Origin of the sequence: Nocardia sp. NPDC052566 (assembly GCF_044547285.1) — a bacterium.
Classification (GTDB): domain Bacteria; phylum Actinomycetota; class Actinomycetes; order Mycobacteriales; family Mycobacteriaceae; genus Nocardia.
In genome coordinates this window covers 344,056-399,995 of the sequence record NZ_JBIUAF010000003.1, presented here as the reverse complement: position 1 = coordinate 399,995, position 55,940 = coordinate 344,056, and the positions used below count along the sequence as shown (strand labels likewise).

The 55,940-nt window shown below is 67.6% G+C and carries 59 protein-coding genes and 1 tRNA gene (2 of these 60 only partly in view); 31 read left to right on the top strand and 29 right to left on the bottom strand.

Annotated features, from left to right (window positions below; all coding sequences use genetic code 11):
• A protein-coding gene (locus ACIG5A_RS16030; RefSeq protein ID WP_397240967.1) for a VOC family protein crosses the window boundary here: on the bottom strand, positions 1-84 show its start. Its footprint begins 333 nt before the window's first position; the window shows 84 of its 417 coding nt (coding positions 1-84); it begins with the start codon at positions 82-84; the stop codon falls past the left edge of the window.
• 169 nt (positions 85-253) lie between these two features.
• On the opposite strand from ACIG5A_RS16030, the gene ACIG5A_RS16025 reads away from it, so the two are divergent.
• Complete coding sequence (locus ACIG5A_RS16025; RefSeq protein WP_397240966.1) at positions 254-1,258, top strand: sigma-70 family RNA polymerase sigma factor; 1,005 nt, start codon at positions 254-256, stop codon at positions 1,256-1,258.
• Positions 1,259-1,610: 352 nt separating this feature from the next.
• Here the strand turns inward: ACIG5A_RS16025 and ACIG5A_RS16020 are convergent, their stop codons facing one another.
• Together ACIG5A_RS16020 and ACIG5A_RS16015 are read right to left on the bottom strand one after the other, a co-directional pair.
• Positions 1,611-3,161 (bottom strand): acyl-CoA synthetase, encoded by a 1,551-nt coding sequence (locus tag ACIG5A_RS16020; RefSeq protein ID WP_397240965.1) that lies wholly within the window; start codon positions 3,159-3,161, stop codon positions 1,611-1,613.
• A 70-nt stretch (positions 3,162-3,231) separates the two neighbouring features.
• Positions 3,232-4,269 carry an LLM class F420-dependent oxidoreductase gene (locus ACIG5A_RS16015; RefSeq protein WP_397240964.1) on the bottom strand — a complete coding sequence of 346 codons (1,038 nt, stop codon included), beginning with the start codon at positions 4,267-4,269 and terminating at the stop codon, positions 3,232-3,234.
• 192 nt (positions 4,270-4,461) lie between these two features.
• On the opposite strand from ACIG5A_RS16015, the gene ACIG5A_RS16010 reads away from it, so the two are divergent.
• Genes ACIG5A_RS16010 through ACIG5A_RS15990 form a run of 5 tightly spaced genes read left to right on the top strand, consistent with a single transcriptional unit; the run spans position 4,462 to position 8,985 of the window.
• Positions 4,462-5,424, top strand: coding sequence for a Zn-ribbon domain-containing OB-fold protein (locus ACIG5A_RS16010; RefSeq protein ID WP_397240963.1), 963 nt, complete (start codon positions 4,462-4,464; stop codon positions 5,422-5,424).
• 9 nt (positions 5,425-5,433) lie between these two features.
• Positions 5,434-6,471 carry a thiolase domain-containing protein gene (locus ACIG5A_RS16005; protein ID WP_397240962.1) on the top strand — a complete coding sequence of 346 codons (1,038 nt, stop codon included), beginning with the start codon at positions 5,434-5,436 and terminating at the stop codon, positions 6,469-6,471.
• Positions 6,468-7,688 (top strand): thiolase domain-containing protein, encoded by a 1,221-nt coding sequence (locus ACIG5A_RS16000; protein WP_397240961.1) that lies wholly within the window; start codon positions 6,468-6,470, stop codon positions 7,686-7,688. Before ACIG5A_RS16005 ends, ACIG5A_RS16000 begins: the two co-directional genes overlap by 4 nt.
• Entirely contained in the window at positions 7,685-8,569 is an 885-nt protein-coding gene (locus ACIG5A_RS15995) for a TIGR03619 family F420-dependent LLM class oxidoreductase (protein ID WP_397240960.1), read from the top strand. Before ACIG5A_RS16000 ends, ACIG5A_RS15995 begins: the two co-directional genes overlap by 4 nt.
• Entirely contained in the window at positions 8,566-8,985 is a 420-nt protein-coding gene (locus tag ACIG5A_RS15990) for a nuclear transport factor 2 family protein (protein WP_397240959.1), read from the top strand. The genes ACIG5A_RS15995 and ACIG5A_RS15990 overlap by 4 nt, the downstream gene beginning before the upstream one ends.
• Before the next feature lie 77 nt (positions 8,986-9,062).
• On the opposite strand, the gene ACIG5A_RS15985 is transcribed toward ACIG5A_RS15990, so the two are convergent.
• Positions 9,063-10,370, bottom strand: coding sequence for a cytochrome P450 (locus tag ACIG5A_RS15985; protein ID WP_397241804.1), 1,308 nt, complete (start codon positions 10,368-10,370; stop codon positions 9,063-9,065).
• 101 nt (positions 10,371-10,471) lie between these two features.
• Between ACIG5A_RS15985 and ACIG5A_RS15980 the strand changes: the two genes are divergently transcribed.
• Positions 10,472-11,638: a steroid 3-ketoacyl-CoA thiolase gene (locus tag ACIG5A_RS15980; RefSeq protein WP_397240958.1), complete on the top strand. Its 1,167-nt coding sequence runs from the start codon at positions 10,472-10,474 to the stop codon at positions 11,636-11,638.
• 362 nt (positions 11,639-12,000) lie between these two features.
• Positions 12,001-12,417, top strand: coding sequence for a helix-turn-helix domain-containing protein (locus ACIG5A_RS15975; protein WP_011207048.1), 417 nt, complete (start codon positions 12,001-12,003; stop codon positions 12,415-12,417).
• 357 nt (positions 12,418-12,774) lie between these two features.
• On the opposite strand, the gene ACIG5A_RS15970 is transcribed toward ACIG5A_RS15975, so the two are convergent.
• The 5 genes from ACIG5A_RS15970 to ACIG5A_RS15950 all read right to left on the bottom strand — a co-directional run bounded on the left by ACIG5A_RS15970 (position 12,775) and on the right by ACIG5A_RS15950 (position 17,235).
• On the bottom strand, positions 12,775-13,785 hold the full coding sequence (locus ACIG5A_RS15970) for a hypothetical protein (RefSeq protein ID WP_397240957.1): 1,011 nt from the start codon (positions 13,783-13,785) through the stop codon (positions 12,775-12,777).
• Positions 13,782-14,300: an ImmA/IrrE family metallo-endopeptidase gene (locus ACIG5A_RS15965; protein WP_397240956.1), complete on the bottom strand. Its 519-nt coding sequence runs from the start codon at positions 14,298-14,300 to the stop codon at positions 13,782-13,784. The genes ACIG5A_RS15970 and ACIG5A_RS15965 overlap by 4 nt, the downstream gene beginning before the upstream one ends.
• Positions 14,301-14,307: 7 nt before the next feature.
• Positions 14,308-15,363: a hypothetical protein gene (locus tag ACIG5A_RS15960; protein WP_397240955.1), complete on the bottom strand. Its 1,056-nt coding sequence runs from the start codon at positions 15,361-15,363 to the stop codon at positions 14,308-14,310.
• Between the two features lie 159 nt (positions 15,364-15,522).
• On the bottom strand, positions 15,523-16,431 hold the full coding sequence (locus tag ACIG5A_RS15955) for an SDR family oxidoreductase (protein ID WP_397240954.1): 909 nt from the start codon (positions 16,429-16,431) through the stop codon (positions 15,523-15,525).
• A gap of 12 nt (positions 16,432-16,443) precedes the next feature.
• On the bottom strand, positions 16,444-17,235 hold the full coding sequence (locus ACIG5A_RS15950; protein ID WP_397240953.1) for an SDR family oxidoreductase: 792 nt from the start codon (positions 17,233-17,235) through the stop codon (positions 16,444-16,446).
• A gap of 83 nt (positions 17,236-17,318) precedes the next feature.
• Here ACIG5A_RS15950 and ACIG5A_RS15945 point away from each other — a divergent pair, with 83 nt between their 5' ends.
• The 4 genes from ACIG5A_RS15945 to ACIG5A_RS15930 all read left to right on the top strand — a co-directional run bounded on the left by ACIG5A_RS15945 (position 17,319) and on the right by ACIG5A_RS15930 (position 20,920).
• Positions 17,319-18,086 (top strand): enoyl-CoA hydratase family protein, encoded by a 768-nt coding sequence (locus ACIG5A_RS15945; protein ID WP_397240952.1) that lies wholly within the window; start codon positions 17,319-17,321, stop codon positions 18,084-18,086.
• A gap of 2 nt (positions 18,087-18,088) precedes the next feature.
• Entirely contained in the window at positions 18,089-18,970 is an 882-nt protein-coding gene (locus ACIG5A_RS15940; RefSeq protein ID WP_397240951.1) for a CoA transferase subunit A, read from the top strand.
• Positions 18,971-19,076: 106 nt separating this feature from the next.
• Positions 19,077-19,832 carry a CoA-transferase subunit beta gene (locus tag ACIG5A_RS15935; RefSeq protein WP_397240950.1) on the top strand — a complete coding sequence of 252 codons (756 nt, stop codon included), beginning with the start codon at positions 19,077-19,079 and terminating at the stop codon, positions 19,830-19,832.
• Entirely contained in the window at positions 19,829-20,920 is a 1,092-nt protein-coding gene (locus tag ACIG5A_RS15930; RefSeq protein ID WP_397240949.1) for an NAD(P)H-dependent flavin oxidoreductase, read from the top strand. Before ACIG5A_RS15935 ends, ACIG5A_RS15930 begins: the two co-directional genes overlap by 4 nt.
• A gap of 219 nt (positions 20,921-21,139) precedes the next feature.
• Here ACIG5A_RS15930 and ACIG5A_RS15925 read toward each other — a convergent pair whose 3' ends face one another.
• From ACIG5A_RS15925 to ACIG5A_RS15905, 5 genes are all read right to left on the bottom strand, one after another.
• On the bottom strand, positions 21,140-22,330 hold the full coding sequence (locus ACIG5A_RS15925) for an acetyl-CoA C-acetyltransferase (RefSeq protein WP_397240948.1): 1,191 nt from the start codon (positions 22,328-22,330) through the stop codon (positions 21,140-21,142).
• A gap of 15 nt (positions 22,331-22,345) precedes the next feature.
• Entirely contained in the window at positions 22,346-22,951 is a 606-nt protein-coding gene (locus ACIG5A_RS15920) for a TetR/AcrR family transcriptional regulator (RefSeq protein WP_397240947.1), read from the bottom strand.
• Between the two features lie 74 nt (positions 22,952-23,025).
• The gene (locus tag ACIG5A_RS15915; RefSeq protein ID WP_397240946.1) at positions 23,026-23,760 is read right to left on the bottom strand and encodes a hypothetical protein; all 735 of its coding nucleotides are present in this window, start codon (positions 23,758-23,760) and stop codon (positions 23,026-23,028) included.
• Between the two features lie 292 nt (positions 23,761-24,052).
• The gene (locus ACIG5A_RS15910) at positions 24,053-24,871 is read right to left on the bottom strand and encodes an SDR family oxidoreductase (protein ID WP_397240945.1); all 819 of its coding nucleotides are present in this window, start codon (positions 24,869-24,871) and stop codon (positions 24,053-24,055) included.
• Between the two features lie 73 nt (positions 24,872-24,944).
• Positions 24,945-26,171 carry an acyl-CoA dehydrogenase family protein gene (locus tag ACIG5A_RS15905; RefSeq protein ID WP_397240944.1) on the bottom strand — a complete coding sequence of 409 codons (1,227 nt, stop codon included), beginning with the start codon at positions 26,169-26,171 and terminating at the stop codon, positions 24,945-24,947.
• A 76-nt stretch (positions 26,172-26,247) separates the two neighbouring features.
• Here ACIG5A_RS15905 and ACIG5A_RS15900 point away from each other — a divergent pair, with 76 nt between their 5' ends.
• The 7 genes from ACIG5A_RS15900 (at position 26,248) to ACIG5A_RS15870 (ending at position 33,341) form a co-directional block, all read left to right on the top strand.
• Positions 26,248-27,801 (top strand): FadD3 family acyl-CoA ligase, encoded by a 1,554-nt coding sequence (locus ACIG5A_RS15900; protein ID WP_397240943.1) that lies wholly within the window; start codon positions 26,248-26,250, stop codon positions 27,799-27,801.
• A complete protein-coding gene (locus tag ACIG5A_RS15895) occupies positions 27,802-28,722 on the top strand; it encodes an enoyl-CoA hydratase (RefSeq protein ID WP_397240942.1) in 921 nt (306 codons plus the stop codon). It abuts the gene before it with no gap.
• The gene (locus ACIG5A_RS15890; protein WP_397240941.1) at positions 28,723-29,865 is read left to right on the top strand and encodes an acyl-CoA dehydrogenase family protein; all 1,143 of its coding nucleotides are present in this window, start codon (positions 28,723-28,725) and stop codon (positions 29,863-29,865) included.
• On the top strand, positions 29,862-30,893 hold the full coding sequence (locus ACIG5A_RS15885; protein ID WP_397240940.1) for an acyl-CoA dehydrogenase family protein: 1,032 nt from the start codon (positions 29,862-29,864) through the stop codon (positions 30,891-30,893). The genes ACIG5A_RS15890 and ACIG5A_RS15885 overlap by 4 nt, the downstream gene beginning before the upstream one ends.
• Positions 30,890-31,945, top strand: a complete 1,056-nt coding sequence (locus ACIG5A_RS15880; protein ID WP_397240939.1) for an acyl-CoA dehydrogenase family protein — start codon at positions 30,890-30,892, stop codon at positions 31,943-31,945. Before ACIG5A_RS15885 ends, ACIG5A_RS15880 begins: the two co-directional genes overlap by 4 nt.
• Positions 31,946-31,990: 45 nt before the next feature.
• On the top strand, positions 31,991-32,437 hold the full coding sequence (locus tag ACIG5A_RS15875; protein WP_397240938.1) for a MarR family winged helix-turn-helix transcriptional regulator: 447 nt from the start codon (positions 31,991-31,993) through the stop codon (positions 32,435-32,437).
• A gap of 151 nt (positions 32,438-32,588) precedes the next feature.
• On the top strand, positions 32,589-33,341 hold the full coding sequence (locus ACIG5A_RS15870; RefSeq protein ID WP_397240937.1) for a DUF427 domain-containing protein: 753 nt from the start codon (positions 32,589-32,591) through the stop codon (positions 33,339-33,341).
• Positions 33,342-33,494: 153 nt separating this feature from the next.
• Here ACIG5A_RS15870 and ACIG5A_RS15865 read toward each other — a convergent pair whose 3' ends face one another.
• Entirely contained in the window at positions 33,495-34,400 is a 906-nt protein-coding gene (locus ACIG5A_RS15865) for a phosphotransferase family protein (RefSeq protein ID WP_397241802.1), read from the bottom strand.
• A gap of 249 nt (positions 34,401-34,649) precedes the next feature.
• Positions 34,650-34,726, bottom strand: a tRNA-His gene (locus ACIG5A_RS15860).
• Between the two features lie 96 nt (positions 34,727-34,822).
• Here ACIG5A_RS15860 and ACIG5A_RS15855 point away from each other — a divergent pair.
• Positions 34,823-35,233 carry a cupin domain-containing protein gene (locus ACIG5A_RS15855; protein ID WP_397240936.1) on the top strand — a complete coding sequence of 137 codons (411 nt, stop codon included), beginning with the start codon at positions 34,823-34,825 and terminating at the stop codon, positions 35,231-35,233.
• Here the strand turns inward: ACIG5A_RS15855 and ACIG5A_RS15850 are convergent, their stop codons facing one another.
• On the bottom strand, positions 35,234-35,563 hold the full coding sequence (locus tag ACIG5A_RS15850) for a hypothetical protein (RefSeq protein ID WP_397240935.1): 330 nt from the start codon (positions 35,561-35,563) through the stop codon (positions 35,234-35,236). It lies immediately after the preceding gene.
• The gene (locus tag ACIG5A_RS15845; RefSeq protein WP_397240934.1) at positions 35,563-36,777 is read right to left on the bottom strand and encodes a Rieske 2Fe-2S domain-containing protein; all 1,215 of its coding nucleotides are present in this window, start codon (positions 36,775-36,777) and stop codon (positions 35,563-35,565) included. The genes ACIG5A_RS15850 and ACIG5A_RS15845 overlap by 1 nt, the downstream gene beginning before the upstream one ends.
• Before the next feature lie 198 nt (positions 36,778-36,975).
• On the opposite strand from ACIG5A_RS15845, the gene hsaA reads away from it, so the two are divergent.
• Genes hsaA through hsaB form a run of 4 tightly spaced genes read left to right on the top strand, consistent with a single transcriptional unit; the run spans position 36,976 to position 40,518 of the window.
• Positions 36,976-38,139, top strand: a complete 1,164-nt coding sequence (gene hsaA, locus ACIG5A_RS15840; RefSeq protein ID WP_397240933.1) for a 3-hydroxy-9,10-secoandrosta-1,3,5(10)-triene-9,17-dione monooxygenase oxygenase subunit — start codon at positions 36,976-36,978, stop codon at positions 38,137-38,139.
• 2 nt (positions 38,140-38,141) lie between these two features.
• Positions 38,142-39,017, top strand: coding sequence for a 4,5:9,10-diseco-3-hydroxy-5,9,17-trioxoandrosta-1(10),2-diene-4-oate hydrolase (gene hsaD / locus ACIG5A_RS15835; RefSeq protein WP_397240932.1), 876 nt, complete (start codon positions 38,142-38,144; stop codon positions 39,015-39,017).
• Positions 39,017-39,922, top strand: coding sequence for an iron-dependent extradiol dioxygenase HsaC (hsaC, locus tag ACIG5A_RS15830; protein WP_397240931.1), 906 nt, complete (start codon positions 39,017-39,019; stop codon positions 39,920-39,922). Before hsaD ends, hsaC begins: the two co-directional genes overlap by 1 nt.
• 20 nt (positions 39,923-39,942) lie before the next feature.
• Positions 39,943-40,518: a 3-hydroxy-9,10-secoandrosta-1,3,5(10)-triene-9,17-dione monooxygenase reductase subunit gene (gene hsaB, locus ACIG5A_RS15825; RefSeq protein WP_397240930.1), complete on the top strand. Its 576-nt coding sequence runs from the start codon at positions 39,943-39,945 to the stop codon at positions 40,516-40,518.
• A gap of 59 nt (positions 40,519-40,577) precedes the next feature.
• Here hsaB and ACIG5A_RS15820 read toward each other — a convergent pair whose 3' ends face one another.
• The gene (locus ACIG5A_RS15820; protein WP_397240929.1) at positions 40,578-41,150 is read right to left on the bottom strand and encodes a TetR/AcrR family transcriptional regulator; all 573 of its coding nucleotides are present in this window, start codon (positions 41,148-41,150) and stop codon (positions 40,578-40,580) included.
• A gap of 197 nt (positions 41,151-41,347) precedes the next feature.
• Between ACIG5A_RS15820 and ACIG5A_RS15815 the strand changes: the two genes are divergently transcribed.
• The 4 genes from ACIG5A_RS15815 to ACIG5A_RS15800 are packed head-to-tail and all read left to right on the top strand — an operon-like array spanning position 41,348 to position 42,808.
• A complete protein-coding gene (locus tag ACIG5A_RS15815) occupies positions 41,348-42,061 on the top strand; it encodes an NADPH-dependent F420 reductase (RefSeq protein WP_397240928.1) in 714 nt (237 codons plus the stop codon).
• Positions 42,062-42,098: 37 nt separating this feature from the next.
• Complete coding sequence (locus ACIG5A_RS15810; protein ID WP_397240927.1) at positions 42,099-42,359, top strand: hypothetical protein; 261 nt, start codon at positions 42,099-42,101, stop codon at positions 42,357-42,359.
• A gap of 24 nt (positions 42,360-42,383) precedes the next feature.
• Entirely contained in the window at positions 42,384-42,617 is a 234-nt protein-coding gene (locus ACIG5A_RS15805) for a DUF433 domain-containing protein (protein ID WP_397240926.1), read from the top strand.
• Entirely contained in the window at positions 42,614-42,808 is a 195-nt protein-coding gene (locus tag ACIG5A_RS15800) for a DUF5615 family PIN-like protein (RefSeq protein ID WP_397240925.1), read from the top strand. Before ACIG5A_RS15805 ends, ACIG5A_RS15800 begins: the two co-directional genes overlap by 4 nt.
• Before the next feature lie 4 nt (positions 42,809-42,812).
• Here the strand turns inward: ACIG5A_RS15800 and dmpG are convergent, their stop codons facing one another.
• From dmpG to ACIG5A_RS15780, 4 genes are read right to left on the bottom strand one after another with little or no spacing between them, the layout of a single operon-like run.
• On the bottom strand, positions 42,813-43,850 hold the full coding sequence (dmpG, locus tag ACIG5A_RS15795; RefSeq protein ID WP_397240924.1) for a 4-hydroxy-2-oxovalerate aldolase: 1,038 nt from the start codon (positions 43,848-43,850) through the stop codon (positions 42,813-42,815).
• Positions 43,851-43,863: 13 nt separating this feature from the next.
• Positions 43,864-44,775 carry an acetaldehyde dehydrogenase (acetylating) gene (locus tag ACIG5A_RS15790; protein WP_397240923.1) on the bottom strand — a complete coding sequence of 304 codons (912 nt, stop codon included), beginning with the start codon at positions 44,773-44,775 and terminating at the stop codon, positions 43,864-43,866.
• 52 nt (positions 44,776-44,827) lie between these two features.
• Positions 44,828-45,613, bottom strand: coding sequence for a 2-keto-4-pentenoate hydratase (locus tag ACIG5A_RS15785; protein ID WP_397240922.1), 786 nt, complete (start codon positions 45,611-45,613; stop codon positions 44,828-44,830).
• A gap of 1 nt (position 45,614) precedes the next feature.
• A complete protein-coding gene (locus ACIG5A_RS15780) occupies positions 45,615-47,240 on the bottom strand; it encodes an FAD-binding protein (RefSeq protein ID WP_397240921.1) in 1,626 nt (541 codons plus the stop codon).
• A 103-nt stretch (positions 47,241-47,343) separates the two neighbouring features.
• Between ACIG5A_RS15780 and kstD the strand changes: the two genes are divergently transcribed.
• On the top strand, positions 47,344-49,050 hold the full coding sequence (gene kstD / locus ACIG5A_RS15775; protein WP_397241800.1) for a 3-oxosteroid 1-dehydrogenase: 1,707 nt from the start codon (positions 47,344-47,346) through the stop codon (positions 49,048-49,050).
• Positions 49,051-49,116: 66 nt separating this feature from the next.
• The gene (locus ACIG5A_RS15770) at positions 49,117-49,983 is read left to right on the top strand and encodes a MaoC/PaaZ C-terminal domain-containing protein (protein ID WP_397240920.1); all 867 of its coding nucleotides are present in this window, start codon (positions 49,117-49,119) and stop codon (positions 49,981-49,983) included.
• Here the strand turns inward: ACIG5A_RS15770 and ACIG5A_RS15765 are convergent.
• The 6 genes from ACIG5A_RS15765 to zapE all read right to left on the bottom strand — a co-directional run bounded on the left by ACIG5A_RS15765 (position 49,980) and on the right by zapE (position 55,338).
• On the bottom strand, positions 49,980-50,429 hold the full coding sequence (locus tag ACIG5A_RS15765; protein ID WP_397240919.1) for a hypothetical protein: 450 nt from the start codon (positions 50,427-50,429) through the stop codon (positions 49,980-49,982). The genes ACIG5A_RS15770 and ACIG5A_RS15765 overlap by 4 nt on opposite strands.
• 4 nt (positions 50,430-50,433) lie before the next feature.
• On the bottom strand, positions 50,434-51,714 hold the full coding sequence (locus tag ACIG5A_RS15760) for a DUF58 domain-containing protein (protein WP_397240918.1): 1,281 nt from the start codon (positions 51,712-51,714) through the stop codon (positions 50,434-50,436).
• Positions 51,711-52,673, bottom strand: a complete 963-nt coding sequence (locus ACIG5A_RS15755) for an AAA family ATPase (RefSeq protein WP_397240917.1) — start codon at positions 52,671-52,673, stop codon at positions 51,711-51,713. Before ACIG5A_RS15755 ends, ACIG5A_RS15760 begins: the two co-directional genes overlap by 4 nt.
• Before the next feature lie 29 nt (positions 52,674-52,702).
• A complete protein-coding gene (locus ACIG5A_RS15750) occupies positions 52,703-53,200 on the bottom strand; it encodes a hypothetical protein (protein WP_397240916.1) in 498 nt (165 codons plus the stop codon).
• Entirely contained in the window at positions 53,197-54,132 is a 936-nt protein-coding gene (locus ACIG5A_RS15745) for a DUF4129 domain-containing protein (RefSeq protein ID WP_397240915.1), read from the bottom strand. The genes ACIG5A_RS15750 and ACIG5A_RS15745 overlap by 4 nt, the downstream gene beginning before the upstream one ends.
• Before the next feature lie 129 nt (positions 54,133-54,261).
• On the bottom strand, positions 54,262-55,338 hold the full coding sequence (zapE, locus tag ACIG5A_RS15740; RefSeq protein WP_397241798.1) for a cell division protein ZapE: 1,077 nt from the start codon (positions 55,336-55,338) through the stop codon (positions 54,262-54,264).
• Here zapE and ACIG5A_RS15735 point away from each other — a divergent pair.
• On the top strand, positions 55,276-55,940 hold the 5' portion of the coding sequence (locus ACIG5A_RS15735) for a TetR/AcrR family transcriptional regulator (protein WP_397240914.1). 10 nt of this gene lie beyond the right edge of the window; only the first 665 of its 675 coding nucleotides appear in the window; the start codon lies at positions 55,276-55,278; its stop codon lies beyond the right edge, outside the window. The genes zapE and ACIG5A_RS15735 overlap by 63 nt on opposite strands.

The window sequence follows — 55,940 nt, the reverse complement described above, 5'->3', positions numbered from 1 at the left end:
CTTCCATCCCAACGCCTCGTAGAAGGCCTTGGACCGCCCCAGATCCGCGACGGGGAGGTTGATGAAGATCATCTTGCTGCTCATGGGATATCGACCCTTCCGATGTCCGTCGTTAGCCATTCGAAATACAGACGATCTCGGGCGCCGAAACTCATCGCCGACCCCGCGGCCACCCAGCTGATGATCATGAATTCCGCAGGTAGACACCGGAAAGTACTGTGATCTGTCGGTGGCCTGTGGCAGTGTGACTCGCATGAACGACTTCTCCACCCGTACCACCGGCACCGGAATGTCGGCGGAGGTACTCGCTTCGTTCGAGGGCCACCGGCGGGAGCTGTGCGCCTACGCCTACCGGATGCTCGGCTCGTCGTTCGAGGCCGAGGACGCGGTGCAGGAGACGTTCACCCGTGCCTGGAAGTCCTACGACTCGTTCGAGGGCCGGGCCAGCCTGCGCTCCTGGCTCTACCGCATCGCCACCAATGTCTGCCTCGACATGCTCGACGGCCCGCAGCGCCGGGCCAGGCCGATGGATCTGGCCGGACCGTCCCGGCCCGATTCGCCGCTGCCCGCACCGCAACCCGACTACGTGTGGATCGAACCGATCCCGAATGCCCTTGCCTTCGGCGCGGACCCGGCCGAACACGCCTCGGCCAAGGACACGCTGCGGCTGGCCTTCGTCGCCGCCTGTCAGCACCTGCCCGCGACCCAGCGCGCCATCCTGATCATGCGCGAGGTGCTGCGGTTCTCGGCCAACGAGACCGCCGAAGCGCTCACCATGTCCCCCGCCTCGGTGAACAGCGCACTGCAGCGGGCACGGGCCACTATGTCCAAGGTGCAGCCGACGGTGGCCGACGACTTCGACGAATCCGACGACGCACAGCGCAAGCTGATCGACAACTTCGTCCAGGCCTTCGAGGCATACGACATGGACGCGCTCACCACACTGCTGAAAGCCGATGTGGCACTGTCGATGCCGCCGTTCGATCTGTGGATCTCCGGCCCGGCGAATGTCGCCGCGTTCATGCTCAGCACGGGCAGCGCCTGCCGCGACTCCCGGCTGGTGCGGCTCGAAGGCGCGAACGGCGCGCCCGCATTCGGCCACTACAAGCCGAGCGGCGAGCCGGGGCGGTGGATTCCGTGGTCGATCACGGTGCTGGAGCTGGAGGGCGACATCATCGCCGGGCTGAACTTCTTCCTGGATACGGAGAAGCTGTTCCCGCTGTTCGGGTTGGCGCCGGAGTTGAGGGAAGAGGTGTAGGGGGCGCTGGCCCTGTTCCAGGCTCCGCGTCCGGGAGGGGGTTTGGGCCGAGCAGGTGGGGAAAGGTCGAGCCGGGTGGGGAGGGTTTGCCAGGCGGAGAAGCTGAGGCGCGGGCGACGGGATGTTGTACGCGGAGGTTGCGGCGTGCCGGCTGAGCTGCTGCGCTCGGAATACGGCAGAAATTCTTGCGTGGCGGTACAACGGGTGCGCCGCGGGATGTCGGCGGCTCCGCGTGCGGGCTCTCGAGTTGGACTGGCGATCATCAGGAACTGAGGTAAGTGACGTGCGAGAGGGGACTCACGTCAGTTCCTGATGATCTTGGATTCCCGTGTGTCGCAGGGGCGACGCGCCGTCAGGGGGTGGGGACGTAGCGGTCGCGGAGCTTGCGCTTGTAGAGCTTGCCGTTGGGGTCGCGGGGCAACTCGGGGAGGTAGTCGATGGACTTGGGCATCTTGTACTTCGCCAATTGGGTTGCGGCGAAGGCGAGCAGCTCAGCGGTCAGGGCGTCGTCGGCTTCGATGCCCTCGGCGGGCTGGACCACGGCCTTCACCTCCTGGCCCCAGTCGGGGTGGGGGATGCCGAATACCGCTACGTCGGCGACCTTGGGGTGGGTGATGAGGACGTTCTCCACCTCGGCCGGGTAGATGTTCACGCCGCCGGACAGGATCAGGTCCGAGCGGCGGTCGTGCAGGTAGAGGTAGCCGTCGTCGTCGAGGTGGCCGATATCGCCGACGGTGAAGAGTTCGCCGACACGGGCCTCCTCGGTCTTCTCCTTGGCGTGGTGGTATTCGAAGCTGGACGCGCCCATCTTCATGTAGACCAAACCGGGTTCGCCCGCGGGCAATTCGGTGCCGTCGGTTTCGCTGAGCACCTTGATCACCGACCACGGCCATGCCTTGCCGACGGAGCCGGGCTTGTCGAGCCAGTCGGTTCCGTTGATGACGGTGCCACCGCCCTCGGTGGCCGCGTAGTACTCGGTGACAGTCGGCCCCCACCATTCGAGCATCTGCCGCTTGGTTTCCTGCGGACACGGGGCCGCGCCATGCACCATGCTGCGCAGGGAGGAGACGTCGTACTTCGCGCGGACCGCCTCGTCCAGCGCGAGCAGGCGGTGGAATTGGGTCGGCACCATGTGGCTGTGGGTGACGCGGTGCTTCTCGATGAGACGGAGCATCTCCTCCGCCTCCCACCGGTCCATCAGAACGAGCTTGTGCCCCAACTGGATCGAGATGGTCGCGAAGTTGAGCACGGCGGTGTGGTAGAGCGGCGAGCCGCAGATGTGCACGTGATCGTCGTACGGCGCGAGTTCGAAGAGGCTGAAGAAGGCGGAGGTGAACGGCGGCACCACATCCGGATCGGCGCCGGTGAGCGGACGCCGAACGCCCTTGGGGCGCCCGGTGGTTCCGGAAGTGTAGAGCATCGGCGCGCCGGTGCTGCGGTCGGCGGGGCGGCCGGTGTCGGCGGCGCCGAGCCAGGCCACCGACTTGAAGCCGTCGATCTCACCGACCGAAAAGCGCGCCGTCGCAGGCAATTCCGCCTCGTCGGCGGCGGCCTTGGCCGCGGCGGCGAAGCGGTCGCTCGCGATGAACGCCTTGGCCTCGCTGTCCTGCAGGATGTAGGCCACCTCGGGACCGGTCAGATGCCAGTTCACCGCGACGATGTACAGCCCGGCCTGATAGGCCGCGAAGTAGGCGGCGACCGCCTCGACGCTGTTGTGCACCATGCTCACCAGCACGTCACCGGTCCGCAGGCCGAGCCCGCGCAGACCGGTGGCGTAACGGTTGGCCAGCGTGGCCAATTCGCGATAGGTCACCTCCCGGCCGAGCGGATCGACCATCGCGATCCGATCGGGTTCGGTGTTCGCGATGTTCCACAGACCGAGAATTTTTACTGACTCTTGCACCCGGGGGTGGCTAGGAGGCGGAGCCGACGGGGTGGGTGAGGCATTCACCTCATTGAATCTAGAACGTGTTCTAACGATCTACAAGGGGGGCGAGACGTTGCATTTGCTCCATATTCGGCACCGACACCAACAGCATGGTGACACCGGCGGCCTCCCATACCCCGAGCTGCTTACGGACATGATCCTCGTCGCCGATGATCGCCGTATCCAGAATCAGCTCATCCGGTACGGCGGCGGCCGCCTCGGCCTTCTTACCCTCCTGGAACAGCGCGAGTATCTCGTCGACGGCACTGTCGTACCCCATCCGCCGGTAGACCTGCGCGTGGAAATTCAGCTCCGGCGCGCCCATTCCGCCGATGTAGAGCGCCATCACCCAGCGCATCCGTTCGAGCTCGCTCGCCGGGTCGTCGGTGATCACCACCTGGCAGCTGGCGGCAATCTCGAAGTCCGCACGCGAACGCCGCGCACCGGGCCGCGCGAAACCCTCGTCCAGCCAGGCGTTGTACATGCCTGCGAGGCGCGGCGCGTAATAGATGGCCAGCCAGCCGTCGGCGATCTCCGCCGTCAGCGCCACATTCTTCGGCCCCTCCGCACCGAGCCAGATCGGCAAATCCGCACGTAGCGGATGCACGATCGGCTTGAGCGGCTTACCGAGCCCGAGCGAACCAGGCCCGGTGTAAGGCAGCGGGTAGTGCGGACCGTCGCTGGTGACCGGGCCACCGCGCTCGAGAATGCGGCGGATGATGCCGACGTATTCGCGGGTGCGCTGCAACGGTTTGGCGAACGGCTGGCCGTACCAGCCCTCCACCACCTGCGGACCGGATACCCCGAGGCCGAGCACGGCCCGGCCGCCGCTGAGGTGATCGAGGGTCAGCGCGTGCATGGCGGTCGCGGCGGGCGTGCGCGCCGACAGCTGCACCACCGAGGTGCCGAGCCTGACCCGCTCGGTCGACGATCCCCACCACGTCAGCGGACCGAAGGCATCCGAACCCCACGACTCGGCGGCGAATACCGCATCGAACCCGGCCGCCTCGGCGGCCACCACCATCTCGCCCGCATTGGCGGGCGGTTGTGCCATCCAGTACCCGAGTTGCAATCCGAACTTCACGCCTGACCCCTTTCCGATCAACTGCTTGCCACCAGAATAAGAACCTGTTCTACTCGATATCGTGACTCAGGGGAATACTGCGTACACGGCAAACTGTCGTGGTAGTGGCGCCGGATTGAACACCGCGGCGCCAGGAACAGACCCGGGGGCGGTAGCGAAGCGTAATCACCGAGGGACCCTGGAGGGCCGCCAATGAACTCAGCCCCCGATGTACTCAGCGCGCCACTGCGGATGCGCTTCGATTACACCCGCTCGGTCGGCCCGACCATCGGCAATTTTCTGACCAACCTGCGCGACCGCAAGATCGTCGGCGTGCGTGGCTCCGATGGCCGGGTGCTGGTGCCGCCCGCTGAATACGATCCGGTGACCGCCCAGCCGCTGACCGAATTCGTCGATGTCGCCGATACCGGCACCGTCGAATCCTGGACCTGGGTGCGCGATCCATTGCCCGGCCAGCCGTTCGACCGCCCGTTCGCCTGGGCGCTGATCAAGCTCGACGGCGCGGATACGACCCTGCTGCACGCGGTCGATGTCACCGCGCCCGAGCAGATCAGCACCGGTATGCGCGTCGTCGCCCGCTGGGCGGCCGAGACCGAGGGAAGCATTCGCGATATCGCCTGCTTCGAACCCGGTGAAATATCCACCACGACAGCCGAATCCGCCACGGACGCCGAGCCGATCACGATCATCACCACGCCGGTCGACCTGTCCTACAAGCACACCGCGTCGCCGCAGGAGACGGTGTACCTGCGCGGGCTCGCCGAGGGCAAGCTGATGGGCGCGCGCACCGACGACGCGGGCAAGGTCTATTTCCCGCCGCGCGGCGCCAACCCGACCGACGGCAGGCCGACCAACGACTACATCGAGCTGAGCGACCGCGGCACCGTCACCACCTTCTGCATCGTGAACGTGCCCTTCCTCGGCCAGCGGATCAAGCCGCCGTACGTGGCCGCCTATGTGCTGCTCGACGGCGCCGACATCCCGGTACTGCACCTCGTACTCGGTTGCGAGGCCAGCGAAGTGCGGATGGGCCTGCGGGTCAAGGCGGTATGGAAGCCGCGCGAGGAGTGGGGTTTCGGGCTGGACAACGTGGACCACTTCGAGCCCACCGGCGAACCGGATGCCGACTACGACACCTACAAGCACCACCTCTGAGAGGCGCACGTGACTGACAACGCCACCGACATCGCGGTCGTGGGTTTCGCCCACGCGCCACATGTGCCGGAAACCTTCGGCACCACCAACGGTGTCGAGATGCTGGTGCCCATCTTCCAGCAGCTCTACACCCAGCTCGGCATCACCAAGTCCGATATCGACTTCTGGTGCTCCGGCTCTTCCGATTACCTTGCCGGACGGGCCTTTTCGTTCATCTCGGCGGTCGATGCGATCGGCGCGGTGCCGCCGATCAACGAATCGCACGTCGAAATGGACGCCGCGTGGGCACTGTACGAGGCGTGGGTGAAACTTCGCTCCGGACAGGCGAACACCGCGCTGGTGTACGGCTTCGGCAAGTCCTCGGCCGGCACATTGCGCCAGATCCTCACCATGCAGCTCGATCCCTACCTGGTCACCCCGCTGTGGCCGGACGCGCTATCGATCGCGGGCCTGCAGGCGCGGGCCGGACTCGACGCGGGCCGCTGGACCGAGCGCGATATGGCGACGGTAGCGGCGGGCACCTCGGGCGATGTCGAAAGCCTGCTTGCCACACCGTATGTCGCGGATCCGCTACGCGCGCACGACTGCGCGCCGGTCACCGACGGTGCGGCGGCCATCCTGCTCGCGGTCGGTGATCGCGCGCGCGAACTCTGCGAACGACCCGCCTGGCTCACCGGTATGGCCCATCGGATCGACAGCCCCGTGCTCGGCGCGCGGGATCTCACCGTCTCCCCCTCCACCGCGGCGGCGGCACGGGCGGTCACCGGTGGCGATGTCAGCGGCTTCGATATCGCGGAGCTGCACGCGCCGTTCAGCCATCAGCAGCTGATCTTGGCCGAGGCGATCGGTCTCAACGGCACCACCGTGATCAATCCGTCCGGCGGTGCGCTGGCGGCGAATCCGATGTTCGCCGCGGGCCTGGAGCGCATCGGGTTCGCGGCCGAGGCCATCATGGCGGGCACCGCGCACCGCGCGCTCGCGCACGCCACCAGCGGTCCCGCGCTGCAACAGAACCTTGTCACGGTGCTCGAGTCGGAGGCGAAATGAATACAGCATCGCGCAGCGATTCGGCGGGGGGCGGCGGTCGGGTGACGGGTGGGCGTTTCCCCGCAGCGGTGCTCGGCACCGGACAAACCCATCACGTGACGAAACGAACCGATGTATCCATGGCGGGCATGTGCCGCGAAGCCATCGATCGCGCACTCGCCGATGCCGGTCTCACCATCGCCGAGATCGATGCGGTGGTGGTCGGCAAGGCGCCGGATATGTTCGAGGGCGTCATGATGCCCGAGCTGTATCTGGCGGATGCGTTGGGCGCCACCGGAAAACCGCTGCTCCGGGTGCATACCGCGGGCTCGGTCGGCGGCTCGACGGGTGTCGTCGCCGCGAACCTGGTGCAGGCGGGCGTGCACAAGAAGGTGCTCGCGGTGGCGTGGGAGAAGCAATCCGAGTCGAATGCCATGTGGGCGTTGTCGATTCCGGTGCCGTTCACCATGCCGGTCGGCGCGGGCGCCGGCGGCTACTTCGCCCCGCATGTGCGCTCCTATATCCGCAGGTCGAGCGCGCCGAGCCATATCGGCGCGATGGTCGCGGTGAAGGACCGCCGCAACGGCGCGAAGAATCCGCTGGCCCACCTCAAACAACCCGATATCACCCTCGAATCGGTGCTCGCTTCCCAAATGCTGTGGGACCCTATTCGTTTCGACGAGACCTGCCCGTCCTCCGACGGTGCGTGCGCGATCGTCATCGGCGACGAGGAAGCCGCAGCCGCGGTGGAATCCGCGGGCAAGAAGGTCGCGTGGGTGCACGGCACCGCCATGCGCACCGAACCGACCACCTTCGCCGGGCGCGACCAGGTCAATCCCCAGGCCGGTCAGGATGCGGCGGCGGCGCTGTGGAAAGCGGCGGGTATCAAGGATCCGCTGGAAGAGATCGACGCGGCCGAAATCTATGTGCCCTTCTCCTGGTTCGAGCCGATGTGGCTGGAGAACCTCGGTTTCGTCGCACCGGGCGACGGCTGGAAGCTGACCGATAAGGGCGAGACGGAGATCGGCGGAAAGCTGCCGGTCAACCCGTCCGGCGGCGTGCTCTCCTCGAATCCGATCGGCGCCTCCGGCCTCATCCGGTTCGCCGAGGCGGCCAAACAGGTGATGGGCCGGGCCGGCGCCTACCAGGTGGCGAATGCGCGCAAGGCGCTCGGCCACGCGTACGGCGGTGGCTCGCAGTACTTCTCGATGTGGGTAGTAGGAAGCGAACACCCGTGAAATTCACCCTCGGCATCGCGCTGAGTCCGCTGGAGCAGCTGCCAGAACTGGCGAAAACCGCTGAAGAGTGCGGCTTTTCATCGATCGCCCTGCCCGACTCGCTGTTCTACATGGAGTCGGCGTCGGCGAAGTATCCCTACACCGCCGACGGCAGCCGCTTCTGGAGCCCGGACACCCCGTGGGTCGATCCACTGATCGGCGCCACCGCCATGGCCGCGGTCACCAGCCGCATCCGCTTCTACACCAATGTGCTCAAGCTCGGTTCGCGCAACCCGCTGCTGCTGGCCAGGCAGGTCGGCTCGGTGGCCAACCTGTCCGGCAACCGGTTCGGCTTCGGCGTCGGGATCGGCTGGGCACCGGAGGAATTCGAATGGTGCGGGGTGCCGTTCGCACGCCGCGGCGCCAGGGTCGACGAGATGATCGAGGTCATCAAGCTGGTGCTCGGCGGCGGCATGGTCGAGTACCACGGCGAATTCTTCGATTTCGCGCCGCTGCAGATGAGCCCAGCGCCCAGCGAGCCGGTGCCGTTCTACATCGGCGGGCATACCGAGGCGGCGCTGCGGCGCGCGGCGAAGGTCGGCGACGGCTGGACCTCGGCCATGATGACCTACGCCGAGCTGTGCACCACCATCGGCAAGCTGGGCGCGCTGCGCGCCGAATTCGGCCGCGGCGATGTCCCGTTCGAGATCCAGGCGGTGTGCATCGACCGGTTCGGCCGCTCCGGCTATCAGGACCTGGCCGATGCCGGGGTCACCGACGCCATCGTGGTGCCGTGGATCTTCGACGGCATCGGCTTCGACGGCGAGCTCGCGGCCAAACAGGATTCGCTGCGCCGCTTCGCCGCCGAGAATATCGAGAACCCCATCGAGGAGCGCCGATGACGGCCACGACCGACCATCCGGCCCGCACGGCCGGGCTCGCCTCGCAGGCCGCGGTCCGCGCGCGGAACAAGGACGCCTGGCTCGACCTGTTCGCCGAGGACGGCATCGTCGAAGATCCCATCGGCCCTTCTGGATTCGATCCCGAGGGCAAGGGCCATCGCGGCCGCGACGCCATCGCGGCGTTCTGGGACAAGGCGATCGCCAAGACCGACTCGATCGAATTCCTGTTCACCGACTCCTTCGCCTGCGGCAACGAGATCGCCTTCACCGGCACAATCCGCAGCACGCTCGGCGGGCACCGGATCGATGCCGACGGCGTGTTCACCTACAGGGTGGACGAGCACGGCAAAATCGCCGCGCTGCGGGCGTTTTGGGAGATCGACCGCGCGATGGCCACCGCGAGGCCCGTCGACTGAGACCACCGAACGAAGGGTCCTCGCCGGGCATTGGGACTGCCTGGCGAGGACCCTTGCTTTGTCGATGCGGCTGCTCGTCAGTGCGCGACCGGACAGCCCTTGCCCTTGTAGTCGACCGGGAACTCCTTGATGCCGTTGAGCCAGCCCGAACGCAGCCGCTTCGCGTCACCGATCTTGGTGATATCCGGCAGGTGATCGGCGATGGCGTTGAAGATCAGGTCGATCTCCAGCCTGGCCAGGTTCGCGCCGATGCAGAAGTGCGCGCCGGTGCCGCCGAAGGACAAGTGCGGGTTGTCCTTTCGCATGATGTCGAACTTCTCCGGATCCTCGAAGACGTCCTCGTCGAAGTTGGCCGACTTGTACAGCATGACGACGCGCTGGCCCTTCTTGATCTGCACGCCGCCGAGTTCGGTGTCCTCCAGCGCGGTCCGCTGGAACGAGGTGACCGGGGTGGCCCACCGGATGATCTCGTCCGCGGCGGTGGCCGGGCGCTCCTTCTTGTACAGCTCCCACTGGTCCGGGTTGTCCAGGAAGGCCATCATGCCGTGCGAGATGGCGTTGCGCGTGGTCTCGTTGCCCGCCACCGCGAGCATGATGACGAAGAAGCCGAACTCCTCCTCGGTCAGCTTGTCGCCGTCGATATCGGCCTCGATCAGCTTGGTCACGATGTCATCGGCCGGGCAGGCCTTGCGCGCGGCGGCCATTTGATAGGCATAGCCGAGGATTTCGACCGAGGCGGCCACCGGATCGGCGGTGCTCTCCGGATCGTCGTAGCCGGTCATGTCGTTGGACCAGGTGAACAGCTTCATCCGGTCTTCCTGCGGCACGCCGATCAGCTCGGCGATGGCCTGCAGCGGCAGTTCGCACGCGACCTGGGTGACGAAGTCGCCGCCGCCTGCCGTGGCGGCCGCCTTCACGATCGACTCGGCCCTGGCCGACAGCTCGGCGCGCAGCCCGTTGATCGCGCGCGGGGTGAAGCCGCGCGCGATGACCTTGCGCAGCTTGGTGTGCTCGGGTGCGTCCATGTTCAGCAGGACGATGCGCTGCAGTTCGATCTGCTCGCGGGCGATGTCGTCGTTGAAGCGCGGCAGCGCGGTGTTCTCGAAGCTGGAGAAGACATCGCTGCGCCGCGACACCTCTTTGACGTCGGCATGCTTGCTGACCACCCAGAAGCCGTCGTCGTGGAATCCGCTCACCTCGGGCGACTGGGGATTCCACCAGATCGGCGCGGTGCGGCGTAGTTCGGCGAACTCGTCGACCGGAACCCGCTGCGCGTAGATGTCTGGATCTGTCACATCGAATCCGTCGGGCAGATTCGGGCGTGGGTTCCGGGTTTCAACCACCAGATGTCTCCTTCGACAAACTGAAACACGTTCTATAATCATTGAAGCACAGGCGCGAGAACCACAAAAGAAGCTGGCATGATCCGCCTGCGGCATACACGCGTAACGCGTTTCATTTTTCTGCCCCAAACGGAAGGTTGGAGATGGGAACACCCGTCATCGTCGAGGCCGCTCGTACCCCCATCGGCAAGCGCAACGGCTGGCTGGCCGGACTGCACGCCGCCGAACTCCTCGGCGCCGCACAGCACGGCATCCTCGAACGCGCACAGCTGGATCCGCTCCTGGTCGAGCAGGTCATCGGCGGCTGCGTCATGCAGGTCGGCGAACAATCCAACAACGTCACCCGCACCGCATGGCTGCACGCCGGACTGCCGTGGCAGACCGGCTGCGTGACCATCGACAACCAGTGCGGTTCGGCACAGCAGGCCGCGGGCCTGGTGGCGGGCCTGATCGCCACCGGCGCCATCGAGGCGGGCATGGCGTGCGGCATCGAGTCGATGAGCCACGTACCGCTCGGCGCCAACGTCGGCACGCACGCCGGGCCGCGCCGCCCCGCGACTTGGGACATCGATATGCCCAACCAGTTCGAGGGCGCCGAACGAATCGCCAAGCGGCGCGGCATCACTCGCCGCGATACCGACGAGCTCGGCTTGCGCTCACAACAACTGGCCGCTCAGGCGTGGGCCGAGGGCCGCTTCGACCGCGAGGTACTCCCGCTGAAGGCCGCACCACAGGTGGACAAGGAGGGCAACCTCACCGGCGAGACGCTCGACGTCGTGCGCGATCAGGGTCTGCGCGACACCACCGCCGAGGGCCTGGCCAAGCTGAAGCCGGTGCTGGAGGGCGGAATTCACACCGCGGGCACCTCGTCGCAGATCTCCGACGGCGCCGCCGCGGTGCTGCTCATGGACGAAAAGGCCGCTGAGCGCAACGGTTTGCGTCCACGCGCCCGGATCGTGGCGCAGTGCCTGGTCGGCGGCGAGCCCTACTACCACCTGGACGGTCCGGTGCAGGCGTGCGAGCGGCTGCTGGAGCGCACCGGCATGAGCATCGGCGATATCGACCTGTTCGAGATCAACGAGGCCTTCGCGGCCGTCGCACTCTCCTGGGCCTCGGTGCACAAGCCGGATATGGACCGGGTGAACGTCAACGGGGGCGCGATCGCGCTGGGTCATCCGGTCGGCAGCACCGGATCACGCCTGATCACAACGGCTTTGCACGAGCTGGAGCGCTCGGGCAAGAGCACCGCCATGATCCTCATGTGCTGCGGCGGCGCACTCGCGACGGGCACGATCATCGAGAGGTTGTAGGAACTTCAACCAAATCCTGTCGATTGGTTGAACGTTCATCTCCGAAGCCCCAAAACGTGTCGTACGCCACACAATGCGGGGTACAGAGAAGTAGATGAGACGTCAGCTATCTTTCGGCTATCATTGGCCCGTCGGGGAAGACCTTCGCGACGGGCCAGAACCGTGTCATACCACGCCTCCACTAGAGCCGTTGGGGTGACCCGCAAACGCGACCGTCCCAGTGACTTCCCCGCAGCGGCACCTAGAAGCTTCAAGGAAATCCGGAATCAGGCGTAGGTTTTCAGTTACTGAGCCGCTAATATCAATGATACGTATCCGAGATAACGACTGTTAGTACAGCGAAGGGAATTGGGCGGCTCACAATGGCTGATTTCGCGGCGCGGCTGAACAAGCTGTTCGAAACCGTGCATCCCCCGGGGCGTAAGCCGCACACCAACGCGGAGGTTGCGGCTGCGCTGACGGCCTCCGGACATCCGATCTCGAAACCGTACCTGTCCCAGTTGCGGTCGGGACAGCGGACCAACCCGTCCGACGAGACGGTGGCCGCCCTGGCGAAGTTCTTCAAGGTCAAGCCGGACTACTTCTTCAACGACATCTACGCAGCCAAGATCGATCACGATCTCGAGCTGTTGTCCCAGCTGCAGGGCTACGGACTGAGAAGGCTGTCGAGTCGAGCGTTCGACCTGTCCGAAGAATCTCAGAACCTCCTCACGTCCATGGCGGAGAAGTTGCGGGCCAGCGAAGGCTTGCCCGAAATTCCTCCGGACGGCACGGAATAGGTTCGTGTGCAGCGCAGCTCAGTGTGACCCGGGGGTCGCACTGGGCTGCGTTATGCGTGGCGCCGGGGGATGCGGGTGCTCCGACGGGGTGTTGTCATGCCCACATGACGTGTGGGCATGACCATAGAAATGGGGGCTTGAAGGGGACAACGACGCGCACTCGCGCGCGGATCTCGGTCCGGCATGGACACATTCGGATGAACACGCATTCCGAGTCGAGTGGCCGTAGCAAACCGGTCAGCCTATTTCTCACATGTGCCAGAACTCATCCGAGTAGGCCGTGAAGTAGGCCGATCAACCGCGCCTGTCCGGCCGCACAGCAATCGCCGCGGGGAAAACCCGGACGGGCGGTGTTGATCAATTTCGAACAGCGGCGGCGGTTGTCGCGTCATAGGCCCTGGCAATCGCCTGGACCCAGCCACGCGGGCTGATCCCCTCCGGTGGCGTGATCCAGCGTGCGTCGACGATCACATCGCCCATGGGGTTCCTCGCCCACTCGGCCACCCGGTCGGCGCGCTCAGCGATCGAACGCGGTGGCGGACCGGCCTGGGCCAGCACCACGCCACCGCCCGACTGCAGGTACAGGGCGTCCATGATCTGCGCCACCTGGTCCGATGCCTTCAGCTGCGTCGACGTGCCGGTCTGATCGTGCGCGACCACTTCGGGGAACCGACCGATCAGGACGCGGTGCAGCACTTGAATCTGGCGCAGCAGCAGACGCGCCCGCACCCACAGCTCGACCACGATCCAGATCGCGCCGAACGCGATGAGCAGCGCGGCGATCTCCCAGGCCGGCCAGCCCCAGTTCGGCTGCCCGGCCCCCGCGCGCGGCGCGTGCACGAACGCGCGCCGGATCTCCAGCACCGCGAGCACGCCGACGACGGCGGTACCGGTGGTGTAGATCGCGATACCGCGGCCGAGGGTGGTCCAGTCCAGGTTGCGCAGGCCGGTGATGGCGATGAAGACGCAGCCGAACGCGACGATCGCCCAGCCGAAGGTGGTCGACCAGGCGAGGGTGATGATGATCGCGAGCACGCCCGCCCCGTAGATCACCCTGGCGATCTGGCCGAGGTTGCGCCGCGACACCACCGGCCAGGCGGCCGCGGCCACCACCGAGGTGGCCGTCGCGAACAGGATCCACGCCGAGACCACGACGGCATAGGAGAGCAGGCCGTTGCGCAGTCCGTGCGGCAGCAGGTTATCGATCGCCAGCGCCACCTCCGGCACCGCGACCGTCGCCGCCAGCGCGACCGCCGCGACCGCGACGACGATCGCCACCCGCGCGGTGGTCGCGGGCTTGACCAGACAGCGGCCGACTCGGGCACCGGCGGCAACCCAGACCAGCAAGGCCGTCAACCACAGTGTCATCCGAGTGCCTCATCGAATCGAAGGACCGAGACGCCTGCGCCACGGCTGTTGAACACACGCAATCGGGTCATCAGCATGGCGGCGAAGGTCTCGGCCTCCCATTCGGCGAGTTCGTCCGCGCCGTCGTCGACGATCTGCTGATGCGCCCGCTGGCTCAGCATGTAGGCGATCAGATCGTCGCTGGCCTCCAGCGTCACCTCCGGCGCGGGCGCGCCTTCGTGGTCGAACACGATGTGGCCGAGTTCGTGCGCGAGGGTGTGTTCGCGGCTCGGCAGCGTCTCGGCCAGCACGATGACGTCCCGGTCCGGATAGAACCTGCGCTGGCCGCACACGCCGGGACCGAGGTGCGCGCTGGCGATCTCGATCTCCCGCGCGCGCTCGTTCGCGATGGCCGCGACCACCTCGTCCAGCGTGGTCGCGTCGAAATCGGCCGCGACCGCACAGACGGCGTCGACCGCGGCGGCCACCCGGCGGTAGGCCCGTGAGCTATGGGTCGTCCTGCTCTCGTTCACCATCGCCTCCTCACGCCCTCGGTCCGAAGAATTCGGCACGCGCGGCATCGACGCGGGCCTGGGCGGCCGACGCGCTCTGGAAACTGACCGCGCCGGAACCGGTGCCTGCCAGCGCGAGCGCGAGCAGGCCGCCGATCACCGACAGCAGATGCGGTTTCGGCAGTCCGTCGTCGGCGCTGGTCGGGCGCACGTCGGGATTCGGTTTCACCGGGGCCACCGGAGCCGGTGGCGCCGGCGGCGGGGGTGGCGGTGGCGGGGCCGGTGGGGCTTCCTCGGGCGCGGGCGCGACCACAGGAAGCATCGGCAGAACCGGTGGGGTGATCGCGGGCAGCGGCGGAATGATCAGGGGCACCGACGGCGAAGGCGGCACGGTGACCGGAGGTGGCGGCTGCAACAGCAGGAGCAGCAGCCACGGCGCGGCCGAACCGACGGCGGCGGAACCGAGCAGCGCCGAACCGGTCGCCGCGGAACCGGCACCCGCGGAACCGACGCCCGCCGAACCGACACCGGCGGAACCGACACCGGCGGAACCCACGCCCGCCGAACCGACACCGGCGGAACCGACGCCCGCGGAACCCGCCGCGCCAGCGGAACCGACAGCGGCGGAACCGGTAGCACCGGCCGAGCCGACGGCCGCGGAACCGGTAGCACCGGCCGAACCGACAGCAGCGGAACCCGTCGCACCAGCCGAGCCGACGGCGGCCGAGCCCGTCGCACCGGCGGAGCCGACAGCAGCGGAGCCGGTGGCGCCCGCCGAGCCGACGCCCGCGGAACCCGTGCCGAGGAGCGCACCGACGCCCGCGGAGCCGGTGCCGACGCCTACCGAGCCCGCCGCCGAACCGGCGGCCGCGGAACCGGCACCGGACGAACCGGCAGGTCCGGCGACCGGCGTCGGGTCGAAGGGCATGAGGGGAATCTGCTGACCGGGCGGTACGTCCCCGGAATCATCGACGAGGCCCGCCGTCGGGCCGGACGTGGCGCAGTGCTGGCACGCTAGGTCGGGCTCTGCCACGGCCGCGACCGGGCCGAGCAGGGCAGAGCCGGCAACAGTCCCGGCTACTGCCACCAAACGTAACGTGCGACCAACGGCCATGCGCCAGCCTTCCCCTTCATCTGTGGATACAGCGCAGATCTGTGCCCGGTCGCAACTCTCATCCGGGACTTTTCAAGGACGGAAGCCCATGATAAACAACTGCTCTGACCCACGCAGGGGGATGGTCCAAGCTCAGGCCCCGTAAACGGCCTCCGGGGGTGTCGCCTCGGCAATGAGATCCGCCACAATCGGCCCGAGCTCCGCGGGCTCCCACCGGGCGCCGCGGTCGACCGGCGCCCCGTGGCGCCAGCCATCGGCCAGCGCCACTTTGCCGCCCTCGACTTCGAACATCCGGCCGGTGACGGCGGCGGACTGCGCGCTGCCCAGCCAGACCACCAACGGCGAGACGTTCTCCGGCGCCATGACGTCGAAACCGTCCGCCGGCTTGGCCATGGTTTCGGCGAAGACGGTCTCGGTCATCCTGGTGCGCGCCGCGGGCGCGATGGCGTTCACGGTGACCCCGTAGCGGCCGAATTCGGCTGCGGCGGTGAGGGTTAGGCCCGCGATACCGGCCTTGGCCGCGCCGTAGTTGCCCTGGCCGACGCTGCCCTGCAGGCCCGCGCCGGAGCTGGTGTTGATGATGCGGCCGTCGACCGGGCGGCCCGCCTTGGACTCGCCGCGCCAGTACTCGATGGCGTGCCGCATGGTGGCGAAGTGGCCCTTCAGGTGGACGCGGATCACCGCGTCCCACTCGTCCTCGCCGAGGTTCACCAGCATCCGATCGCGCACGAATCCGGCGTTGTTCACCAGGACGTCCAGCCCGCCGAAGGTATCGACGGCGGTGTGGATGAGCCTGCGCGCGCCGTCCCAGTCCGCGACGTCGTCACCGTTGGCGACCGCGCGGCCGCCGAGCCCGGTGATCTCCGCCACCACTTGCTCGGCGGGAGTGTCGCTGGTCGCCGCCCCGTCGAGCGCCGAGCCGAGATCGTTCACCACCACGTTGGCGCCCGCCGCGGCGAAGGCGAGCGCGTGCGCGCGGCCGATCCCACGGCCGGCGCCGGTGACGATGACGGTGCGCCCGGCGCAGATCTGCGTGTCCATACCTGTCCTTGGTTAGTTGGTGCTCTTGGCTCGATCGGCGTTGCTCGCCGCGAGGAAGGCGGGACGCTCGCCGCCGCCGTGCACGAGCAGCGTCGCGCCGCTGACATAGGCGGCCAGCGGTGAGGCGAGGAAGGTGGCGCAGCGGCCGATATCGTCCGGCCTGGCCATCCGGCCGAGCGGGATGGTCCGGCCGACCGCGTCGACGCCGTCTTGGTCGCCGTAGTGCAGCCGGCTCAGCTCGGTGTCGACCGGGCCGACAACCAGCGAGTTCACCCTGACCTTCGGCGCCCACTCGACGGCGAGCGAGGAGGTCAGGCTGTCGATGCCCGCCTTGGCCGCGCCGTAGGCCGCGGTGCCCGGCGAGGGCCGGTGCCCACTGACGCTGGACACCATCACGATCGAGCCGCCGTCGCTCTGCTCCTGCATCACCGCATTGGCGGCCTGCGAAACCAGCAGCGGCGCGAGCAGATTCAGCTCGACGATCTTGGCGTGGAAGTTCTTGCTCGCCTCGGCGGCGAGGGCGAACGGCGCACCGCCCGCGTTGTTCACCAGGTGGTCGAGGCGGCCGTGGCGGGCGAGCACGGTGTCGATCAGCGTGCGTACCGCGTCCGCGTCGCGCACGTCGCACGGCAGGTATTCGATGGTGCGCCCATTGCTGGTCACCGGATCGCCGGCCGGGCGGCGGGCGCAGGCGACGACGGTCGCGCCCGCGTCCAGGAAGGTCTTGCTCACACCGGCGCCGACCCCGCGCACCCCGCCGGTGACGAGAACGACGCGGCCGGCCAGATCGATTTCGAGTGCCACCGTGCTAACCTACCAAGCAACTGCTTGCTTTGCCAATGCTGGGCGGATCGATGCCCGGCAACGGGAACCAGATGGGATACGCGATGGGGATAAACCGTCACTCCGAATCAACCGGCATCACCGTGGTCACGGTGGACTATCCGCCGGTCAACGCCATACCCTCGGACGGCTGGTTCGCCATCGCCGACACGGTGCGCGCGGCGGGCCGCGATCCGGAGACCCGAGTCGTGGTGCTGCGCGCGGAGAATCGCGGTTTCAATGCCGGGGTCGATATCAAGGAGATCCAGCGCAAGCCGGGTCATCAGGCGCTCATCGACGCCAATCACGGCTGTTTCGAGGCATTTTCGGCCATCTACGACTGCCAGGTTCCGGTGATCGCGGTGGTGCAGGGCTTCTGCCTCGGCGGCGGCATCGGCCTGGTCGGCAACGCCGATATCGTGATCGCGTCGGACGACGCGACATTCGGCCTGCCCGAGGTCGACCGCGGCGCGCTCGGCGCGGCCACCCATCTGTCCCGGCTGGTGCCGCAGCACCTGATGCGTGCGCTGTTCTACACCGCGAGCACCATCACCGCGCAGCAGCTGCACCACTACGGCTCGGTGTATCAGGTGGTGCCGCGCGCCGAACTCGACGCCGCCGCACTGGAAGTCGCCAAGAACATCGCGGCCAAGGACGGCCGGGTGATCCGCGCGGCGAAGCGGGCGCTCAACGGCATCGACGTACAGGACGTGCACCGCAGCTACCGCTACGAGCAGGGATTCACCTTCGAACTCAACCTCGCCGGGGTGGCCGACGAGATCCGCGCCAGGTTCGACGACGACTTGGCGGCACGCAAAGCGGGAGAGAAATAGCCATGCGGGACAAGCGAATGTCGCTCGACGAGGTCGTCGGCGAACTGCGCAGCGGAATGACCATCGGGATCGGCGGCTGGGGGTCGCGGCGCAAGCCGATGGCGCTGGTGCGGGCGATCCTGCGCTCCGATATCCATGACCTCACCGTGGTCAGCTACGGCGGCCCCGATCTCGGCCTGCTGTGCTCGGCGGGCAAGGTGCGTAAGGCGTACTACGGCTTCGTATCACTGGATTCGGCGCCGTTCTATGATCCGTGGTTCGCCAAGGCGCGCACCTCCGGCGCACTGGTGGCGCGCGAGATGGACGAGGGCATGCTGAAGTGCGGGCTGGAGGCGGCCGCCGCGCGGCTGCCGTTCCTGCCGATTCGCGCCGGTCTCGGCTCCGATGTGCCCAACTTCTGGGAGGGCGAACTGAAGACCGTCGAATCGCCGTACCGGCGCCCGGACGGGCGCACCGAGACGCTGACCGCGATGCCCGCGCTGAATCTCGATGCGGCGCTGGTGCATCTGAATATCGGCGACAAGCACGGCAATGCCGCCTACACCGGCGTCGACCCCTACTTCGACGACCTGTACTGCCTCGCCGCCGAGCGGCGCTACCTGTCGGTCGAGCGCGTCGTCGAGACCGAGGAGCTGGTGAAAACCGTTCCGCTGCAGTCGATGCTGCTCAATCGGATGATGGTCGACGGTGTCGTCGATGCGCCGGGCGGCGCGCACTTCACGCTGGCCGGTGACAGCTACGGCCGCGACGAGAAATTCCAGAAGCACTACGTGGAATCGGCCAAGACCCCGGAAACCTGGCAGGCCTTCGTCGACAAGTACCTGTCCGGCTCCGAGGACGAGTACCAATCCGCGGTGCGCGAATTCGCCGAGGGGGCACGGTGAGCGACACGTCCTCCCGGGCACGGATCACGACGCCGCGCACGGAATCTTCGAACAATTCGAGCGCGGCGGCGGCAGGTCGGCGCGGCGCGAGCACAGGAGCGGCCCGATGACCACAGACACCATCACCCGCGCCGAGGTATGCGCGGTAGCCTGCGCCGAGATCTTCAGTGGCGCCGGGGAGATCATGGCCAGCCCGATGTCGCCGATGTCGATCATCGGCGCACGGCTCGCCAAGCTGACCACCGAGCCCGATCTGCTGCTCTCCGACGGCGAAGCGCTGTTCTTCGCCGACACTCCCCCGCTCGGCGGCAAAGCGCCGATCGAGGGCTGGATTCCGTTCCGCAGGGTGTTCGACGTGGTCGCCTCCGGCCGTCGACATGTGGTGATGGGCGCCAACCAGATCGACCGGTTCGGCAACCAGAACCTGTCCGCCTTCGGACCGTTGCAGCAGCCGACCAGGCAGATGTTCGGTGTGCGCGGCGCACCGGGTAACACCATCAATCATCCGACCAGCTACTGGGTTTCGCGGCATACCCGGCGGGTGTTCGTCGACCAGGTCGACATCGTCTCCGGCGTCGGCTACGACAAGGTCGATCCGGCCAACCCCGCGTATCGGTTCCTGCATCTGCACCGGGTGGTGACCAACTTGGGCGTCTTCGATTTCGAGGGGCCAGGCCACACCATGCGTGCGCGCAGCCTGCATCCCGGCGTGACCGCTGCCGAGGTCGCGGAGAACACCTCGTTCGAGATCACCGGGCTTGCCGATGCGGGTGAGACCAGACTGCCCACCGCCGAGGAGCTGCGGTTGATCCGGGATGTGCTCGACCCCAAGAAGATCCGTGAATCCGAGGTGCCCTCGTGAGTACCCTGCGCACCCCGCTGACCGAGCTGGTCGGCATCGAGCACCCGATCGTGCAGACCGGGATGGGCTGGGTCGCGGGCCCGAGCCTGGTCTCCGCGACGGCCGAGGCGGGCGGGCTCGGCATCCTGGCCTCGGCGACCATGACCTACGCGGAGCTCGAGGCGGCGATCGCGAAGACCAAGGCGCACACCGGAAAACCGTTCGGCGTGAACATTCGGGCGGATGCCACCGACGCTCCGGAGCGCATCGATCTGCTGATCAGGGAGAAGGTGGCGGTCGCTTCGTTCGCGCTCGCACCGAAGCAGGAGCTGATCGCGAAGCTGAAAGACGCCGGGGTGGTGGTGATTCCGTCGATCGGCGCGGCCAAGCACGCGGTCAAGGTGGCCGCATGGGGCGCCGACGCGGTGATCGTGCAGGGCGGCGAGGGTGGCGGGCACACCGGCCCGGTGGCCACCACGCTGCTGCTGCCCTCGGTGCTGGACGCGGTCGACATTCCGGTGGTGGCGGCGGGCGGCTTCTTCGACGGACGCGGCCTGGCCGCCGCACTGGCCTACGGCGCGGCGGGTGTCGCGATGGGCACGCGCTTCCTGCTCACCAAGGAGAGCACGGTGCCGGACGCGGTCAAGCAGGAGTATCTGCGCAGGCAGCTGCAGGACACGGTGGTGTCGGTCAAGGTCGACGGTATGCCGCACCGGGTACTGAACACCGAACTCGTACAGCGCCTGGAGCATTCAGGGAGGTGGCGTGGGCTCACCGCCGCGGTCGCCAATGCCGCCAGGTTCAAGGGGATGACCGGGATGAAGTGGTCGACCATGGTGCGCGATGGCCTCACTATGCGAAAGGCCAAGGACCTCAGCTGGTCCCAGGTCGTCATGGCGGCCAATACGCCGATGCTGTTGCGCGCCGGACTCGTCGAGGGCAACACCCACGCGGGCGTGCTCGCCGCGGGCCAGGTGACCGGCATCATCGACGACCTGCCCACCTGCAAGGAGCTCATCGACCGCATCATCGCCGATGCGAGCACCCGAATCGATGCCATCGCCACACTGCGCGATCGTCCGAAAACAACGGCACCCCGGTCGAACTGACCCACTACACCGATCGGCCGCGGCCCCTCCTCGTCATCGCGCCACCGTCGTCCCCGCGAATACCGGTTCCGATGCTCGCATCATCGAATCTCGCGCCACCACGGGATGACGGGCAGGGGCAGCAGGTGAGCCCGGATGACGGTGCCGGGACGTACACAGGGTGAGACGACGAAAAGCCGCCCCGGTCTTGTGGACCGGGGCGGCGTTTCGCCTCTCGGATTACTTGCTGATGCGCTCGATGATGGTGACGTTCGCCGTACCGCCACCCTCACAGATGGTGAGCAGACCGTAGCGCCCGTCGATCCGCTCCAGCTCGTTGAGCAGCGTGGCGAAAAGCTTTGCGCCGGTGGCCCCGAGCGGATGGCCGAGCGCGATGGCGCCGCCGTTCACATTGACCTTGTCCGGATCGACGCCGGTCTCCTTGATCCAGGCAAGCACCACCGGCGCGAAGGCCTCGTTGATCTCGACGACGTCGATGTCATCGATGGTGAGACCGGTCTTCTCCAGCGCCCACTTGGTCGCCGGAATCGGCGCGGACAGCATCATGATCGGATCGGCGCCGCGCGCGCTGACGTGATGAATCCGCGCCCGCGGCGTCAATCCGTAAGCCTCGACGGCCCATTCGGACGCGAGCAGTGCCGCACTCGCGCCGTCGGAGATCTGGCTGGCCACCGCGGCGGTCAGCGGGCTGCCCTCGGCGAGCGCGGGCAGCGACGCCATCTTCTCCAGGCTGGTCTCGCGTGGCCCCTGGTCGATCCAGAAGTCGCCGACCGGCACGATCTCCCGGTCGAACCGGCCGTTCTTGATGGCGTCACGCGCCCGCTGGTGGCTGCGCAGCGCCCAGCGCTCCATGTCTTCCCGGCTGATCCCCCACTTCTCGGCGATCAGCTGCGCGCCACGGAACTGCGAAACCTCGCCGGTGCCATAGCGATGGTCCCAGCCCTGCGAACCGACGAACGGCGAGTCGAAGCCGTATTCCTTGCCCGCCAGCATGGCCGCCGAGATCGGGATGGCGCTCATGTTCTGCACGCCCGCCGCGACGATGACCTCGGCGGTGCCGCTCATGATCGCCTGTGCGCCGAAATTGATGGCCTGCTGGCTGGATCCGCACTGCCGATCGACCGTGACGCCGGGCACCTCTTCCGGGTACCCGGCGGCCAGCCATGCCGTGCGGCCGATATTGCCCGCCTGCGGGCCGATATTGTCGACGCAGCCGACGATCACGTCGTCGACGTGCGCCGGATCAATGGTGTTGCGGTCCAACAGACCTCGCAGCGCGGCCGCGCCGAGATCGGCGGGGTGCACACCGGCGAGCGCACCACCGCGCTTGCCGACCGGCGTGCGCACCGCGTCGATCACGTAGGCGTCCCGCAGTGGGGCGTAGGGGCGGCGAGCGGATGGTGCTGACATAGAACGAAACTCCTACTAGTTGTGCCCAGGCAACGTGAGCCCGTCGAGCACGATGGTCAGGTACTGCTTGGCGAGGTTCTCGACGGTGATGGCGCCGCCGGGCTGGTACCAGCGCACCGCGACCCACACGGTGTCGCGCAGGAATCGGTAGGCCAGTTCGACATCGAGCTCGGGCCGGAAGCTGCCGTCCTCGACGCCGTTGATCAGCACGCGATGCCAGAGCTCGCGGAACTCGCGGTTGTATTCGGCGATGTAGGCGAATCGCTCCGCGTCGCGCAGCCGCTTGGCCTCGGCCTGGTAGATGGCCACCGCGGCGTGGAACCGGTCGAAGGATTCGTAGGAGGCGATCACCAAGGCTTCCAAGGTGTCTCGCGCGCTGAGCCCGGAGTCGACGATCTCCCGGTAGCGCCCGAACAGGTCGTCGAGGAAGCCGCGCAGGATCTCGTCGACCATCGACTCCTTGGAATCGAAGTGGTGGTAGAGACTGCCCGATAGAATCCCGGCCGCGTCGGCGATATCGCGAACGGTCGTCGCTCGCAGTCCCCGCTCGGCGAACAGGTCGGCCGCCAGCGTGAGCAATTCATTGCGCCGTGCTGATTTCGAGGTATCGGGTGCGGTCACATAGGCGATCATACAACCAAGCATTTGCTTGGTCGAGTAGGCGTGGCACTACCGCGATTCGGGGGCGATCTTCCTCAGCGCATCGAGTAGCGCAGCGGCGAGGACATCGACAGATCCGCGAGCAGCCGATCGCAGATGACCAGCGGTGACAGGCCCGCGCGCGCTAGTCGCGCCACCAGCGCGAGACGCCGCTCGCAGCTGTCCCATTCGACCGTGAGCGGGCCGCGACCGGGGCCGGCGTCCACGGTCGCCATCACCCGCGGCGGGCCGAACCGGGACGGCTCCTCCCGCAGTTTGAGCACCATGCCGCGTTGCCAGGCGTTGTAGGTCTCCATATCCGCGCCGACCACCAGCTTGTCGGTGGCATCACACAACCCCTGGGCGATCTCGTCGGCGAAGGCGACGCGATCGAGCCGGAACTTGCGGCATTTGCGCAACACCTCGAGCAGGTCGGCACGCACCTCGCACAGCAGCGCGGTCTGGCGCTGCCTGCGCCGCGACTGTTCGGAATCGGTGCCATCCGGTTCGATGACGTAGCCGATGCGGCGGGCCCGCTCCTGATCGCGGGCGATATCGGCGCGCAGCGCGCCGCGTGGATCGCGGGCGACTTCGCCCTCGTCGATCGCGTATTGCTCGAGTATTTGGGCGGCCCTGGTCGCGGTGGCGCATTCGGAGGTGTGGTCCATCAGTTCGGCGCCGAGCGTCAGCGCGGCCAGGATCAAACTATCCAGCCGCCGCCGGGCAAGCACGACTTCGCGCACCAATTCGAGTTCCAGTTGTTCGCGGGCATGTGGGCTGTCCGGGCCCATAGCCATCGCCCCTTTGGGGAGTTAGCGGGATCCGACCCTACCCAGCATGGCACACCTGACTCCGCGGCGTATCAACCTTTTTCACCTGATCAGGTGCCCATTTTGGGCTGTCGCCTGCTTGCCGAAGTGCGATCGCACTCAGGCGTGACGAACGGAAACCGACAGTTTGTCCGTCGCGCGCAGCGCGTCGTACAAGGATCACAGCGAATCGCCGTCGGCGGGGGAAATTATGCGAATTACCGCGGTGTGCGCCGCTCCCGTGCGGTCGCGGCGACACCGCGATCATCACAATTCAGGCGCGCTGGCTGCTGACCGAGACCACCTCGCCGGTCAGATACGAGGTGTAATCGCTGGCCAGCATGGCAATGGTGGCGGCGACCTCCCACGGCTCGGCGGCGCGGCCGAAGGCTTCGCGCTCGGACAGCCGATCGAGCAGATCGGTCGAGCTGACCTTGTCCAGGAACGCGTGCCGCGCGATGCTCGGCGCGACCGCGTTGATCCGGACACCGAGTTCGGCGGCCTCGATCGCGCTGCATCGGGTCAGCGCCATGACGCCGGCCTTCGCGGCCGCGTAGTGGGCTTGGCCGTGCTGGGCGCGCCAGCCGAGCACGCTGGCGTTGTTGACGATCACCCCGCCGTGCCCGGCCTCGCGGAAGTAGCCGAGCGCGGCGCGGGTGCAGCGGAAGGTGCCGTTCAGAGTGATGTCGAGGACGCGATCCCACTGCTCGTCGGTCATGTCGACCACCGGTGTCTCACCGCCGAGGCCCGCGTTGTTGACCATGATGTCGATGCGGCCGAACACTTCGGCGGCGCCGCGCACCAGCGCGTTCACCTGCTCGGTGCGCTGCACGTCGCAGACGAGGGAAGCGATTCGGCGGTCCGGGAATTCACCCTTCAGCTCGACCTCGGTCTCGGCGAGCCGCCGCTCGTGCCAGTCGGAGACGACGACGTCGGCGCCCTCGGCGAGCAGCCTGCGCGCGGTGGCGGAGCCGATGCCGGTGCCCGCCGCGGCGGTGATCACCGCGGTGCGCCCGGTCAGCAGTCCGTGGCCCGGAATCGGTTCCGGCGCAATGGACAACGGTCCGGCCGTGCCCTCGCTGCGCTCGCTCATGACTGCGCCTCGCTGCGCTCGGCTCCGTCATGCGCGACGCGCGCTGTGTTGTCGATTCGCTCGCTGCGCTCGCTCATGGACGCGCCTCACGCGGCAACCCGAGCACCCGCTCGGCGATGATGTTGCGCTGCACTTCGTTCGAACCTCCGTAGATCGTGTCGGCGCGGGTGAACAGGTACAGCCGCTGCCATTCGTTGAGATCGTGTTCGCCCGCGACCATGCCCGCGGGGCCGAGTACCGCCATGGCCAGTTCGCCGAGGCCGCGATGCCAATTGGCCCACAGCAGTTTCGCGACCGAGGCCTGTCCGCCGTCGTCGGCTGCAGTGTTGTTTCGAGCGACCTGCGAGCTGTCACTAGCGGTGCCCTCCAACGTGCGCATCGCATGGGCGCGGAGCACTCGCAGGCCGACCCATGCCTGATCGATCCGAGCGGCGATCAGCGGATCGTCCAGCGCGCCGGTGCGCTCGGCCAGCGCCTCGATATCGGCGAGCTCGCGGGCGAAGCGGATCTGGTTGCCGAGGGTGGAGATACCGCGCTCGACGGTCAGCGTGCCCATCGCGATGCGCCAGCCGTCGCCGGGTGCGCCGACCACCAGGTCGGCGTCGGTGCGCGCGTTGTCGAAGAAGACCTCGTTGAATTCGGCCGTCCCGGTGAGCTGGACGATCGGGCGGACCTCGATGCCCGGCTGCTTCATCGGAACCAGCAGGTAGGACAGGCCCTTGTGCCTGATGGAGCCGCGCTCGGTGCGCGCGATGACGAAGCACCAGTCGGCCACGTGCGCCAGCGAGGTCCAGATCTTCTGGCCGTTGATCGACCATTCGCCGCCGTCGAGCTGGGCCGCGGTGGTGATGCCCGCCAGGTCCGAACCCGCGCCGGGTTCCGAATAGCCTTGGCACCACAGCTCACTCACGGTGCGGATGCCGGGCAGGAAGCGCCGCTTCTGCGCCTCGGTGCCGAAGGCGAGCACGGTCGGCCCGAGCAGTTCCTCGCCGACGTGGGAGACCCGCGACGGCGCATCGGCTTTGGCGTATTCCTCGTGGAAGATCACCTGCTGGCGCACGCTGGCCGCGCGGCCGCCGTACTCCTTCGGCCAGCCGAGGCAGGTCCACCCGGACGCCGCGAGGTGCCGGTCCCAGGCCAGGCGTTCGTCGAATGCCTCGTGCTCGCGGCCCGGCCCGCCCAATCCGCGCAGTTCGCGGAATTCTCCGCTGAGGTTCTCGGCCAGCCACTCGCGCACTTCTGCGGAAAACCGCGCATCGGCAGCGGCGGTGCCGGAATCTGAGGTCTGGATCGCACCCACGCCGGTAGGATAACCTACCAAGCACTTGCTTTGTAAGGTGCTGGCTCAGCCGCCAGCACGGACGGTGAGGACAACCGTGACAACCCCTGCTCAAACGACACCGATGGCACTGCACGACGCCGCGCGTGCGTACGCCACGGCACCCGCCGTCGCCGACGGCGCGGTCCGGCTCGACTGGACGCAGCTGCTCGCGGCGGTCCAGGAGGTGGCGCGGGCGCTCATCGCGCGCGGCGTGCACGCGGGCGACCGGGTGGCCATGTGGGCGCCCAACACCCACCACTGGGTGGTCGCCGCGCTGGCCGCGCACTACTGCGGCGCGGCGCTGGTGCCGTTGAACACCCGCTACGTCGCCGACGAGGCGGCCGACGTGCTGGCCAGGGTGGACGCGAAGGCGCTGTTCATCGCGGGCACCTTCCTCGGCCGCGACCGCCTCGCCGAACTGCGCGCGGCCGCACCGGATCTGGTGATCGAGACGGTAGTTGTCATCCCGGTCGAACCGGAGACCTCGGTCGACGTCGATGCGCACGTGCTGAATTGGGCACAGCTGGCAGGCATCGCGGAGACGGTGAGCGCCGACGAGGCGCGCAAGCGCGCCGAATCGGTTGACCCCGAGGATATTTCCGACATCCTGTTCACCTCCGGCACCACCGGGCGCAGCAAGGGCACGCTGGTCGCGCACCGGCAGGCGCTGTCGGTGGTGCGGGCCTGGGCCGAATGCACCACGCTCACCCAGGCCGATCGGTACCTGGTGGTGAGCCCGTTCTTCCACAACTTCGGTTACAAGGCGGGCATTCTCGCGTGCCTGGTCACCGGCGCCGCGCTCGTGCCGCAGGCGGTGTTCGACGTGCCCGCCACCATGCGGCTGGTGAGCACGGAGCAGATCACCGTGCTGCCCGGCCCGCCGACCATCTATCAGACGATCCTCGACTACCCCGAGCGCGACCGATTCGATTTGCGCACTTTGCGGGTCGCGGTCACCGGTGCGGCGACCGTGCCGGTGGTGCTGGTCGAGCGGATGCGCGCGGAACTCGAATTCGCCGTCGTCATCACCGGTTACGGCCTGTCCGAGGCCGCGGGCTTCGGCACCATGTGCCGCGCCGACGACGACGCGGCGACCATCGCGAACACCTGTGGCAGGCCGATCGCCGGTTTCGAGCTGCGGTTGAGCGAGGCGGGCGAGGTGCTGCTGCGCGGGCCGAACGTCATGCTCGGCTATCTCGACGATCCCGAAAGCACCGCGGAGACCATCGATGCGGACGGCTGGCTGCACACCGGCGATATCGGCACGCTCGACGAACGCGGATATTTGAAGATCACCGACCGGCTCAAGGACATGTACATCTCCGGCGGCTTCAACGTGTATCCGGCCGAGGTGGAGCAGGCGCTCGCCCGCCTCGACGGCGTCGCGGAATCCGCGGTGATCGGCGTGCCCGACACCAGGATGGGCGAGGTCGGCAAGGCCTACGTGGTGCGCAAGCCGGACGCGGAACTCACCGAGGACCAGGTACTCGCCCATGCCACAACGGTGCTGGCGAACTTCAAGGTGCCGCGCTTCGTCGAATTCCGCGATCAGCTGCCCTACAGCGCCGCGGGGAAAGTGCTCAAGCGTCAACTACGTGAGGAGAAGTAGATGTCAGACGGGGCCGGTATTTCCGTCGGGGCGGTGGGGCGGGAGGAACAGGGGCCGGATGTCGTCACCTATGAGCGGCGCGGCCGGATCGCCATCGTCACCTTGAATCGGCCCGACTACCGCAACGCGCAGAACTCGGTGATGACCTATGCGCTGGACGCGGCCTTCGAGCGCGCCGTCGAGGATCCCGAGGTCGGCGTGATCGTATTGGCGGGCAACGGGAAACACTTCAGTGCCGGGCACGATATCGGCACGCCGGGGCGCGATCATCACGTGCGCTACCCGAACAAGGCAGCGCTGTGGTGGGACCATGTGGACAAGGTCGGCGGCGATCAGCGCTTCGCCCGCGAGCTCGAGGTGTACCTCGGCATGTGCCGCCGCTGGCGCGAGATCCCCAAGCCGACCATCGCCATGGTGCAGGGCGCGTGTATCGCCGGTGGGCTCATGCTGGCCTGGGTGTGCGATCTGATCATCGCCTCGGACGACGCGTTCTTCTCCGATCCCGTTGTCCGGATGGGTATTCCCGGTGTCGAGTACTTCGCGCATCCGTGGGTGATGGGACCGCGCGCGGCGAAGGAGTTCCTGTTCACCGGTGACCGGTTCGGTGCGGCGCAGGCCAAGGAATGGGGCATGGTCAACCGGGTCGTCCCGCGCGACGAACTCGAAACCGAAACGCTCGCCCTCGCCGAAAAGATCGCCACCATGCCGCGATTCGGTCTCGCGCTGACGAAGAAGGCGGTGAACCAGGCCGAGGACCTCATGGGGATGCGCTCCGGCATGGATTCCGTCTTCGGCCTGCACCACTTCGCGCACGCGCACAACGCCGAGGTCGGCGCCGACTCGCTCGGCGGCATGAACGCCAAAACCATGAAGGCCACCGCGAGCGCACCCGTGGGGACCGAGCAGAACGGAACGACGTAAGTGGATCTGGATCTCGACCAGGCGACCCAGGAATTCCAGCGTGAAGTCCGCGAATTCCTCGCCGCGCACACACCGGCCCGCCCATTGCCATCGATGGACACCAGAACGGGATTCGAAGCGCATCGCGAATGGGAGCGAACCCTCGCCGACGCAAGGCTTTCCGTGGTCTCCTGGCCGCAGGAGTACGGCGGCCGGGACGCCTCGCTGCTGGAATGGGTGCTGTTCGAGCAGGAGTACTACGCGGCGGGCGCGCCGGGCCGGGTCAGCCAGAACGGCATCTTCCTGCTCGCGCCGACGCTTTTCGAGCACGGCACGCCCGAGCAGCTCGACCGGATCATGCCGAGGATGGCGCGCGGCGACGATATCTGGGCGCAGGCCTGGTCCGAACCCGAGGCCGGTAGCGATCTCGCCGGAATTCGCTCCACCGCGCGGCGCACCAACGGCGGCTGGCTGCTCAGCGGGCAGAAGACCTGGAGTTCGCGAGCGTCGTTCGCGGACTGGGCCTTCGGGCTGTTCCGCAGCGATCCGGAGGCGGAACGGCACCGGGGTCTCACCTACGTGATGTTCCCGCTGTCCGCGGATGGTGTTTCGGTACGGCCGATTCCGCAGTTGGACGGCGAGCCCGGCTTCGCGGAGATCTTCCTGGACGACGTCTTCGTCCCCGACCGCGATGTGATCGGCGAACCCGGAGACGGCTGGCGAGTCGCCATGAGCACCTCCAGCAACGAGCGCGGCCTCTCGCTGCGCAGTCCAGGCCGGTTCAGCGCCACCGCGCAGCGGCTGATCGATCTGTGGCTCGCCACCGGTGACCGGACCAACACCGCGCAGCGCGACGCGGTGGTGGACGCGTGGATCGGCAGCGAGGCCTACCGTCTGCACACCTTCGGCACGGTGACCAGGCTGAACGAGGGCGGCAAGCTCGGCGCGGAATCGTCGATCACCAAGGTGTTCTGGTCCGAGCTCGATATCGCCATGCACGAGACCGCGCTCGAGGTGCTCGGCGGTGGCGCCGAACGGTCCGGGCCGTGGACCGACGGCTACCTGTTCGCACTGTCCGGCCCTATCTACGCGGGTACCAACGAGATTCAGCGCAACATCATCGCCGAGCGGCTGCTCGGACTACCCAGAGGAGCCAGCCGATGAGGTTCGCGCTTTCCCCGGAGCACGCCGACTTCGGCGCCAGCGTGCGCAAACTGCTCGACGCCGGCCACACCCCCGCCGCCGTGCGCGCCTGGGGTGCGGGCGATCCGCGACCGGGCCGCGCACTGCTGCGGCAGGCAGCCGGCGCCGGTGTGACCGGGCTGATCATCGAGGAGAAGTACGGCGGGCTCGGCGCGGAACCGATCGACCTGGTCGTCGCGTTCGTCGAACTGGGCCGCGCCGCGGCGCCGGGCCCGATCGTGGAGACGGCGGCCGCGATTCCCGCACTGCTGCAAGCACTTCCGGACAACAGCGGGGCCAGGCGCTGGCTGCCCGGTTTCGCGGACGGCGACGCGCTCGGCACGATCGCCTTCGCGACGCCGGATCGCGACACCGTCGCGCTCGACGCCGATACCGCCGAGGTGGTGCTGATCGCCCAGGGCAATCGGCTGTCCACCGCGCACCACACCGGGCTGATCCGCTCGGTCGATCCGGCGCGGCGGCTGTTCGCGGTGGCGCCGGACGAGGTTGTCGCCGAGGGCGATCAGGTACCGGCCGCCATCGCCGCCGCCTTCGACACCGGCGCGCTGGCCTGCGCGGCCCAGCTGCTCGGCGCCGGGCGCGCGCTGCTGGCCGCCGCCACCGAATACGCCAAGCAGCGCAAGCAATTCGGCAAGCCGATCGGCGAATTCCAGGCCGTGAAGCAGAAGCTCGCCGACGTGCTGATCGGGCTCGATCTGGCCGAACCACTGCTGCATCGCGCGGCCCTGACCATGGGCGAATCCACCAGAAGCCGTGACGTATCCGCCGCGGTGGTCGCCTGCGGTGACGCCGCGTACCTGGCCGCTCGCGCGGCATTGCAGGTGCACGGTGCGATCGGTTACACCGCCGAATACGACCTGTCGCTCTGGCTGACCAAGGTCACCGCGCTGCGTTCGGCCTGGGGCACACCGGATCTGCATCGGGCCAGGATCGCCCGTTCGCTGCGCGACGAGGCCGTGCGCGACCGCTCACTGCGAGGCACCGCATGACCAGCGCCGAACACCTCGAATTCGTCAAGTCGGTCCGCGCACTGCTCGCCAAACACGCTGGGCGCGAGGCGGTTCGCGCGGGGATGGACAGCGAGCTCGGCTACGACCAGACGCTGTGGAAGCTGCTGTGCGAGCAGATCGGCGTCGCGGCACTCGCCATTCCGGAGGAGTACGGCGGGATCGGCGCGAGCCTGGTCGAATCGCTGCTCGTGGTCGGGGAACTCGGGCGCACGCTGGCCGCGGTGCCCATGCTCGGGTCCGCCGTACTCGGTGCGCAGGCGGTGCTGCTGTCCGGCGACGAGGAGGCCGCGGCCCGGCTGCTGCCCGAAGTCGCCGAGGGCACACGGACATTGGCGGTGTGCTGGGCGGGAGCGGACGGCTGGGACGCACCCGGCGTGCTGGCCGATGGGGAGACACTCACCGGCACTGCGCATTACGTGCTGGACGGCGACAATGCGGACACGCTCATCGTGGTGACGTCGTCGGGGCTCTACGAGGTCTCGCCGTCCGCCGACGGCGTGACCAGGCGGGTCGTGCCGACGATGGATCCGAGCCGCAGGCTGGCCGAGATCGGCTTCGCCGCGACCCCCGCGCGCAGGCTCGGTGCGGGCGATCCCGCCGGCGTCATCACCGCCCTGCGGGAAATCGCTTGGGCCGCAGTGGCCGCCGAGCAGGTCGGGGCGGCGCAGCAGTGCCTGGAAATGACGGTCGAGTACACCAAGTCCCGGGTGCAGTTCGGCCGGGCGATCGGGAGCTTCCAGGCGCTCAAGCACCGCATGGCCGATATGTATGTGCTGCTGGAGTCGGCGAAGTCCGCATCGATCGCGGCGGCCACCGCGGTGGCCGAGCGCAGCCCGTCGGCGGCCGAGGACGTCTGGGTGGCCCGTGTGCACTGCTCGGCGGCGCTGACCAGCATCGTCGCCGAGACCGTCCAGCTGCACGGCGGCATCGCCATCACCTGGGAGCACGACGCGCACCTGTTCTTCAAGCGAGCGCACGGCGATGCTCAGCTGTTCGGGGCGCCGGCACGACCGAAGGTCGCGAGTAGCTGAGCGGCCGACGGTCGCCAAATAGTTAGCTTATGTAAAGTTAGCCTGGTGCAACAGAGCCAGGTGACATCAATCGACGACAGCGTGGTCAACCTCCTCGTCACCGCGGCCAGACTGACCCGGCTGGCCGGGGTGATGGGCGGCGACGACCTGCCGCGCGCCGTCATGCGCGCGCTCGCGGTACTCGACGAACACGGCGCGCTGCGGGTCAGCGAATTCGCCCGCGTCGACCGCTGCTCCCAGCCCGCCGCCACGAACCTCATCGGCAAGCTGGTCGCCGACGGCTACGCGAGCAGGCGCAGGGACGCCTCGGACTCCCGCGCCGTCGTCGTCGAGCTGACCCCCGCGGGCCGAGCACGACTGAGCGCGGCCCGCGTCACCTACGGCGCGGCCATCGCCTCGCGCCTGACCGGCTTCGACGCCGAGCGGCTCGACCGGATCCACGCGGAGCTCGCCGAACTGCTCGAAGCGCTGAAATCGGCGGGGCCGCAGTAATAATCGGCGGGGCCGCACTGCGACCGCGCGGCCATTCGATCCGGGTGCGGTACACCGCACGCGGAGTACGGTGGGACGGTATGACCGAGCGAATCAACAACGCAGCCCGAGCTGCGGAAATGCCGGAGCCGAACGTCAGCGAGGCGCGGTCATGACCGAATCGCAACGGGGGCGCGTGCGCATCGAGACGAGTCACAAGCGGGTGCGCGCCTACCTCGGTGGGCATCTGGTGGCCGATACGACTCGGGCCGCGCTGGTATGGGAGTTCCCGTACTACCCCACCTTCTACATTCCGGCGGACGATGTGCGCGCGAAGCTCGAGCCGAGCGGCGCAACCAAGCGCTCGCCGAGCCGCGGCGACGCGACCGTCTACGACGTGGTCATCGACGGCATCACGGCCGAGGGTGGCGCGCTGCGATACCTCGATTCCCCGCTGCCGGAGCTGAACGAGCTCGTCCGGCTGGATTTCGCGGCGATGGACGAATGGTTCGAAGAAGACGAGCCGATCTACGTCCACCCGCGCGACCCGTACACCCGCGTCGATATCCTGGCCAGCTCCCGTCACGTGCGCGTGGAGATCGACGGCGTCACCGTCGCCGACTCGCGCTCCCCGCGCATCCTGTTCGAAACCGGTCTTCCCGCACGCTATTACCTGCCGCTCACCGACATTCGCATGGACCTGCTCCAGCCGTCGGACACCCACTCCAGCTGCCCCTACAAGGGCACCGCCGACTACTGGACCGTCCGCGTGGGCGACAACGAATACCCCGACTTCGTCTGGATCTACCGCACTCCCCTCCCCGAGAGCCAGAAGATCACCGGCCTCGCCTGCTTCTACAACGAAAAGGTCGACATCTACCTCGACGGCGTCCTCCAGGACCGCCCCCGCACCCACTTCAGCTGACCGCTATCAGGTCCGTCTAGTTCGCCGAGCGCAGTCGAATGGCCCCTGCCTGCGGCGTGTCACGGGGCCATTCGACTGCGCTCGACGGACTTTGATCACCTCACCGGGCTTTTGGATGCGGCGTAGGCGGTTGAGATGGCCGCGCGCGGTTGGTCAGCGGTAGTTCATCAGGCCGTCGTCGAGTTCGGCGGCGTCGCCGTCGCGGTGGGCGGCGAGGGCTTGTTGGAGGGCGAAAGTGCCTTGGATGGTGGTGATCCGGGTGGCGAGGGCGTTGGCATCGGCGGAGAGGTGGAGCAGTCGTTGGAGGAAGCCAGGGCCGTAGGTTGCGCCGAGAGCGGCGTAGTCTTCGGCAGGGTCGCCGAGAGACGCTGCGTCCCAGTCGATTACGCCGCGCAGCACCGGAAGGCCGTCGACCGTTTCCCACAGCAGGTTCTCGCCGCCGAGGTCACCGTGGATGACGGCGGTGATCCGATGGGACAGGGATTCGACGGCGGTGAGCTCTCGTTCGGCGCGCCGGGTACCGGAGTCGGTCATCAGCGGATACAGCTCCGCGCGTACGTCGGCCGCGAAGACGGACCAGTGGTCGGCGGGAGTACGGGACAACACTCCGCCGGCCGCCGGATCGGCCGCCGACACGGACCGTCGGTCAGTAGCCGCACATGGCGAACCACCACTCACCGACGGGTCAACCGCGGCGGCCGCCAGCCTCGTCAGCAGCTGATGACAGTGCCGCACAACGTGTTCCATATCCGGATCCGCCAGCACCTCAGGCTCGATAGGCGCACCGGGAATACGGGTGAGCACGAGATAGGGCACACCATCATCGACCCCAGCACCCAGCAGCTCCGGCACCGCCACACCCAGATCGAACTTGCGCAACGCATGCAAGGTCGCGGCCCGTTCGGGCAGCCGCGCGGCCGCCGACTCGGTACGCGCGAAACACACCACGATGGTCGCTCCCAGCACCACGCCATGGAACTGTCCTTCACGCACCTGGAGCCCGGATACCGACTCGCCGGGCAACAAGGCCGTCAGCAGGTCACGGTGCCACTCGAGCAAATCGCCACGCACAGAGTCCCTCTTTCGCCCTTCTACCGTCTCGAGCCACCGCGAGGTCCGCTCGCGATCCGTCGAGCGCAGTCAAATGGCCCCCAGATACGGCGTGTCGCACGGCCATTCGACTGCGCTCGACGTTACTGCTCGAGCATGCGACTACAGCCCGGCGTCCGGGCTACCCACTCGACAGCCCGCGGTGCCCGGTCCTGTCGAGTGAATCGGCGGTGCTCGTGAGCACCGCCGAGCGGGCGTTGGGGTGAGTGACCGGATTCGAACCCGCGACCTTCTGGATCACAACCAGACGCTCTAACCGACTGAGCTACACCCACCATGTTCCTGGTGGCGACGGTAGCGCAGCCGGTTGCGCGCAGTCTCCTCATTTTCGCCACGACACGTGCGGCCCATAGATGGGGCATAGTCGGGGTATGACCGATACTCGACCGGCGCTGGCCGCCGCGCTTGATCTGTCGCCGCATCCCGAGGGCGGCTGGTATCGCGAAACATGGCGCAGTGCGGTGGAATTCAAGCCGGATGGCTATGAAGGGCCACGGGTGAGCGCGACCGCGATCTACTTTCTGCTGCTGCCCGGTGAGCGGTCCGCGCCGCATACGGTGCGGTCCGACGAGCTGTGGCTCTGGCATCGGGGCGGGCCACTCGTGCTCGACATCGGGGGCGAGGAGATCGTCCTCGGGCCCGATGTCGAGCACGGTCAGGTGCCGCAGGCGGTGGTGCCGGGCGGTGTCAGCCAGGCGGCCTGGCCTGCCGGCGAGGAGTACGCGCTGGTCTCCTGCCTCGTCTCGCCCGGCTTCGATTTCGCCGATTTCCGGATGGACTGACTACTCCGGAATTTCGAGTACGCCCTCGTCGACGGCCCACTTGATGGTCTTGTCCAAGTCCGGGCACGACTCGTGGCGACCAGGGCCGTAACCCTCGGCACTGAGCTTGGCGAACACCGGGCAGTGGGCCGCAGGATCGCCGGTCCACTGCACCGATGTCTGGTGCGCACTGCTCTTGCGCACCAGCACCTCACTGCGGCAGGCATGACACCGCAGCGGTGTCATGCCCTCCTCCAGATACCGCTGTTTGTCGACCACGGTCTGGGCCAGCACCGCCGCGCGCCGCGCGGGCTGGTCGGCGAAGTCCGGCGCTTTGGCCCAGGTCGCCATCAGACTCCGGCCTCCGCTTCCGCCGCGGCCGCCTCGTCGGCTTCCCGCTTGCGCCGCAGGTTCTCCGCGACCTCGGCCTCCCACGCCTCGTTCGCCTTGGTGGTGTCCACCTCGAACTCGAAGCGCTGGGTCATCTTCTCGGTGACGTCGGCCGCGTCCACATAGAACTGGTCGTACCAGCGGCGCAGCTGGTAGACCGGGCCGTCCTCCTCGCAGAGCAGCGGGTTCTCGACCTTGGACTTGTGCTTCCAGATCTCCACGTCCTGCAGGAAGCCGACGCCGATGCCTTCGGTCATCTTCGCGGCGAGCCGATCGGCCATCTCCCCCTCGACGCCCGTCGGCTTCTCCAGCGTGACACCCCATTGCAGGACAAAGGAATCCTGCGACACCGGGTAGTGGCAGTTGATCAGGACGCTCTTGACCTCGTACCCGCTGTAGATGTTGATCAGCGGGTTGATCATGTAGGACGGCCCGAAGTAGGACGCCTCCGACTTCAGCAGGGTGTCGCCGCCGTACTTGGAGGCCATGCCGATATCGGGGCGGCCCTTGGTCTCCAGGAACTGAGTGGCGATATGCCCCTCGAAGACGTTCTTGAAGTAGGTCGGGAACGCGAAGTGGATGTAGAAGAAGTGCGCCATGTCGACCACGTTGTCGATGATTTCGCGGCAGTTCGCGCCCTCGATCAACAGCGAGTTCCAGGTCCAGTCGGTCCACCCGCTGTCGAGCTGCTCGCTCGGATTGCCGTCCGCGTCGGTGTACGGGCCTGTGATATGCGGAATGGTGACCTCCGGCGGCGGCTGGCTGCCTTCGACGTCGTGCCACACGAACAGCTGACCGTTGCGCTCCAGCGTGGTCCACTTCCTGGTCCGCGCCAGCGGTGGCACGCGCCGCCCATACGGGATCGCCGTGCATTTTCCGGTGCTGCCGGACCAGCGCCAGTCGTGGAACGGGCAGGCGATATCGCCGTTCTTGACCTCACCCATGGTCAGGTCGCCACCCATATGCCTGCAGTAGCCGTCGAGGACGCGCAATTGATCGTCGCTGTCGGCCCAGATGACGAGCTTGGTGCCGAATACCTCACGGGCGTGCGGCTTCCCGTCACGGAACGACTTGGCCAAACCGAGGCAATGCCATCCCCGCGCATATCGGGATGGTGCGGTACCGACGTCTAGCTCCCGGACTTTCGCACTGCCCCCGTGTGGGGTAACTGCCATCGCGATTCCTCCTCCTTCTGTACTAGAACACGTTACAAAAATGTCGCGTGTCACGCCAGCGATTGGCCCCACATCCTGCACATGTCCGCGCATGATGTGCCGATGACGTCGGTTCTCGACAGAAAGTAGGAACCTGTTCTAGTCTCAAGGGCAAATGAGTACCGGTTATCAATCGACCAGGCGGGAGCAGGTCCGGAAATGACTCGAGAAGTGACCGAACGGGTCGACGCGCTGTTGCCGACCTTGCGCGAGCGCGCGCAGGAGGCCGAGGACCTGCGGCGCATCCCCGACGAGAGCATGAAGGCGCTACAGGAGACGGGCTTCTTCCGGCTGCTGCAACCCAAGCAGTGGGGCGGGCTCGCCGCGGATCCGGTGGTCTTCTACGACACCGTCCGCAAGATCGCCAGCGCGTGCGGCTCCACCGGCTGGGTTGCCGGCATCGTCGGCGTGCACAACTGGCACCTCGCGCTGTTCGATCAGCAAGCACAGCAGGACGTTTGGGGCGAAGACACCGAGGTCAGGATCTCCTCGTCGTACGCGCCGATGGGTGCGGGCACCGTGGTCGACGGCGGCTATATCGTGCGCGGCGCGTGGGCCTGGTCGTCCGGCTGCGACCACGCGACCTGGGCGGTGCTCGGCGGTCCGGTGATCAAGGACGGCAAGCCGGTCGACTTCGGCTCGTTCCTGATCCCGCGCACCGACTACCGCATCGACGATGTGTGGAATGTGGTCGGCCTGCGCGGCACCGGCTCCAATACCGTTGTGGTGGAGGACGTCTTCGTGCCGTCGCACCGGTTCCTCAGCTTCCGCGCGATGAGCGAGATGAAATCGCCCGGCCTGGAACAGAACACCGATCCGGTGTACAGAATGCCATGGGGCACCATCCATCCCACCACCATTTCCGCCCCGATCGTCGGCATGGCGTACGGCGCCTACGCCGCGCACGTCGAACATCAGGGCAAGCGGATCCGCGCGGCCTTCGCGGGCGAGAAGGCCAAGGACGATCCGTTCGCCAAGGTGCGGATCGCGGAGGCGTCCAGCGATATCGACGCCGCGTGGCGGCAGCTGTCCGGCAACGTCGCCGACGAGTACGCGCTGCTCGTCGCCGGCGAAGAGGTGCCGTTCGACCTGCGGGCCCGTGCCCGCCGCGACCAGGTGCGGGCCACCGGCCGCGCGATCGCATCGATCGACAAGCTGTTCGAGAGCTCGGGCGCCACCGCGCTGGCGAACGGCACTCCGCTGCAGCGGTTCTGGCGCGACGCGCACGCGGGCCGGGTGCACGCGGCCAACGATCCCGAGCGCGCCTACCTGATCTACGGCACCAACGAATTCGGCCTGCCGGTCGCGGACGCGATGGTGTAGCCATGACCTCGACTGTGGAACTGACCTTCGAGTCCACCTCGCACTACGCACAGGTGCGACCGGACCTGAAGCTGCACTATCACGAGGCGGGCGTCGGCAACGGGCCGACGATCGTACTGCTGCACGGCGGCGGACCCGGCGCCTCGTCCTGGTCGAACTTCGCCCGCAATATTCCGGTGCTGGCGCAGAACTTTCACGTGCTCGCGGTGGATCAGCCGGGCTTCGGGTTGTCGGACAAGCCGGTCGACCACCCGCAGTACTTCGTGCACAGCTCGTCGGCGCTGAAGGATCTGCTCGACCATCTCCAGATCACCGAACGCGTTCACCTGCTGGGCAATTCGCTCGGCGGCGGCGCCGCGGTGCGCTTCGCGCTCGACTACCCGGACCGTGCGGGCAAGCTGATTCTGATGGGGCCGGGCGGGTTGAGCGTCAACGTCTTCGCACCCGATCCGACCGAGGGCGTCAAACATCTCGCGAAGTTCAACGCCGAGCCGACCAGGGCGAATCTGGAAGCGTTCCTGCGGATCATGGTCTTCGATCAGTCGCTGATCACCGAGGAGCTGATCGACGAGCGTTTCGCCTCGGCGAGTACACCGGAGGCGCTTGCGGCCACCCGCGCGATGGGAAAGTCGTTCGCAGGCGCGGATTTCGAGAAGGGCATGATCTGGCGCGACGCGTTCAAGCTGCGTCAGCCGGTCCTGCTCATCTGGGGCCGCGAGGATCGGGTGAACCCGCTCGACGGCGCCATCGTGGCGACGAAGATGATTCCACGGGTGCAGCTGCACGTCTTCGGCGGCTGCGGACACTGGGCGCAGCTGGAGCGGTTCGACGAATTCAACCGGCTCGCCATCGATTTCCTGGCAACCAAGGGGAAGTAATGGGGATTCGATCACTGGGCTATCTGCGCATCGAGGCCACCGATATGGCGGCCTGGCGCGAATACGGCCTCAAGGTGCTCGGCATGGTCGAGGGCAAGGGAACCATTCCCGATGCCCTGTATCTGCGCATGGACGAGTTCCCCGCGCGGCTGGTCATCGTGCCGGGCGAGCAGGACCGCTTGCAGGTTTCCGGCTGGGAGACCGCCAATGCCGGTGAGCTGCAGGACATCCGGGACCGGCTGTCGGCGGCGGGCGTGCCGTTCAAGGAGGGCACCGCGCAGGAGAAGGCCGACCGCAGGGTCGACGAGCTGATCTCCTTCGAGGACCCGTCCGGCAATACGCTCGAGGCGTTTCACGGTGTGGCGCTGGAACATCGGCGCCTGGTCACCCCGTACGGGCATCGGTTCGTCACGGAGGAGCAGGGTCTCGGCCACGTGGTGCTCAGCACCTCCGACGATGCGGCGGCGCTGACCTTCTACCGCGACGTGCTCGGCTTCCGGCTGCGCGACTCGATGCGACTGCCACCGCAGATGGTCGGCCGTCCCGCCGACGGTGAACCGGCCTGGCTGCGCTTCTTCGGCTGCAACCCGCGCCACCACTCGCTGGCCTTCCTGCCCATGCCGACGCCGAGCGGCATCGTGCACCTGATGCTCGAGGTGGAGAACGCCGACGACGTCGGGCTCGCCCTCGATCGCGCGCTGCGCAAGAAGGTACGCATGTCGGCCAGCCTCGGGCGGCATGTGAACGACAAGATGCTGTCCTTCTACATGAAGACCCCCGGCGGATTCGACGTCGAATTCGGGTGCGAGGGACTGGAAGTCGACGATCACGACTGGATCGCCCGGGAATCCACCGCGGTGAGCCTGTGGGGTCACGACTTCACCATCGGCCAGCAGCGGCAGTGATCGACAGGGTGGGCGCAACGATGACAGTGGAGCAGACCCCGGAGATCGATCCGCGGGCCTTCCGTAATGTGCTCGGGCAATTCTGCACCGGCATCACGGTGATCACCACCTTCGACGGCGAGCACGCACCGATCGGCTTCGCCTGCCAGTCGTTCGCCGCCCTGTCCCTGGAGCCGCCCCTCGTGCTGTTCTGCCCGACCAAGACCTCGCGGTCATGGGCGGCGATCGAGCAGGCGGGGCGGTTCTGCGTGAACGTACTCGCCGAGGAACAGCAGCAGCTGTGCGCCAGGTTCGGTTCTCGCGAGCCCGACAAGTTCGCCGAAACCACCTGGCACACTTCCGCTCTGGATCTGCCGGTGCTCGACGACGCGCTGGCCACCATCGAATGCACGGTGGACAGCGTCGTCGACGGCGGTGATCACTACATCGTCATCGGGCGGGTCAAGGCGCTGTCGGAGTCGACGGCCTCGGGCAGGCCGCTGCTGTTCTACCGCGGGCAGTACACCGCCATCGAGCCCGACAAGACGGTTCCGGCGCCTTGGCGTGCCGACTTGGAGCACTTCCTCACCACGACCACGCTCGATACCTGGTTGTAGGGCGCAAGCGCGCGAGACATGGCCTCAGCGGATCGAGAACCGCCAACGGCAGGTACCCGCTAGGGCAGGCACCGAGTGAGTAGCGCCCGGATCTGTTCTCGGGTGGGCGGATTCATGCTGGCCATACCGCGCAGGGTGAGCCCCTGGGCCAGATCCGCGAGCAATTCCGCGGTTTCTGGGTCGGTGTAGCGGGCGTACAGACCCCGGGTGGCGGCGGTGAAGCGGTCGGCGACCGGGCGCAGCGCGGGGCGCCGGATGGCCGCGACGTACAGCTCCAGCTGGACCGTGGTTCTGGCGCGCTGAGCGGTGAAGCAGTCGAGGAGCGCGTCGGCCGTCATCTCGATGACGTCGGCGACGACGAGATCCGGATGATCCACCGGTATCGCGGCCATGATCGCCTCGTATTCGGCGACCGAGATCTCCAGCGCGGCCAGCAGTAGATCTTCCTTGCTCCGGTAGTGGTAGGTCGTGCCCGCGATCGGGACGTCACCCTCCGCCGCGACGGCGCGATGGGTAAGCCCCTCCACCCCGCGCTCGCCGATGACGCGCACCGCGGCCTCCGCGATTCGCATGCTGCGCTGCGGGTCGTAGCGCCGGGTGCGGTGCTTACCTCCGCCAGGCCGATCGGCCACATCAACTCCCATCACCGCCGCTCAGGACACTTGTCGTAGCCCTAGGGTACAAATGTACCCAATGCGACTCACACCTCTTCCGCAAATGTTCGGCTACCTGTAAGGTACAAATGTACCTAGCAAGCTCCGCGTCTGTGGGCGCCACGCAGGATGGCGCGAACCCCGACTACCCCGAGTCGCGACGAAGGGAGTACTACATGAAGATCACAGTTCTCGGCACCGGCGAAGGCGGCCGTCTGCACGCCGCCAAACTGTCCGAACTCGGCCACGAGGTCGTGGTCGGCACCCGCGACCCGGCGACCACACTGGCCAGGACCGAGCCCGACATGATGGGCAACCCACCGATGTCCGAATGGCTCGCCGCGCACCCCGGCATCGCCCTGCTGAGCTTCGGCGCCGCGGCCGCCGCGGCCGACCGGCTGGTCATCAGCGGTATCGACGGAGCGAGCGCGGTCAACGCACTCAGCGGCATCAAGGAGCAGCTGACCGGAAAAGTGCTGGTGGACTACGGCATTCCGTTCAATTACGGTGTGTCCGGCCCGCACCCGTGGCCGACGCCGTGGGGTTCGATGCCGACCTTCGCCGTACTGGACAGCGACAGCCTCGGCGAGCAGATCCAGCGCGCCCTGCCGAATACCCACGTGGTCAAGGCCTTCTGCACTCAGGAGCAGGCAACCGTCGTCTCCCCCGGCGATTTCAACGGCGGCGACCACACCATGCCCATCTCCGGCAACGATCCGGAAGCCAAGGCCGCCGTGGTCGACCTGCTGAAGTCCTACGGCTGGACCGACATACTCGATCTGGGCCCCCTCGTCTCGGCCCGCGGCCAGGAGATGTACTCCCACCTGCATTCCGCCATCGGCTTCGCCCTCGGCGGCGACCGCCGCTTCGGCCTCAAAGTCGTCCGCTGACCCAGGCTTTCGGCGTCGGGTGGCACATCACCGCGAAGTGCCACCCGACAGCTGTGCCGGACCGAACCTGCTCGCGGCGGGCCTCAACACCGCGACCATCGCCGAACTGCTCCCCTGCATGATCGATAACGGCACCACCCTGGCCCCGGCCTGCGTCGGCATGCTCCCCGACCTGAACCGCGAACGCACCCGCCTCACCGAAGCGATAACCCGCCTGCTCACCGCCCGCGACACCCTCGACTCCATCATCACCGCCACCCCCACCGAAACCCCCGAAGCCTGCTACGCCCAGGCTTAGACCCACAGCAGTTACAGTGTGTCTATGTCTCGACTCGGTCGAATCACTTCAGACCCAGACATCTGCCACGGGAAACCGGTGGTCAGGGGGCTGCGGTATCCCGTCGAGATGCTCTTGGAGCTGCTCGCCGGTGGGATGAGCATCGAGGAGATCCTTGATGACTATCCGGACCTCGAACACGAGGACATCCTGGCGGTGCTCGAGTACGCTGCCGTCGTGACCGCACAAAGGACCACGATCCCGTTCGATGCTGCGTGAGGTTTCTGGTCGACGCGCTGTTGCCTCGCCGACTTGCGACGTTCCTGAACTCTGCTGGCCACGACGCCGTGCACACATCCGAACTCGAACTCGGGCATCTGGACGATATCGTCGAGTTGTTCTCGACGTGCTCGGTGGTGGAACTGGGGCGCGATCGGCTGGTTGGGCATACCGATCGCGACCCCGACTGATCAATCAAGCTAGGACGGTGGACTTTTCGCGCTGGAGTTCCAGGGCGATGTCGATGAGCTGGTCTTCTTGGCCGCCGACGAGTTTGCGCCGGCCTGCGCGGACGAGCATTTCGGCGGCGGAGACGCCGTAGCGTTCGGCTTGGCGTTCGGCGTGCTTGAGGAAGCTGGAGTAGACGCCCGCGTAACCCATCATGAGGGATTGGCGGTCGAGGAGGCATTCCTGGGGCATGGCGGGGCGGACCACGTCTTCGGCGGCGTCGGCGATGGCGAAAAAGTCGATGCCGGTTCTGATATCGAGCTTGTCGCAGACGCCGACCAGGGCCTCGACGGGGGTGTTGCCCGCGCCGGCGCCGAACCGGCGTGCGCTGCCGTCGATTTGGGTGGCGCCCGCGCGGATGGCGTAGATGGAGTTGGCGACGGCCAGGTCGAGGTTCTCGTGGCCGTGGAAGCCGACCTGCGCGTCGGCGCCGAGTTCGGCGACCAGCGCGGCGACCCGGTCCGTAACCTGGTCCAGCACAAGGGCGCCCGCGGAATCGACGACGTAGACGCACTGGCAGCCCGCGTCGGCCATGATGCGGGCCTGCTTGGCCAGCGCCTCCGGCGGCTGAGTGTGCGACATCATCAGGAAGCCGACGGTTTCCAAGCCGAGATCGCGCGCCAGGCCGAAGTGCTGGATGGAGACATCGGCCTCGGTGCAGTGGGTGGCGATGCGGCAGATCGACGCACCGTTGTCCTGGGAGATCTTGATGTCTTCCTTGACGCCGACGCCGGGCAGCATCAGCACCGCGATCTTGGCCTGCTTCGCCGTCTCCGCGGCGATCGTGATCAGTTCCTGCTCAGGGGTTTTCGAGAAACCGTAGTTGAACGAGGAGCCGCCGAGACCGTCGCCGTGGGTCACCTCGATGACCGGAACGCCGGCGCCGTCGAGCGCCGCGACGATGTCACGGACCTCGGTGGCGGTGAACTGGTGGCGCTTGTGATGGGATCCGTCGCGCAGCGAGGTATCGGTGACGCGGATGTCGAGTTCTGCTGAATAGGTCATGATCGAAGCTCCTTCACACCCGGGCCGAGAGAATCTGCTTGGCCATGACCTCGCCGACCTGCGTGGCCGCGGCGGTCATGATGTCGAGGTTGCCCGCGTAGGGCGGCAGGAAGTCACCGGCGCCTTCGACCTCGACGAACACCGAAACCTTCGCCATACCACCGGATACCACCGACGGCTCGTCGAACTGCGGCTCGTTGAGCAGGCGGTAGCCCGGTACGTACTGCTGGATATCGGCGACCATGCGGTGGATGGACTCCGCGATCGCGTCGGTGTCGGCGTCCTCCGGAATGGCACAGAAGATGGTGTCGCGCATGATCATCGGCGGTTCGGCCGGGTTCAGGATGATGATCGCCTTGCCGCGCTGGGCGCCGCCGATGGTCTCCACGCCGCGACTGGTGGTCTTGGTGAACTCGTCGATATTGGCGCGGGTACCCGGTCCGGCGGAGACCGACGACACCGAGGCGACGATCTCCGCGTAGGCCACCGGAACCACCCGGGAGACCGCGGCCACGATCGGAATGGTGGCCTGGCCGCCACAGGTGATCATGTTGACGTTCGGCGCGTCGAGGTTGGCCCCGAGGTTCACCGGCGGCACCACGGCCGGGCCGACGGCGGCGGGCGTGAGGTCGACCGCGCGGATGCCTGCCTCGGCATAGCGCGGCGCCGCGGCGCGATGCACATACGCCGAGGTGGCCTCGAAGACCAGATCGGGCAGTTCGGATTGCGCGAGCAGCCAGTCGACCCCGTCGGCCGAGGTCTGCAGGCCGAGCCCGCGCGCCCGCTTCAACCCCTCGCTCTCCGGGTCGATGCCGATCATCCAGCGCGGTTCCACCGTGCTGGAGCGCAGCAGTTTGTACAGCAGATCGGTGCTGATATTGCCGGACCCGACGATCGCGGCGGTGACGGTGCCGTTTTCGGACACGACAGCCTCCTTGGGGGACGGTAGCCGGCGAAGCCGGCGGGGGTGGGTGGACTCAGCCGAATTGCAAACGGACAGAACCGAGTCCGGCGAACTCGGCATGGAACGCATCGCCAGGGCGGGCGTCGATGGCGCGGGTGCACGACCCGGGAAGCACGACGTCGCCCGCCCGCAGCCGCACACCGAAGCTCGCGACCTTGCGCGCGAGCCAGGCGACGGCGATCACCGGATCACCGAGTACGGCGTCGCTGCGGCCCTCGGCCACCACCTCGCCGTTGCGGGTGAGCACCGCGTCGATCGCCTTGATGTCGATATCCTTCGGCGCGACTCGCTCCGGACCGAGCACGTAGCCCGCGGACGAGGCGTTGTCGGAGATGGTGTCGCACAACCCGATCTTCCAGTCCTTGATCCTGGAGTCGATGAGCTCGATGGCGGGCGCGTAGGCGACCGTCGCCGCGAGCACGTCGGCCTCGGTGCAGTCCGCGCCCGGCAGGTCGGCGCCGAGCACGAACCCGACCTCCACCTCGACCCTGGGGAACAGGTAGCGGCCCGCTTCGACCGGAACGTCCTCGTAGACTTCCATTTCCGCGAGCAGATGCCCGTAGTCCGGCTCGTCGACGCCCATCATCTGCTGCATCGCCTTGGAGGACAGGCCGACCTTGTGGCCGACCACCCGTGCCCCCGTATCGAGCCTGCGCCGGATGTTGAGCAGCTGGATCTCGTAGGCATCGACCACGTCGATCTCCGGGAACCGGCTGACCAGCGGATCGATGGGCACCCGGTCGCGTTCGGCGCGTTCGAGTTCGTCGGCCAGTTCGGTTCGTACCGCGTCGGACAGCACGCTAATTTCCTTCCACTGTTGCTTGATCGAGCGCGGGCGCCGATGCGCCCGCGGCGGACCGGCCCGCCCTTCGCCCGGAGAAAACGCAGTCGGCCAGCGAGAGCCCGCTGACGTAGGACTCCGAGCAGATCCCCACCGCTGTGCGGCCCGCCGCGTACAGGCCCGGAATATCCTTTCCCGCAGCCGATTTCACCGCACCGGTGTGCTCGTCGACGAGGACGCCGCCGAGGGTGAGCATCGGGCACGGATTGGTCAGGCTTGGCTTGATACCCACATCCAACAACCAGAAAGGCCCGGTACACACCGGTTTGGTGAACTCGGACGGCTTGCCGACCGGATCGGGGGCGCCGCTGTCGATGGCGGCGTTGTGCGCCTCGACGGTGGCGCGCAGGCCCGCCGCGTCGATACCGGCTTTCGCGGCAACCTCTTCCAGCGTCGCGCCGCGAATCGCGGTGCGCCGCATGGCCTCGAACTGCCCGCGCTGGAACCACGCGCCCTGCTTGCCGATCTGGCCGATCGCGGTGCGCATCAGCCCGTCGTCGGCGAGCAGCCAGCCGTTGCCGCCGTGCTCGGTGATCAGCGCATGCCCCACCGCCGCGCCGTAGCGGGTCTCGTCGATGACCCGTGCGCCCGCCTTGTCGACGAGCACCGCGCCGGTGAAAGCGCTCGGCGGCAACAGGAATCGCCAGGCCGAGACATTGCCCATCCGGTCGGTGGCCGCACCGGCCGCGCGCGCCATCACGATGCCGCTGCCGTCGTCGCCCGTGGTGCCGAGCGCGAGCCCGCCCCGATACTCCGGCGCGTATTCGCGCACCATCGCGCGGTTGGCGATGAACCCGCCCGCACTCACCACCACACCGCGGCGGGCGAGCACGCGAATCACGGTGCTGTAGCGGCGATCCAGTGCGTCCAGCCGCTTTTCGAGGGCATGCCGCAGCGGCGGATAGTAGATGCCGGGTTTGGCGGCGATCTTCGCCATCCTGGTGTAGCGATCCCGCACGCGACCCGGTGCGTCGCGCAGGGTCCGGCATTCGACGCCGATCACCGATCCGGTGTCGTCGAGGAGTAATTTCGTTGCGCGCGTGAGCATCTCCACCCGCACACCCAGCCGCGACGCCGAGGCCGCGAGCGGTCCGGTGAGCCGCTTGCCTGAGGTGCCTTTGCCCTTCACCCGGTGCCCGCGCTGCGCGGCCGGTATATCGCGGAACGCACCGGAGATCTCACTGCCCGAGTAGTACAGGTAGTAGCTGTCGTTCGGATACGACGTCTTGTACGGGCACAGCGACGCCTCGAACGGCACGCCGTTGCCCTTCAGCCACTCGATCATCGCCGGGCTCTCGTCGACGAATCGGCGCAGCGTATCCGGCGTCACCGCGTCGCCGACCTCGCGCTCCAGATAGGCGAGCATCGCCTCGGGTGTATCCGCGACACCGGCCTCGCGCTGCACCGAGGTGCCGCCACCCGCGTAGATGATGCCGCCGGACAGCGCGGAGGCGCCGCCGCCGGTGAACCGGTCGAGCGCGAGCACCTGCGCCCCGCCGGTGGCGGCCTCCAGCGCCGCGGCGGCGCCCGCGGCGCCGAAGCCGACGACGACTACGTCGGCGACCAGGTCCCAATCGAACCCCATGTGCTAACTCCGTCTGAAACTGAAACAAGTTTTCTTGGCCGTCGAAATGCCGAGCAAGTCCTCTGCCACACAACATAGACCAATGGCGGCATCATTCTATAACGTGTTCTACATGAGTGATCCGGTTAATGAACCACACAGCTACGACGTGGTGGTGGTCGGCAGCGGCGCCGCCGGTATGACCGCTGCCCTCACCGCGGCCCACCACGGGCTGAGCGCGGTGATCATCGAGAAGGCCGCGCACTACGGCGGGTCGACCGCACGGTCCGGCGGCGGGGTGTGGATACCGGGCAACAAGGCGCTGAAGGCCGCTGGCCGCCCCGACGATCGCGAGGCCGCCCGCACCTACCTGCACAGCATCATCGGCGACGTGGTGCCCAAGGACCGGATCGACACCTACATCGACCGCGGCGCCGAGGCCTTCGACTTCGTGCTCGAGCACAGCCCGCTGAAGATGAAGTGGGTGCCCGGCTACTCCGACTACTACCCGGAGGCGCCCGGCGGCCTCGGCCAGGGCCGTTCGTGCGAGCCCGCGCCGTTCAACGCCAAGGTGCTCGGCGACGAACGGTTCAAACTGGAGCCGCCGTACGCCAAGGCGCCGCTGAATGTCGTTGTCATGCAGGCCGATTTCGTCCGGCTCAACCTGATCCGCCGCCATCCGAAGGGCATCATGCGCGCCATGCGGGTCGGCGCGCGCACCTACCTGGCCAAGTGGACCGGCAAGCACATCCTCGGCATGGGTCAGGCCATCATCGCCGCCATGCGCAAGGGCCTGATGGACGCTAAGGTGCCTGTGCTGCTGGAAACACCGATGACCAAGCTGATCGTGGAGAACGGCGTGGTCACCGGCGTGGAGGCGCTGCGCGACGGCACACCGGTGACCTTCACCGCGCGCTACGGCGTCGTCCTCGGCAGCGGCGGTTTCGAGCACAATGCCGAGATGCGCGCCAAATACCAGCGCCAGCCCATCACCACCGAGTGGACCACCGGCGCGGCGGCCAATACCGGCGACGGCATCCTGGCCGGTATCGCGGTGGGCGGCGATGTCGGTTTCATGGAGGACGCCTGGTGGGGACCGACCATTTTCAAGGGCGGCAGGCCGTGGTTCGCGCTGGCCGAGCGCAACCTCCCCGGCACCATCATGGTCAACGCCGACGGCAAGCGATTCGGTAATGAATCGGCTCCCTACGTCGAGGCTGTGCACACCATGTACGGCGGCGAATACGGCCAGGGCGATGGCCCCGGCGAGAACATTCCGGCCTGGCTGGTGTTCGACCAGCGCTACCGCAACCGCTACATCTTCGCGGGACTACAGCCCGGTCAGCGGTTTCCGTCCCGCTGGATGGAAAACGAGCGCATCGTCAAGGCGGATACCCTCACCGAACTCGCCACCAAGATCGGCGTGCCCGCGGATCAGCTCGGCGCGACCGTCGAGCGGTTCAACAAGTTCGCCGAGACCGGTAAGGACGAGGATTTCGGCCGCGGCAACAGCCACTACGACCGGTACTACGGTGACCCGACCGTGCAGCCCAACCCGTGCCTCGCGGCGCTGGTGCAAGGCCCGTTCTATGCGGCCGAGATCGTGCCGGGTGACCTCGGCACCAAGGGTGGCCTGGTCGCGGATACCGCGGGCCGGGTGCTGCGCGCCGACGGCAGCGTGATCGATGGTCTGTACGCCTCGGGCAACAGCGCGACTCCGGTGATGGGCCACACCTACGCGGGCCCCGGCGCGACCATCGGTCCCGCGATCACCTTCGGGTATCTCGCCGTGCTCGATATCGCCGCGAAGAAACGCGCCGCCCAAGCCTGATGCGGGCTTGCCCGCGGACGCGATCGGCCGCAGGATCGATCCTGCCGCCCCCACAGAGGAGAACCGATGCCCATCGATCCGAAAATCGCACTCGGAGCGGAACTTCCGAGCCGGGAGTTCAGCTGGACACCCTCCGATGTGCAGCTATATCAGCTCGGCCTCGGCGCGGGCACCCGCTGGACCGATCCGGCCGAGCTGCGCTATCTCGACGATCGGGCGCCACAGGTGCTGCCGACGTTCGCCACCGTCGCGGCGACGCTGCACGACACCGAACCGCCGCGAGTTCGCTTCCCCGGCATCGACATCGACCTGGCGAAGGTGGTGCACGGCTTCCAGGAGGTGCGGGTGCACCGGCCGATCCCGGCCGCGGGCAAAGCGACGAGCACTGGGCGCATCAGCGAGATCTGGGACAAGGGCTCGGCGGCGGTGATCGTGCAGGAGCAGGCCGTCACCGGTTCCGACGGCGCGCCGCTGTGGACCGCGCGCTCGTCCATCTTCGCCAAGGGCGAGGGCGGTTTCGGTGGCGAGCGCGGGCCGAGCACCAAGTTCGAACTGCCCGATCGCGCACCGGATTTCGACGTGACGACGGCGACGCTGCCGCAGCAGGCGCTGCTGTACCGGATGTGTGGCGACCGCAACCCGCTGCATTCGGATCCCGAATTCGCCCGCGGCGCGGGCTTCCCCAACCCGATCCTGCACGGCCTGTGCACCTACGGCATCGTCTGCAAGACCGCCACCGATGTCGCGCTCGACGCCGACGCCACCAGGGTGGCCGGATTCCGTGCGCGTTTCGCGGGCGTGCTCTACCCGGGCGAGACCATCCGCACCCGGATCTGGCGCGAGGCGGACGAACTCGTCATCGCCGCGACGGCCGTCGAGCGCGACGACGCTCCCGTCCTCGCCGACGTCGCACTTCGCTTCCTGCCCGTTTAGGCGTTTTCGGCCGTCTCGCCGCCGTTGCGGCGGCGGGACAGGTCCTGAATAAGCAAGACGTACAACGCGATCACCACGAACGGTGCGAACGCGGGCGCCCAGGCGAGCCGGATCGGCAGCAGCGCGGCGGATACGGCGGCGCCGGTGAACAACAGCGCGCCGAGCACCGACGGGATGGTGGTCGGCACGACGCCGGACGGCGCGGTGACGGTCGCGGTGTTGAGCAGGTAGGTGGTGGCCACCAAACCCGCTGCGGCGGCGTGTAATACGTCGGCGTCCACCGAGGCGAGCACGCCGATGGCGAGCAGCACCGCGGCGACCGCCGACAGCCGGAAGAACCAGCCGACGGCGACCAGGACCATGGCGGGGATGCCGAGCCAGGGCTCCAGCAGGGTCACCGCGCCGACGAGCAGCACACCGGACAGGACCGCGAGAAATCGTGTCACGACATCACCTCGACCTGCGTACCCGGACGGTGCGCCTGCGCTCGGGAACCAGCCGCATCGCCTGATCCAGGCGGGTGTCCTCGGGCCAGGCGATGATGTCGACGCCGACGGTGCCCATATCGCGGTACATCGAGGCGCGCTCCAGCTGCCACATCTTGGCCAGCGTCGGGTCGAGGTGATCGCGAAACGGCGTGCCGCGCAGCACATCCACCACCACGACCACGTGACCGCGCTTGCGCAGATCGATCAGCGCGAGCGCGAACTGGGTGTCGAGCAGGGTGGAGAAGGCGATGACGATCGCGCCGGGCGGCACCGCGGCGTACGGCGCCAGCGTGCCGGTGGTCTCGATATGTTCCTCGCCGACCCCGAGCACGGTGTCGACGATGCGGTAGAACTGGCGGCGGCCGATATCAGGGCGCAGCCAGCGCGGCGCCTGCCCGAGGCAGACCACCGCGGTGCGATCCCCCGCCTGCAGCGTCGACTGCACCACCTGCGCGGCGCCGCGCACCGACAGCTCCAGCGAGTCGGTGGCGGGCCCCGGCGCCTGCTGTGAGGTGTCGACGAGCACAACGACATCCGCGGACCGATTGGTCAATCGTTCGGTGACGTACAGCCTTCCGCGCCGCGCGCTGACCGGCCAGTTGATGATGCGCAGCTGATCGCCCGGTGCGTAGGCGCGAATGTCGGCGTACTCGACGCCCGGCCCGTGCTTGCGGGTCAGATGTGTGCCGAGGCGCTCGGGAAGTTCGATGCGCGGCAAGCGCATTCGCTGCGGGTCGGTGATCGGGTAGACGTAGAGCTGGCCCGCGGGCAGCGTCGCGGTCGCCACCGCGAGACCCGCCGGGCTCAGCGCGGAGACGCGCACGGCCACGGGGTACCGGCCCCACCGATCCGTCGACAGTGCGAGCCGCAGGCCCGCGGGCGCGACTCCGGAATCGCTGGACTCCTCGATCTCCACGCCGAGGCCCGTCGTCTTGCCCGGTGTGCAGCGCAGCAGCGCGTGCCCGGACTCCACGAACGCGGCGACGGTCAGCACCACCTCCTCGGTCTCGAAACACCGCAGTGTGCCTGCGCCGTCGACCTGGATGCGGGTGCGGGACTGCTGCCACGGTGCGGTGGCGAGCACGCCGAGCAGCGGCGCCGCGAAGACGACGAGCTGCCAGCGGCCGAGCAATACCGCGACCGCGAGCGCCGCGGCCGCGCACACCGCGAGCATGTACACCAGTGGTGCGGGGCGCCAGCGCAATTCGGCCTCGACGGTGGCGCTGGCGTCGCGGTGCCTCATGTCGGGGTCGCGCGCGGTACGGGCAGGCGGCGCAGCAGTTCGGTGATCACGTCCTCGCCGCGGATCCGGCGCACCCACATCTCCGGGCGCAGGGTGATCCGATGCGCCATCGCCGGAACCGCGAGCGCCTTCACGTCTTCGGGGATCACGTAGTCGCGGCCGAGCAGCAGCGCGCGTGCCCGCGCCATCTGCACCAGATCCAGTTCCGCGCGCGGGCTCGCCCCCACCTCGACCTGCGGATGGCCGCGGGTCGCCGAGGCAAGGGCGACGACGTAACTGACCACGTCGGGATGCACCGTGACGAATTCGACGGACTGCCGCATCTCCAGCAGCCCGTTCGCGTCGACCACCTGACCGACCTGCGGCTGCTGCGCACCGCGCTCCAGCCTGCGCCGGATCATCTGCGTCTCATCATGTTCGGACAGATAGCCGAGCCGCAGCTGCATCGCGAACCGGTCGAGCTGGGCCTCCGGCAGCGGATAGGTGCCCTCGTACTCGATCGGGTTGTCGGTGGCGAGCACGATGAAAGGTTCTGGCAGCGGATAGGTTTCGCCGTCGATGCTGACCTGCCCCTCCGCCATCGCCTCGAGCAGGGCGGCCTGGGTCTTGGGCGGCGTGCGGTTCACCTCGTCGGCGAGCAGCACATTGGTGAACACCGGGCCGCGCCGGAAAGTGAAGCGGCCGGACGACATGTCGTAGATGGTCGAGCCGAGCAGGTCGGCGGGCAGTAGGTCCGGGGTGAACTGGACCCTGGTGAATTGCAGGCCCAGCGCGGCGGCGAACGACCTGGCGATCAGCGTCTTACCGAGGCCGGGTAGATCCTCGATAAGCACGTGACCGCCGGACAGCACCGCGATCATGATCAATTGCATCTCGTCGCGCTTGCCGACCACCACCCGGGACAGTTCCCTGAGTACGGCCTCGCTGCGCTGAATGGTCGCATCCATCGGCATGGTCATCTGTGTATTCGCACCTGTCTCAACCCATTTCACATTGCCTGCAGGCGGCTGAGGATCTCGTCCAGCGCCGCCCGTCCTGGCGCAGGCGACGTCTGGTCGCGCAGCGCCGAATTCGCCGGGTCGACCCAGCGCCACAGTTCGGGCCCGAACTGCATGATGCCCGCGGCCTCGGTCGCCCTGCGGTTCTTCGCCACCCGCTGCCCGCTGGACAGCTCGAACTCCTTGGCCAGCAGCGGCCGCAGGTGCCGATCCCACTCGGCGCGGGTCCCATCGGCCCGGTCAGCCAGCATCTGTGCCCTGGCGTGCCAGCGGCGCAGCATCTCCGCGGGCCCGTTCTCGATCTCGTCGGCCTCGGGCTCGTCCGGCGCGCTCGACCGTTCCCACAGCGAATAGATCGCCGCAGCGAGGGCGAGCACCACCGGAATTCCGGCGACGAGCAGCAGCACGCCGCGCGCCCGTTCGAAGGTGACCAGCTCGATCACCACGACGAGTACCGCCATGCCGATCGCGGTCGCGGTCCTGTTCACGAGACGACCTCACCTTGCAGATCCGCGAGCACGATGCGCAGCAGTTGTTCGGCGCGCATCCGCTGCCATTCGAGCATCGAATGCGGGCTGAACCTGGCCTCCTCGAACAGCGCGACCAGCTCACGCGCCGAGGCGTCGTGTAGCGCACCGCGTTCGAAGGCGCGGGCGAGCACCTCCATCGGGGTGTCCGAGACGAGCGGCGCGGCGGCGCGGTCGAAGGCGAGCCCGTGCTCCATCGCGACGTAGCAGGCGATGATCGCGGTGCGCGGATCCTGACCGGGCGCGTCCAGCGCGGCCAGGCCCATCTCCGCCGCCCTGGCGAGCGAATCCACCACGGTGGTGGTGGCGGGGGTCAGCGGCAACGGCGCGGGTTGCGGATGACGCCGCGACGAGATCGCGACGACGACGAGCCCGATGACGGCCACCGCGATGAGCAGAACCGCCACCACGATCGCCAGCAGCAGCGCGGTACCGGTCAGCGCGTCGGGTGGCTGCGCGGCATCCGGTGGACCGCCCGCGGTCGGCGCCGCCGGCCTGCCGCTGGCGGGCGGCGGTGGCGGCGGCGGCTCACCCTGACGGCCGAAGCCGATGAACAGGACCGCCGACAGCGCGGCGAACAGCAGCGTGAGCGCCGCAAAGGCGGCGAGCGCGAGCAGGCCGGCGCGGCCGAGCCGCCACCATGGCCGCTTCTCTTCGGCCTCGGGCATGGCGAGCGGCAGCCGGTGCTGGCTGGCGAGCACCCCGGCGAGCAGGATCACCACCGAAACCAGCAGCAGGACCGGCATCATCGCCACCGACAGCGCCGAAGGAATGGTGCGGCGGGCGGTGGATTCGGGGGCGCCGGGGATGTATCCGAGCAGCGCGACGGTGGCAACCGCGAGCAGCGTGATCAGCAAGACCACACGAGATATCGGCGCTCGCGCCTCAGCCACCGCGTTACCACCAAGTATTCGAATTGCCCCTAACAGCCACATGGTTACATGCCGGGTGGTCCGCTCGGGAGCGAATCGAATACTTGGCAGTAGGTCGGATTCGCGCCGATTTGGGGCGGCTCGCGCGGATTACCGGGTGGTTGCCGGGGCCGGTTGTGCAAGCTCACCAAGACGGCTGGCCGCCCGTGCGATATCCGGGACGCCGAGCACGCCGTCGATCAGGTCGGACAGCGGAACCTGGGCGTAGACAGTCAGCTCGATATCGGCGTCGTACAGCACATCGACCAAATTCACCAAGCGCATCGCCCAATCCGGCGGGACGGTGCGCAGCGGCGGGATATCGCAGAGTGTCCAGTGCCGGAATCGCTTGGCCAGCTGGACATAATCCGCCGCCGAGGTCGGGGCGCCGCAGATATTCGCGAAATCAATAGCGAGTGCCTCGTTTTCGATGGTTCTCGCGCGCAGCTTTCGCGCGCCGATCGGGAGATCGACCACGCCTGTCACCGCTGCGTCACCGAGTAGGTAGCGCCCGGTGGCGAATTCGCGCTCGGCGTGTCCCCGCGTGCGGTAGTCGAGGGGGCCGTCGAGGGTGACCAGGTCCATGTGCGCGACGATCTTCGCGATGGCAGGCAGGAACTTGTCGTGGAACAGCGGATTGGGCAGCAGTTCCTCGGGTGGATAGTTCGAGGTGACCACCAGCACGATGCGACGGGCGAACAGATCGTCGAGCATGCGGGCGATCAGCATGGCGTCGCCGATATCGTGCACGTGGAATTCGTCGAAGCAGACCAGCCTGGCATTGCCGAGCAAGGTATCGATCGCCTTGCCGATCGAGCCGTATTCGTGGGCCGCGGTGTGCAATTGGGCGAAGAACTCGTGGAAGTGATAGCGCCGCTTGCGCTCCGAGGCGATATCGGCGAAGAACCGGTTCATCACCATGGTCTTGCCGCGGCCCGGCCTGCCGTGCAGATAGATACCCCGATGCCGCTTGATCGGTGCGCCGTGCTTGTCGAGCAGTTCGCGCAGTCGCGCGACGGCCCGCTGCTGATCGCTGTCGAGTACCAACCCACCGGGTTCCATGACTACCTCCTCGTCCTCTACAGTTGTAGAGGATCCGGTGTCGGCAAACCATGGAAGGTGACGATGTCCACAACCGATCGGCGCACGCTCATCGTCGATGCCGCCATCGATCTGATTGCCGCCCATGGCCTTCGGGCGCTGACCCATCGTGCGCTCGATACGGCGCTGGCACTGCCCGCCGGATCGGCCTCGTACTACTTCCGCACCAAACGCGGGCTGGTCGAGGGCATCGTCGACCGGATCACCAAACGGTCGCGGGCGGAGTTCCTGGCCGCGCAACCACCGGGCGCGAAGGCAGGCACCCGCAGCACGAAACTCCCGGCCACACCACCACCGAACTCACCGGCTAGCGCCAACGACGCGGAACATGTGGGCGCGCCATTGTCCGGCACAGCCGCAGGCACCGGCGATATCGCGCACGGCATCGCCGTCTGGCTGGACCGGCTGCTCACCGAGCGGCGCAACCATTTGATCGCGCGGCACGCGCTGATCATCGACCTGCTCGGGGACGCGGAATTGCACGATCGCCTGGCTCGCAGCCTGTTCTCCACCGAACGCGCACGCGAACTGTTCGAGGCTCTGGGCGCGGCCGATCCGGCAACAGCCGCAGCGGATTTCGTCGCGGTAGTCGAGGGCGCGGTGTTCGATCGGTTCGCGGGCGCCCGTGTACATCTCGCGCCCGGTACGCCCGCAAGCGTCAACCAGCTCGCCAATCTCTTGGCGCCGCA

Bases quoted from the DNA above. Each gene is read 5' to 3' on its own strand.
- ACIG5A_RS15805 (WP_397240926.1), top strand. From the start codon at position 42,384: ATGTCTCGACTCGGTCGAATCACTTCAGACCCAGACATCTGCCACGGG.
- zapE (WP_397241798.1), bottom strand. From the start codon at position 55,338: ATGGGCGGCAATCAGATCGATGGCGGCATCGACGATGAGCGTGCGCCG.
- ACIG5A_RS15970 (WP_397240957.1), bottom strand. From the start codon at position 13,785: ATGACACTGTGGTTGACGGCCTTGCTGGTCTGGGTTGCCGCCGGTGCC.
- ACIG5A_RS15955 (WP_397240954.1), bottom strand. From the start codon at position 16,431: ATGGACACGCAGATCTGCGCCGGGCGCACCGTCATCGTCACCGGCGCC.
- ACIG5A_RS15980 (WP_397240958.1), top strand. From the start codon at position 10,472: ATGGGAACACCCGTCATCGTCGAGGCCGCTCGTACCCCCATCGGCAAG.
- ACIG5A_RS15845 (WP_397240934.1), bottom strand. From the start codon at position 36,777: ATGGCAGTTACCCCACACGGGGGCAGTGCGAAAGTCCGGGAGCTAGAC.
- hsaC (WP_397240931.1), top strand. From the start codon at position 39,017: ATGGGGATTCGATCACTGGGCTATCTGCGCATCGAGGCCACCGATATG.
- ACIG5A_RS15910 (WP_397240945.1), bottom strand. From the start codon at position 24,871: ATGAGCGAGCGCAGCGAGGGCACGGCCGGACCGTTGTCCATTGCGCCG.
- ACIG5A_RS15990 (WP_397240959.1), top strand. From the start codon at position 8,566: ATGACGGCCACGACCGACCATCCGGCCCGCACGGCCGGGCTCGCCTCG.
- ACIG5A_RS15880 (WP_397240939.1), top strand. From the start codon at position 30,890: ATGACCAGCGCCGAACACCTCGAATTCGTCAAGTCGGTCCGCGCACTG.
- ACIG5A_RS15850 (WP_397240935.1), bottom strand. From the start codon at position 35,563: ATGGCGACCTGGGCCAAAGCGCCGGACTTCGCCGACCAGCCCGCGCGG.
- ACIG5A_RS15945 (WP_397240952.1), top strand. From the start codon at position 17,319: ATGGGGATAAACCGTCACTCCGAATCAACCGGCATCACCGTGGTCACG.
- dmpG (WP_397240924.1), bottom strand. From the start codon at position 43,850: ATGACCTATTCAGCAGAACTCGACATCCGCGTCACCGATACCTCGCTG.
- ACIG5A_RS15780 (WP_397240921.1), bottom strand. From the start codon at position 47,240: ATGGGGTTCGATTGGGACCTGGTCGCCGACGTAGTCGTCGTCGGCTTC.
- ACIG5A_RS16000 (WP_397240961.1), top strand. From the start codon at position 6,468: ATGAATACAGCATCGCGCAGCGATTCGGCGGGGGGCGGCGGTCGGGTG.
- ACIG5A_RS15770 (WP_397240920.1), top strand. From the start codon at position 49,117: ATGCCCATCGATCCGAAAATCGCACTCGGAGCGGAACTTCCGAGCCGG.
- ACIG5A_RS15815 (WP_397240928.1), top strand. From the start codon at position 41,348: ATGAAGATCACAGTTCTCGGCACCGGCGAAGGCGGCCGTCTGCACGCC.
- hsaD (WP_397240932.1), top strand. From the start codon at position 38,142: ATGACCTCGACTGTGGAACTGACCTTCGAGTCCACCTCGCACTACGCA.
- ACIG5A_RS15895 (WP_397240942.1), top strand. From the start codon at position 27,802: ATGTCAGACGGGGCCGGTATTTCCGTCGGGGCGGTGGGGCGGGAGGAA.
- ACIG5A_RS15885 (WP_397240940.1), top strand. From the start codon at position 29,862: ATGAGGTTCGCGCTTTCCCCGGAGCACGCCGACTTCGGCGCCAGCGTG.
- ACIG5A_RS15965 (WP_397240956.1), bottom strand. From the start codon at position 14,300: ATGGTGAACGAGAGCAGGACGACCCATAGCTCACGGGCCTACCGCCGG.
- ACIG5A_RS15935 (WP_397240950.1), top strand. From the start codon at position 19,077: ATGACCACAGACACCATCACCCGCGCCGAGGTATGCGCGGTAGCCTGC.
- ACIG5A_RS15975 (WP_011207048.1), top strand. From the start codon at position 12,001: ATGGCTGATTTCGCGGCGCGGCTGAACAAGCTGTTCGAAACCGTGCAT.
- ACIG5A_RS16010 (WP_397240963.1), top strand. From the start codon at position 4,462: ATGAACTCAGCCCCCGATGTACTCAGCGCGCCACTGCGGATGCGCTTC.
- hsaB (WP_397240930.1), top strand. From the start codon at position 39,943: ATGACAGTGGAGCAGACCCCGGAGATCGATCCGCGGGCCTTCCGTAAT.
- ACIG5A_RS16025 (WP_397240966.1), top strand. From the start codon at position 254: ATGAACGACTTCTCCACCCGTACCACCGGCACCGGAATGTCGGCGGAG.
- ACIG5A_RS15985 (WP_397241804.1), bottom strand. From the start codon at position 10,370: ATGATTATAGAACGTGTTTCAGTTTGTCGAAGGAGACATCTGGTGGTT.
- hsaA (WP_397240933.1), top strand. From the start codon at position 36,976: ATGACTCGAGAAGTGACCGAACGGGTCGACGCGCTGTTGCCGACCTTG.
- ACIG5A_RS15855 (WP_397240936.1), top strand. From the start codon at position 34,823: ATGACCGATACTCGACCGGCGCTGGCCGCCGCGCTTGATCTGTCGCCG.
- ACIG5A_RS15940 (WP_397240951.1), top strand. From the start codon at position 18,089: ATGCGGGACAAGCGAATGTCGCTCGACGAGGTCGTCGGCGAACTGCGC.
- ACIG5A_RS15925 (WP_397240948.1), bottom strand. From the start codon at position 22,330: ATGTCAGCACCATCCGCTCGCCGCCCCTACGCCCCACTGCGGGACGCC.
- ACIG5A_RS15870 (WP_397240937.1), top strand. From the start codon at position 32,589: ATGACCGAATCGCAACGGGGGCGCGTGCGCATCGAGACGAGTCACAAG.
- ACIG5A_RS15915 (WP_397240946.1), bottom strand. From the start codon at position 23,760: ATGGGCCCGGACAGCCCACATGCCCGCGAACAACTGGAACTCGAATTG.
- ACIG5A_RS15760 (WP_397240918.1), bottom strand. From the start codon at position 51,714: ATGAGGCACCGCGACGCCAGCGCCACCGTCGAGGCCGAATTGCGCTGG.
- ACIG5A_RS15755 (WP_397240917.1), bottom strand. From the start codon at position 52,673: ATGACCATGCCGATGGATGCGACCATTCAGCGCAGCGAGGCCGTACTC.